The 55272-nt window shown below is 64.1% G+C and carries 54 protein-coding genes (2 of these 54 only partly in view); 18 read left to right on the plus strand and 36 right to left on the minus strand.

Annotated elements, in window-relative coordinates; genetic code table 11:
• Positions 1–453: the 5' portion of an ABC transporter substrate-binding protein gene (locus CYJ07_RS08925; protein ID WP_231489579.1), read on the minus strand. It extends 447 nt beyond the left edge of the window; only the first 453 of its 900 coding nucleotides appear in the window; the start codon lies at positions 451–453; its stop codon lies off the left edge, out of view.
• Between the two features lie 235 nt (positions 454–688).
• On the opposite strand from CYJ07_RS08925, the gene CYJ07_RS08930 reads away from it, so the two are divergent.
• A complete protein-coding gene (locus tag CYJ07_RS08930) occupies positions 689–1645 on the plus strand; it encodes a LysR family transcriptional regulator (RefSeq protein WP_104203343.1) in 957 nt (318 codons plus the stop codon).
• A 189-nt stretch (positions 1646–1834) separates the two neighbouring features.
• The gene (locus CYJ07_RS08935; protein ID WP_104203420.1) at positions 1835–2026 is read left to right on the plus strand and encodes a DUF2061 domain-containing protein; all 192 of its coding nucleotides are present in this window, start codon (positions 1835–1837) and stop codon (positions 2024–2026) included.
• 11 nt (positions 2027–2037) lie between these two features.
• Here the strand turns inward: CYJ07_RS08935 and CYJ07_RS08940 are convergent, their stop codons facing one another.
• From CYJ07_RS08940 to CYJ07_RS08970, 7 genes are all read right to left on the minus strand, one after another.
• Positions 2038–2463, minus strand: coding sequence for a hypothetical protein (locus CYJ07_RS08940; protein ID WP_104203344.1), 426 nt, complete (start codon positions 2461–2463; stop codon positions 2038–2040).
• Positions 2464–2579: 116 nt separating this feature from the next.
• Positions 2580–3335 (minus strand): sulfite exporter TauE/SafE family protein, encoded by a 756-nt coding sequence (locus CYJ07_RS08945; protein ID WP_104203345.1) that lies wholly within the window; start codon positions 3333–3335, stop codon positions 2580–2582.
• 13 nt (positions 3336–3348) lie between these two features.
• Positions 3349–4404: an ABC transporter ATP-binding protein gene (locus CYJ07_RS08950; protein WP_104203346.1), complete on the minus strand. Its 1056-nt coding sequence runs from the start codon at positions 4402–4404 to the stop codon at positions 3349–3351.
• Positions 4394–5497 (minus strand): ABC transporter ATP-binding protein, encoded by a 1104-nt coding sequence (locus CYJ07_RS08955; RefSeq protein WP_231489580.1) that lies wholly within the window; start codon positions 5495–5497, stop codon positions 4394–4396. The genes CYJ07_RS08950 and CYJ07_RS08955 overlap by 11 nt, the downstream gene beginning before the upstream one ends.
• Positions 5472–6440 (minus strand): ABC transporter permease, encoded by a 969-nt coding sequence (locus tag CYJ07_RS08960; protein ID WP_104203347.1) that lies wholly within the window; start codon positions 6438–6440, stop codon positions 5472–5474. The genes CYJ07_RS08955 and CYJ07_RS08960 overlap by 26 nt, the downstream gene beginning before the upstream one ends.
• Complete coding sequence (locus tag CYJ07_RS08965) at positions 6437–7414, minus strand: ABC transporter permease (protein ID WP_104203348.1); 978 nt, start codon at positions 7412–7414, stop codon at positions 6437–6439. Before CYJ07_RS08965 ends, CYJ07_RS08960 begins: the two co-directional genes overlap by 4 nt.
• Positions 7415–7480: 66 nt before the next feature.
• Positions 7481–9064 carry an ABC transporter substrate-binding protein gene (locus CYJ07_RS08970; RefSeq protein ID WP_104203349.1) on the minus strand — a complete coding sequence of 528 codons (1584 nt, stop codon included), beginning with the start codon at positions 9062–9064 and terminating at the stop codon, positions 7481–7483.
• Between the two features lie 221 nt (positions 9065–9285).
• On the opposite strand from CYJ07_RS08970, the gene CYJ07_RS08975 reads away from it, so the two are divergent.
• The gene (locus CYJ07_RS08975; protein ID WP_104203350.1) at positions 9286–9750 is read left to right on the plus strand and encodes a thioesterase family protein; all 465 of its coding nucleotides are present in this window, start codon (positions 9286–9288) and stop codon (positions 9748–9750) included.
• Here the strand turns inward: CYJ07_RS08975 and CYJ07_RS08980 are convergent.
• Complete coding sequence (locus CYJ07_RS08980; protein ID WP_104203351.1) at positions 9742–10536, minus strand: pyrroline-5-carboxylate reductase family protein; 795 nt, start codon at positions 10534–10536, stop codon at positions 9742–9744. The two genes, CYJ07_RS08975 and CYJ07_RS08980, sit on opposite strands and share 9 nt — an antisense overlap.
• A 174-nt stretch (positions 10537–10710) precedes the next feature.
• On the opposite strand from CYJ07_RS08980, the gene CYJ07_RS08985 reads away from it, so the two are divergent.
• On the plus strand, positions 10711–12762 hold the full coding sequence (locus CYJ07_RS08985) for an NADH:flavin oxidoreductase (protein WP_104203352.1): 2052 nt from the start codon (positions 10711–10713) through the stop codon (positions 12760–12762).
• A gap of 138 nt (positions 12763–12900) precedes the next feature.
• On the opposite strand, the gene CYJ07_RS08990 is transcribed toward CYJ07_RS08985, so the two are convergent.
• From CYJ07_RS08990 to CYJ07_RS09020, 7 genes are all read right to left on the minus strand, one after another.
• Positions 12901–13827, minus strand: a complete 927-nt coding sequence (locus CYJ07_RS08990) for an ornithine cyclodeaminase family protein (protein WP_104203353.1) — start codon at positions 13825–13827, stop codon at positions 12901–12903.
• A gap of 79 nt (positions 13828–13906) precedes the next feature.
• Positions 13907–15205, minus strand: a complete 1299-nt coding sequence (locus CYJ07_RS08995) for a TRAP transporter large permease (RefSeq protein ID WP_104203354.1) — start codon at positions 15203–15205, stop codon at positions 13907–13909.
• A gap of 66 nt (positions 15206–15271) precedes the next feature.
• Positions 15272–15781 (minus strand): TRAP transporter small permease, encoded by a 510-nt coding sequence (locus CYJ07_RS09000; RefSeq protein WP_104203355.1) that lies wholly within the window; start codon positions 15779–15781, stop codon positions 15272–15274.
• A gap of 80 nt (positions 15782–15861) precedes the next feature.
• Positions 15862–16896 (minus strand): TRAP transporter substrate-binding protein DctP, encoded by a 1035-nt coding sequence (dctP, locus tag CYJ07_RS09005; RefSeq protein ID WP_231489581.1) that lies wholly within the window; start codon positions 16894–16896, stop codon positions 15862–15864.
• A gap of 271 nt (positions 16897–17167) precedes the next feature.
• The gene (locus CYJ07_RS09010; protein WP_104203357.1) at positions 17168–18673 is read right to left on the minus strand and encodes an aldehyde dehydrogenase; all 1506 of its coding nucleotides are present in this window, start codon (positions 18671–18673) and stop codon (positions 17168–17170) included.
• Between the two features lie 25 nt (positions 18674–18698).
• A complete protein-coding gene (locus CYJ07_RS09015) occupies positions 18699–20027 on the minus strand; it encodes an NAD(P)/FAD-dependent oxidoreductase (RefSeq protein WP_104203358.1) in 1329 nt (442 codons plus the stop codon).
• A gap of 23 nt (positions 20028–20050) precedes the next feature.
• The gene (locus tag CYJ07_RS09020) at positions 20051–20941 is read right to left on the minus strand and encodes a dihydrodipicolinate synthase family protein (protein ID WP_104203359.1); all 891 of its coding nucleotides are present in this window, start codon (positions 20939–20941) and stop codon (positions 20051–20053) included.
• A 168-nt stretch (positions 20942–21109) separates the two neighbouring features.
• Between CYJ07_RS09020 and CYJ07_RS09025 the strand changes: the two genes are divergently transcribed.
• Together CYJ07_RS09025 and CYJ07_RS09030 are read left to right on the plus strand one after the other, a co-directional pair.
• Positions 21110–22108 carry a LysR substrate-binding domain-containing protein gene (locus CYJ07_RS09025; protein WP_104203360.1) on the plus strand — a complete coding sequence of 333 codons (999 nt, stop codon included), beginning with the start codon at positions 21110–21112 and terminating at the stop codon, positions 22106–22108.
• A 177-nt stretch (positions 22109–22285) separates the two neighbouring features.
• Positions 22286–22945: a TetR/AcrR family transcriptional regulator gene (locus tag CYJ07_RS09030; RefSeq protein WP_104203361.1), complete on the plus strand. Its 660-nt coding sequence runs from the start codon at positions 22286–22288 to the stop codon at positions 22943–22945.
• Positions 22946–22948: 3 nt separating this feature from the next.
• Here CYJ07_RS09030 and CYJ07_RS09035 read toward each other — a convergent pair whose 3' ends face one another.
• The 3 genes from CYJ07_RS09035 to CYJ07_RS09045 all read right to left on the minus strand — a co-directional run bounded on the left by CYJ07_RS09035 (position 22949) and on the right by CYJ07_RS09045 (position 26102).
• On the minus strand, positions 22949–25006 hold the full coding sequence (locus tag CYJ07_RS09035; RefSeq protein WP_104203362.1) for a prolyl oligopeptidase family serine peptidase: 2058 nt from the start codon (positions 25004–25006) through the stop codon (positions 22949–22951).
• 310 nt (positions 25007–25316) lie between these two features.
• Positions 25317–25634 (minus strand): carboxymuconolactone decarboxylase family protein, encoded by a 318-nt coding sequence (locus tag CYJ07_RS09040; protein ID WP_104203363.1) that lies wholly within the window; start codon positions 25632–25634, stop codon positions 25317–25319.
• A gap of 72 nt (positions 25635–25706) precedes the next feature.
• Complete coding sequence (locus tag CYJ07_RS09045; RefSeq protein ID WP_197038301.1) at positions 25707–26102, minus strand: SirB2 family protein; 396 nt, start codon at positions 26100–26102, stop codon at positions 25707–25709.
• A 576-nt stretch (positions 26103–26678) separates the two neighbouring features.
• Between CYJ07_RS09045 and CYJ07_RS09050 the strand changes: the two genes are divergently transcribed.
• Positions 26679–27155: a hypothetical protein gene (locus CYJ07_RS09050; RefSeq protein ID WP_104203364.1), complete on the plus strand. Its 477-nt coding sequence runs from the start codon at positions 26679–26681 to the stop codon at positions 27153–27155.
• Positions 27156–27182: 27 nt separating this feature from the next.
• Positions 27183–27332, plus strand: a complete 150-nt coding sequence (locus tag CYJ07_RS20280; RefSeq protein WP_156085483.1) for a hypothetical protein — start codon at positions 27183–27185, stop codon at positions 27330–27332.
• Here CYJ07_RS20280 and CYJ07_RS09055 read toward each other — a convergent pair.
• From CYJ07_RS09055 to CYJ07_RS09065, 3 genes are read right to left on the minus strand one after another with little or no spacing between them, the layout of a single operon-like run.
• Positions 27289–30420: an efflux RND transporter permease subunit gene (locus CYJ07_RS09055; RefSeq protein WP_104203365.1), complete on the minus strand. Its 3132-nt coding sequence runs from the start codon at positions 30418–30420 to the stop codon at positions 27289–27291. The genes CYJ07_RS20280 and CYJ07_RS09055 overlap by 44 nt on opposite strands.
• Positions 30417–31781, minus strand: coding sequence for an efflux RND transporter periplasmic adaptor subunit (locus CYJ07_RS09060; protein ID WP_104203366.1), 1365 nt, complete (start codon positions 31779–31781; stop codon positions 30417–30419). Before CYJ07_RS09060 ends, CYJ07_RS09055 begins: the two co-directional genes overlap by 4 nt.
• Positions 31778–32407 carry a TetR/AcrR family transcriptional regulator gene (locus CYJ07_RS09065; protein WP_104203423.1) on the minus strand — a complete coding sequence of 210 codons (630 nt, stop codon included), beginning with the start codon at positions 32405–32407 and terminating at the stop codon, positions 31778–31780. Before CYJ07_RS09065 ends, CYJ07_RS09060 begins: the two co-directional genes overlap by 4 nt.
• Positions 32408–32561: 154 nt before the next feature.
• On the opposite strand from CYJ07_RS09065, the gene ubiU reads away from it, so the two are divergent.
• Genes ubiU through CYJ07_RS09080 form a run of 3 tightly spaced genes read left to right on the plus strand, consistent with a single transcriptional unit; the run spans position 32562 to position 35262 of the window.
• A complete protein-coding gene (gene ubiU / locus CYJ07_RS09070) occupies positions 32562–33557 on the plus strand; it encodes a ubiquinone anaerobic biosynthesis protein UbiU (RefSeq protein WP_104203367.1) in 996 nt (331 codons plus the stop codon).
• 8 nt (positions 33558–33565) lie between these two features.
• Complete coding sequence (locus CYJ07_RS09075) at positions 33566–34480, plus strand: U32 family peptidase (RefSeq protein ID WP_104203368.1); 915 nt, start codon at positions 33566–33568, stop codon at positions 34478–34480.
• Positions 34481–34509: 29 nt separating this feature from the next.
• Positions 34510–35262 carry an anaerobic ribonucleoside-triphosphate reductase activating protein gene (locus CYJ07_RS09080; RefSeq protein ID WP_231489582.1) on the plus strand — a complete coding sequence of 251 codons (753 nt, stop codon included), beginning with the start codon at positions 34510–34512 and terminating at the stop codon, positions 35260–35262.
• Between the two features lies 1 nt (position 35263).
• On the opposite strand, the gene cdd is transcribed toward CYJ07_RS09080, so the two are convergent.
• The 7 genes from cdd to CYJ07_RS09115 all read right to left on the minus strand — a co-directional run bounded on the left by cdd (position 35264) and on the right by CYJ07_RS09115 (position 42244).
• Positions 35264–35671 carry a cytidine deaminase gene (gene cdd, locus CYJ07_RS09085; protein WP_104203369.1) on the minus strand — a complete coding sequence of 136 codons (408 nt, stop codon included), beginning with the start codon at positions 35669–35671 and terminating at the stop codon, positions 35264–35266.
• Positions 35668–36396 (minus strand): purine-nucleoside phosphorylase, encoded by a 729-nt coding sequence (deoD, locus tag CYJ07_RS09090; protein WP_104203370.1) that lies wholly within the window; start codon positions 36394–36396, stop codon positions 35668–35670. The genes cdd and deoD overlap by 4 nt, the downstream gene beginning before the upstream one ends.
• A gap of 10 nt (positions 36397–36406) precedes the next feature.
• A complete protein-coding gene (locus tag CYJ07_RS09095) occupies positions 36407–37657 on the minus strand; it encodes a phosphopentomutase (RefSeq protein WP_104203371.1) in 1251 nt (416 codons plus the stop codon).
• Entirely contained in the window at positions 37654–39015 is a 1362-nt protein-coding gene (gene deoA, locus CYJ07_RS09100) for a thymidine phosphorylase (RefSeq protein ID WP_104203372.1), read from the minus strand. Before deoA ends, CYJ07_RS09095 begins: the two co-directional genes overlap by 4 nt.
• A complete protein-coding gene (deoC, locus tag CYJ07_RS09105; RefSeq protein ID WP_104203373.1) occupies positions 39015–39788 on the minus strand; it encodes a deoxyribose-phosphate aldolase in 774 nt (257 codons plus the stop codon). Before deoC ends, deoA begins: the two co-directional genes overlap by 1 nt.
• Positions 39789–39827: 39 nt before the next feature.
• On the minus strand, positions 39828–41099 hold the full coding sequence (locus CYJ07_RS09110) for a NupC/NupG family nucleoside CNT transporter (RefSeq protein WP_104203374.1): 1272 nt from the start codon (positions 41097–41099) through the stop codon (positions 39828–39830).
• A 236-nt stretch (positions 41100–41335) separates the two neighbouring features.
• Positions 41336–42244: a glycosyltransferase family 2 protein gene (locus CYJ07_RS09115; RefSeq protein ID WP_104203375.1), complete on the minus strand. Its 909-nt coding sequence runs from the start codon at positions 42242–42244 to the stop codon at positions 41336–41338.
• A gap of 331 nt (positions 42245–42575) precedes the next feature.
• Between CYJ07_RS09115 and CYJ07_RS09120 the strand changes: the two genes are divergently transcribed.
• Positions 42576–43331 (plus strand): DeoR/GlpR family DNA-binding transcription regulator, encoded by a 756-nt coding sequence (locus tag CYJ07_RS09120; protein WP_104203376.1) that lies wholly within the window; start codon positions 42576–42578, stop codon positions 43329–43331.
• A gap of 73 nt (positions 43332–43404) precedes the next feature.
• Here the strand turns inward: CYJ07_RS09120 and CYJ07_RS09125 are convergent, their stop codons facing one another.
• The 7 genes from CYJ07_RS09125 to hemN all read right to left on the minus strand — a co-directional run bounded on the left by CYJ07_RS09125 (position 43405) and on the right by hemN (position 51605).
• Positions 43405–44163: a ribonucleoside-diphosphate reductase gene (locus CYJ07_RS09125; RefSeq protein WP_104203377.1), complete on the minus strand. Its 759-nt coding sequence runs from the start codon at positions 44161–44163 to the stop codon at positions 43405–43407.
• 174 nt (positions 44164–44337) lie between these two features.
• The gene (locus CYJ07_RS09130) at positions 44338–46449 is read right to left on the minus strand and encodes an adenosylcobalamin-dependent ribonucleoside-diphosphate reductase (protein ID WP_104203378.1); all 2112 of its coding nucleotides are present in this window, start codon (positions 46447–46449) and stop codon (positions 44338–44340) included.
• 37 nt (positions 46450–46486) lie between these two features.
• Positions 46487–46969, minus strand: coding sequence for a ubiquinone anaerobic biosynthesis accessory factor UbiT (gene ubiT / locus CYJ07_RS09135; RefSeq protein WP_104203379.1), 483 nt, complete (start codon positions 46967–46969; stop codon positions 46487–46489).
• A gap of 422 nt (positions 46970–47391) precedes the next feature.
• The gene (locus CYJ07_RS09140; RefSeq protein ID WP_104203380.1) at positions 47392–48159 is read right to left on the minus strand and encodes an ABC transporter permease; all 768 of its coding nucleotides are present in this window, start codon (positions 48157–48159) and stop codon (positions 47392–47394) included.
• 2 nt (positions 48160–48161) lie between these two features.
• The gene (locus tag CYJ07_RS09145) at positions 48162–49145 is read right to left on the minus strand and encodes an ABC transporter substrate-binding protein (RefSeq protein ID WP_104203381.1); all 984 of its coding nucleotides are present in this window, start codon (positions 49143–49145) and stop codon (positions 48162–48164) included.
• Positions 49142–49918: an ABC transporter ATP-binding protein gene (locus CYJ07_RS09150; protein ID WP_104203382.1), complete on the minus strand. Its 777-nt coding sequence runs from the start codon at positions 49916–49918 to the stop codon at positions 49142–49144. The genes CYJ07_RS09145 and CYJ07_RS09150 overlap by 4 nt, the downstream gene beginning before the upstream one ends.
• Positions 49919–50219: 301 nt before the next feature.
• Positions 50220–51605 (minus strand): oxygen-independent coproporphyrinogen III oxidase, encoded by a 1386-nt coding sequence (gene hemN, locus CYJ07_RS09160; protein ID WP_104203384.1) that lies wholly within the window; start codon positions 51603–51605, stop codon positions 50220–50222.
• A gap of 472 nt (positions 51606–52077) precedes the next feature.
• Between hemN and CYJ07_RS09165 the strand changes: the two genes are divergently transcribed.
• The 6 genes from CYJ07_RS09165 to CYJ07_RS09190 all read left to right on the plus strand — a co-directional run.
• Complete coding sequence (locus CYJ07_RS09165; protein WP_104203385.1) at positions 52078–52500, plus strand: YbaN family protein; 423 nt, start codon at positions 52078–52080, stop codon at positions 52498–52500.
• Positions 52501–52542: 42 nt separating this feature from the next.
• On the plus strand, positions 52543–52989 hold the full coding sequence (locus tag CYJ07_RS09170; protein WP_104203386.1) for an Rrf2 family transcriptional regulator: 447 nt from the start codon (positions 52543–52545) through the stop codon (positions 52987–52989).
• Between the two features lie 163 nt (positions 52990–53152).
• The gene (locus CYJ07_RS09175; RefSeq protein WP_231489583.1) at positions 53153–53464 is read left to right on the plus strand and encodes a c-type cytochrome; all 312 of its coding nucleotides are present in this window, start codon (positions 53153–53155) and stop codon (positions 53462–53464) included.
• Between the two features lie 310 nt (positions 53465–53774).
• Positions 53775–54317, plus strand: a complete 543-nt coding sequence (locus CYJ07_RS09180) for a hypothetical protein (RefSeq protein ID WP_104203388.1) — start codon at positions 53775–53777, stop codon at positions 54315–54317.
• Positions 54317–54697: a DUF6164 family protein gene (locus CYJ07_RS09185; RefSeq protein WP_104203389.1), complete on the plus strand. Its 381-nt coding sequence runs from the start codon at positions 54317–54319 to the stop codon at positions 54695–54697. The genes CYJ07_RS09180 and CYJ07_RS09185 overlap by 1 nt, the downstream gene beginning before the upstream one ends.
• Positions 54698–54884: 187 nt before the next feature.
• Positions 54885–55272, plus strand: the 5' portion of a protein-coding gene (locus CYJ07_RS09190) for a peptidylprolyl isomerase (protein ID WP_269320540.1). It continues 131 nt past the right edge of the window; 388 of the gene's 519 nt are visible here — the first part of the coding sequence; it begins with the start codon at positions 54885–54887; its stop codon lies beyond the right edge, outside the window.

Consider the following 55272-nt stretch of genomic DNA (forward strand, 5'->3'; position numbering starts at 1 on the left):
CGCCTCGGCTTCACGATTCAGGGCACGGCCGAAGAGCAGCGCCTCGTCGCGCCAGGCGTCGGGATCGAACCCTTGGGTCAGCGGCACGACCGTGGGAGCCATGCGCGACAGCAGGCGGTACTGAGCTTCGGGCAACCGCGGAGGCGCCAGGATAAGGTCCGGCTCGAGCGCCAGCACGGCCTCGAGGTTGATCTCGCGCACCACCCCGACGATAGCGATGTCGTCGAAGCGGGGCGTCAGGTAGTCCGCCACGCCATCGCCGCCGCGGGTCGTGACGGCGCCCAGGGGGGCCATGTCCACGGCCAGCGCCGTGTCCAGTGCCCCTTCGTACAGCGTTACCACCCGCGTCGGCGAATCCGGCACTGCAACCTCGCCGAAAGCCGTCTCCAGGGTCCGTTCGGCCCAGGCCGTCATTGGGAGCATGATGCCTAGCAGTACGCCTGCCAGCTTCATACGCCCTGTGGCCCTGCCCCGATAATGCGCGCTGCCCATATCGCTCTGCTCCGTCAGCTTGCTATGAATGCGAATTATTATCACATGAAGCAAGCTATCGTCTCTATGCAACGAGACGTTCCCGTGAGCGCAACGTCAATATCAACTCGAACAACAAGAATCATTTACATCTACCATCGCCACTAGGTAGACTTCGCTTTCCTTCTCTCCGTATCGCCCGGCGCCTCTATTGCCCATGTACGATCTCGACGAGTTGCTTGCCTTCGATCACGTCATGCGCTCCGGCAGCCTGACTCGCAGCGCGCATGCCCTGGGCCTGGCCAAGTCGACGCTGAGCCGGCGAATCTCCCAACTCGAGCGGCAGCTGGGCCAACCCCTTCTGCGCCGTCAATCCAACCGGCTCCTGCCCACCGAGGCCGGCCAGCTCTTCCTCACCTATTGTCAGCAGATCCTCACGCTCGCCGAGCAGGGCCGACAGGCGCTGGACGAGCTGAGCGAGGAGGTCTGCGGCGAGCTGTTCGTGGCTACCCACAACGCACTGGCACGCAGCTGGTTAGCCGCGCGGCTGGCCGCGTTCATGGAGATGCACCCCGGCATTCGTTTGACGCTACAGACCCCCAGCGCTCCTCCCATGGCCGCCGACAGCCAGGCTGTGACCGTCTGGCTGGGCGAGGTGCACGGCAGCGAGCTGCACCAGGAGACTCTGGGCTGGCTCAGCCGCGGCCTCTATGCCCACCCCGACTACCTGAACCGGCACGGTCGTCCGGACCATCCGCGCGAGCTGGGGCGGCACACCTGGATCGACTTGCTGGGCGAAACCGATCAGGGGCTGACGCTGAACCATCCACAGCTGGGCGAATACTGCTTCCAGCCACCCGACACCCGCTTCCGGGTCGATCAGCAGACGCTGCATGGCGATGCCATCGCCCGCGGGCATGGCCTGGGCATCATGCCCGACTGGCTGGCCGCCGCGCGCGAACGCGCTCACCCCGGTTCGCTGGTACGCTGCCTCCCGGAATGGGCCGCCCCAGCGCTGCCCGTCACGCTGCTCTACGCCTACGGCCCCCAGCCCCGGCGTGTCAGCGCACTGCTCGGCTTTCTGCGCCAGACCTCACCCGCCGAGTGGATACGAGAGATCCCGGCCCGGGAGAAGCCAAGCAAGAGCGCTCAAGCGTACACGGCATCGGCGTGACGCGACGCGCGCCGCTCGCTTCATCGGGCCCGACAGTCACCCGGCAAAGAATTCAGCCGCAGGGGTTCGAGGGTGTCATTGGGGGCACCGATTGTTTCGCTCTATCGATCCCATCTGTAAATTCCGCTTATGCTATCAAGGCGAAACGCTTAACCTGCGAGCATGATGATCATGCCCGGAGCCAACGCCATGAAGAAGACCGCCACCTTTGCCGTCGTGCACTTCTGTGTGGCCTTCGGCGTCACCTATCTGCTGACCGGAAGCTGGGTACTCGGCGGCATGATCGCGCTGATCGAGCCCAGCGTGAACACGGTCGCCTACTTCCTGCACGAGAAAGTTTGGGGCTACGTCGACCGACGCCATGCCTCCCTGCCGAGCTGATTTCCTCGTCGTCAGTTCTCGTCGACTAGCGTCATTAACACCACGTATTGGTAGTCGCGACCTATCACTCCATAGGATGAGGGTCCGGCATGAGGGGTCGTGACCCGCAGGTACCAGGTACCCGCCTCCAGGTCACGCTCGATCCGAAAATTGCTGTCTTCGCCACTGGTCCAGTCGCGCGCCACGATTTGCCCGTCGGCGTCGAGCAGTTGCCCCGCGGGTGACACCACGCCCGCATCTCCGGGAAAGGTCTGGCTCTCCAGCACCACGTGTGCGGGCGCCTCCAAGGTGAAGGAGAAATAACGCTGACCTGCCGTGAGTACCTGATAGGGTCGACCGGGCTCCAATACGTACGCGCCATCGCGCAGATCGCCCCCGGTGGCACAGCCGGTCAACAGCAGGAGAATGACCCATAGCGAGAACACGAAGCGGCTCATGGCAAGACTCCCTTTCGGAATGTTGATACCCAGAGTCTAACGCGCCGCCGAAAAATCGTAGCGAATCCCGGCCCTCTACCATATCGAACGCCTGCCGAATGGCTCCCGCCCGGGCGTCAGCCCGCCAGCCGCTGCACGCCCAGCCAGATCAGGCGCAACGCCAGCAGGGTCAACACCCACTTGAAGAGAAAGTCGAAGCGATGATCGGTCACGCGGTGGAGTAGCCGCAGCCCGAGCCAGGTGCCCAGAAACCCCGCCACCACCATGGCCAGGATCAGTCCCAGCCAGTCGCGAAACACGAACCCGGCGAAGCCGAAGATGAACGCCTTGGTGAGGTGCTGCAGAGTCATGCAGGTGGCGAAGGTGGCCACCCTCGGCAGCCGCTCGCTCATGCCCAGCTTGATGAACGAGGCCACCATCGGGCCGCTGGCCCCCACCAGGCTGGAGAGCAGCGTGGTCACGGCGCCCGCGATCACGGTGCCGGTGCGTCCCACCGCCCGTTGCGGCAGGCCCGGCCCCCAGCTGGAATAGAGCACGAAGGCGGCGATGCACAGTTCCAGCACTCCCGGCGGTAGGCGCACCAGCAGCCAGGCCGCGGCCAGCGCACCGACCACTACCCCGGGCAGGAATGCCGCGACGATGTCCCGGCGCACGTGGCGCCAGGTCATTACCGCGCGCCCCCCGTTGGAGCCCAGCTGGACCATGCCGTGCACCGGGATCAGCGCCATGGCCGGCATCACCTGGGCCAGCACGATGATCAGCAGGGTGCCCCCACCAATGCCCGCCGCCGCGGAGAGCGCCGAGGTCAATGCCGAAAGCGCCACCAGGCCCAGGTTGAGCCCTCCGGACAGCGGCGAGAGCAGCTCCAGCATCAGCGAGGATGCCTCACGGCAACCTACCCTCCTCCACGCCATGACAGGCGACTTCGCTGCCGTCGCTGCGCGTGATCAGCCGCGGTACTTCGGCCTTGCAGCGCGCGTTGGCGTGGGGGCAACGGGGATGGAAGGCGCAGCCCGATGGCGGATGCACCGGATTGGGCACCTCGCCCTGGATCGTGGTGCGCTCCTTGCCCGCCCCTTCCAGCGACGGCACCGCCTCGAGCAGCATCTTCGAATAGGGGTGATGGGCATTGGCAAAGAGCTGCTCCGCCGGGGCGATCTCGGCAATGCGCCCCAAGTACATCACCGCGATGCGGTCCGACATGTGCTTGACCACCGCCATGTCGTGGCTGATGAAGAGGTAAGTGAGCCCGTACTCGTCCTGCAGGTCGCGCATCAGGTTGAGGATCTGCGCCTGCACCGAGACGTCCAGTGCCGAAGTCGGCTCGTCGCAGATCATGAACTCCGGTTCGTTGGCCAGCGCACGGGCGATCGAGATGCGCTGGCGCTGGCCGCCGGAGAATTCGTGCGGATAGCGGTTGGCGTCGGGCGCCGACATGCCCACCTGTTCGAGCAGCTCACCGACCCGGCGGTGGCGGTCGGCCGCGCTCATCTCGGGGCGAAAGAAGCGCAGCGGCTCGCCGATGATGGTGCCCACCCGCCACAGCGGATTGAGGCTGGCGTAGGGATCCTGGAAGATCATCTGGAAGCGCTTGCGCACGCTGGCGGTCTGCCGCCCGGTGCGGCTCGCCAGGTCGCTGATGTCTTCGCCGTCGAATACCAGCCGGCCTCGAGTGAGCCCGTAGAGCCCCACCACCAGGCGCGCCACCGTTGACTTGCCGCAGCCGGACTCGCCCACCAGCGACAGCGTCTCGCCGCGGCGGATGGAGAAGCCGACCCCATCCACCGCCTTCAGGGTCAGCCGTTCGCTGCGCTCGATCACCCGGTTGAGCCATGGCTTGGAAACATCGAAGTAGCGCGCCAGGTCGTGCGCTTCCAGCAGGATATCCGCCTGTCCCGCCGTGGCCGGGGGCGTCTGTTGCATTGCGGTATCAGCGCACATGAGCCATCTCCTCTCCTGCCTCGCCCCGTCGCGGCGGCAGCGGGTCGACCGGGTCGTGCAGCCAGCACGCCGCCAGGCTGCCTTCCGCCGGCATCAGGTCCGGGCGCTGGACGCGGCAGCGCTCCTGGGCGTGGGGGCAACGCGGGTTGAAGGCGCAGCCCGCCGGTATTGCCGCCAGCCGCGGCATGGAACCCTCGATCTGGTAGAGCCGCTCGAGGCGCTTCTCGATACCCGGAATCGAAGCCATCAACCCCTTGGTGTAGGGGTGCTGCGGGTTGCGCACCACCTCGTCGACCGGGCCGATCTCGATCAGTCTCCCCGCATACATGACCGCCACGCGGTCGGCGGTCTCGGCAATCACGCCCATGTCGTGGGTGACCAGCATCACCGCGGTGCCGTGGTCGGCGCACAGCCGCTTGAGCAGGGCAAGAATCTGCGCCTGCACCGAGACGTCGAGTGCCGTAGTGGGTTCGTCGGCAATGATGAACTCGGGCCGCGCCGCCAGCGCCAGGGCGATCACCACGCGCTGGCGCATGCCGCCGGAGAACTGGTGCGGGTAGCTGTCGAGACGGTTCTCGGGGGCGGGTATGCCCACCTCTCGCAGCAGCTTGAGCGCTTCCTCGCGGGCTTCGCGCTCGTTCATCGGCAGGTGGGTACGGATCGTTTCGATCAGCTGGTCGCCCACCGAGAACAACGGGTTGAGGCTGGTCAGCGGATCCTGGAAGATCATGCCGATGTGACGACCGCGCAGTGGCACGAACCGCTCTTCCGGCAGATCATCGATGCGCCGGCCCGAGAGGTGAACCTCGCCCTCGGCGATACGACCGGGCGGCTCGAGCAGGCGAATCACGGCATTGCCGGTCATCGACTTGCCGGCACCCGATTCGCCCACCACGCCCAGCACCTCGCCAGGAGCGATGTCGAAGGAGACGTCGTCCAGCGCCACCAGGGTGCCGTGGCGCGTGGGGAACTCCACCCGCAGGTGGCGCACGGAGAGCACCGGTTCCTGCCCCGCGGCGCCAGGCTCGTGGCCGGTTACCGCGATGGCGTTCTGCTCACCTGAGTTTTCAACGGAGCTTGGGGTTGAGGACATCACGCAACCAGTCTCCCAGCAGGTTGACGGAGAGCGCCAATATCAGCAGCGCCACCCCGGGGAAGAGCAGGATCCACCACTCTCCCGAGAACATGTAATCCTGGCCCACCCGGATCAGGGTGCCCAGGCTCGGTTGGGTGGCCGGCATGCCGACCCCCAGGAACGACAGCGTGGCCTCGGCGATGATCGCCAGCGCCAGTCCTATGGTGCCGATCACCAGCACCGGGCGCAGCACATTGGGCAGGATGTGCAGGAACAGGATCTTGCGCGCCGGCAAGCCGATCACCCTGGCCGCCTGCACGTACTCCTTGCTCTTCTCCACCATGGTGGCGCCGCGCACGGCGCGGGCGTACTGCACCCAGTCGGAGAGGCCGATGGCGATGATCAGCACGATGATCGCCACCTCGGCGTGCATCGAGCGCGGCAGGAACCCGCGGATCACGCCGAAGATCAGCAGCGCCATCAGGATCGAGGGAAAGGTGAGCTGCACGTCGGCGATGCGCATGATCAGCGCGTCGCGCCAGCCGCCGCGGAAGCCCGCCAGCAGGCCCAGGGCGGTCCCCATCACCAAGGCGAAGATCACCGCGGCGAAGCCCACCAGCAGCGAGATGCGCGAGCCGTAGAGAATCGCCGAGAAGACGTCGCGGCCTTGGCTGTCGCTGCCCAGCAGATAGAAGTTGCCGGTGAATTCCGAGGTGGTCATGGGCGGCGTGAACGCATCGATCAGATCGAGCTGGCCCGGATCGAACGGGTTCTGCGGTGCGATCCATGGCGCGAACAGGGCCGCGGCGAACATGACCAGCGTCACCAGAGTAGCGAGTATCACCACCGGCTGGCGCTTCCACGAATAGACGATATCGCTCTCGAGGAAGGTGCGCAGCCGGCCGGGGCGGGTCGGCGCAATGTTCGCGACACTGTTCCGCTTATCGACTTCCTGGCTCATTTGCCACCTCCCTGCGCACGCAGCCGCGGATCGACGGCGTAGTAGAGCAGATCCACCACTAGATTGATGACCACGAACACCAGCGCGATCATCATCAGGTAGGCGGCCATCACCGGCACGTCGACGAAACGCACCGCGGTGATGAACAGCGCCCCTACGCCAGGCCACTGGAACACCGTCTCGGTGATGATGGCGAAGGCGATGATGGTACCGAGCTGCAGCCCGATGATGGTGATGACCGGAATCATGGTGTTCTTCAGCGCGTGGCGCAGGTTCACCACGCGCTTCGACAGCCCGCGGGCACGAGCGAACTTGATGTAGTCGGTGCTCAGCACCTCGAGCATCTCGGCGCGCACCAGGCGCATGATCAGGGTGAGCTGGAACAGCCCCAAGGTGATCGCCGGCAATATCAGCGAACGCAGGCCGCTGGTCGTCAGCAGGCCGGTATCCCACCAGCCCAGGTCCACCGTTTCCCCTCGACCGAAGGCCGGCAGCACGCCCAGCTCCACGGCGAAGACATAGATCAGCAGCACGCCGATGAGGAAGGTAGGCAGCGACACGCCGATCAGCGAGGCGGTCATAATGAAATGAGCCAGCCAGCTGCGGCGGCGCAGTGCGGTGTAGATGCCCAGCAGGATCCCCATGACCACGGCGAAGATCGCCGAGATGGTCGCCAGCTCCAAGGTGGCCGGCAGCCGCTCGAGGATCAGGTCGGTCACCGGACGGGCCGAACGGTAGGAAATGCCGAACTCGAACTGGGCGGCATTGACGACGAAATTCCAGAACTGCACCACCACCGGCTGGTCCAGGCCCAACTGAGCCCGCAGCGCAGCACGATCGGCCTCGGTGGCCTCCTGCCCCAGCATGTTGAGCACCGGGTCGCCGACGTAGTGGAACAGCGAAAACGAGATGAGCGCGACCACGAACATCACGAAGATGGCCTGCAGCACGCGCTGGATCAGAAACGCTAGCATGGGATCACCAAATCACGACGATACCCCCGGCCGCTTGTGGCAGCCGGGGGTCGTGTCCAGTAAGACTTACTGATTGAATTGTAGGTACTTGAAGTGCGGCGTATTTTCGCTTTGCACCTGGAAATCGATATCGTCGCGCATCGACCAGGTCAGCATCTGGTGATGGATCGGGATGTAGAGGATCTCGTCGTGGACGATGTCCCACGCCTCCGCGATCATCTCGTTACGCGTATCTTCGTCGATCTCCTGCCCCATCGCCACGGTCAGCTCGTCGACCCGCTCGTCGGAGTAGCCGGTGAAGTTCCACGAGCCTCGGTCGCCTTCCTTGGTGTGGTAGAGGTAGTTGAAGATGTACTCGGAATCCATGGTGGGCACGCCCCAGCCCAGCAGGTAGAAGTCATACTCTTCGCGCGCCAGCTCGGCGAAGTGCACCGAGCGGGTCTGAGCCACCAGATCCACGGTGATGCCGATGCGCGCCAGCATGCTGACCACCGCCTGGCAGATCTGCTCGTCGTTGACGTAGCGATCGTTGGGGCAGTTCAGGGTGACGCGGAAGCCATCGCCGTAGCCGGCCTCTTCCATCAGCTGCTTGGCACGGTCGGCATCCGCCTCGAGGACTTCATCCATCTCCTCGCTGTAGCCATTGACGAAGGGCGGCGCGATCATGCCGGCCGGCTGGGAGTTGCCGCGCATCACCGCTCGCTGGATGGTGTTGGCGTCCACGGCCAGATTGATGGCCTCGCGCACGCGGCGATCGGCGAAGGGATTGTCGTCAGTGTCGGCGGTACGCAGCTCGGCCGAGCCCATGTCCATGCCGAGGAAGATGGTGCGGTTCTCGGCGCCCTGTTCGTTCTTGATCCCTTCGGCGTTGGCCAAGCGCTCGATGTCCTGCACCGGGGTTTCCTGCAGGAAGTCGACCTCGCCGGAGAGCAACGCCGCCACGCGGGTGGAGGCCGACTCGATCGGCGTGAACACCAGGCGGGTAATCTCCATGGGGTAATGGTCGATACCCCAGTAGTCGTCGTTGCGCACGAATACGGTACGTACGTCGGGCTCGCGACTTTCCACGCGGAACGGGCCGGTGCCGTTGGCGTTGCGCACGGCATAGGTCTCTTCGCCGGCGGCGTAGTTCTGCGGCTCCTCGACCCCGTGCTCCTCGGCCCACTCGCGGCTCATGATGAACAGGTTGGTGAAATTGTTCGGCAGCAGCGGGTTGGGCTCGCTGGTCTCGATCTCGACGGTATAGTCGTCGACTGCGCGCACTTCGGAAATCGAGGTGAGCAGGCCGCGCATGTCGGAATGCTCATGACGCGCCCGGTTGATCGAGAACACCACGTCCTCGGCGGTCAGCGACTGGCCTTCATGGAAAGTCACACCCTCGCGGATCTTGAAGACCCAGACGGTGGGCTCGTCCTCCTTCACGTGCCACTCGGTGGCCAGGCCCGGCTGGTACTCCACGTCCATGTCCTGGTAGATCAGGGTGTCGAAGATCTGATGGTTGACCGAATGGGTCGGCCCCTCGTTCTGCGAGTGGGGGTCCATGGTCAGGCTGTCCGCGGAGCGGGTCCAGCGCAGGGTTTCGGCATTCGCGGCGGTGGCCAGCATGGCGCCGAGCACGGCGGTGGCCAGAAGAGTCTTGTTAGGCAGCATCTTGTTATGTCCTCAATCAAGCGTTTGATGGGCTATCGCCCTGGAGAGGTTTCTCCCATACCTTAGCCAAGAAAGCCAGGTTTACCTCAGGAAAGCTTTTCAGCGCTATTTCGACTCTTGGTAGTTGCATTTGCGGTATTGAGACCGATTCTTGGGGAAACCACTCGGTTGGCTCCGCCTCGCCGACTAAAGATGAATACTGAATCAAGGGGAAACCAGCGATGACATTATTGGCGATCCGGGTCGCGTTGGAGTGGGTCGACTACAACGGTCACATGAACGATGCCGAATACGCGAGGGTCTTTTCGTTGGCGGTGGACACGCTGATGGAGCGGATCGGCCTCGATAGTGAAGGGCGCGAGCGCCTGGGCCATACGCTCTTCACGCTGGAGACCCATCTCTGCTACCGGCGCGAGGCCCACCAGGGGCAGGCACTGGCCGTCGAGGTTCTGCTGCTCGACCGTGACGCCAAGCGGTTGCACCTGTTTTTCACCATGCACGACGACAACGGCGAGTTGCTTGCGACCAGCGAGCAGATGCTGATGGGCATCGATATGCGAAGCCACCGACCGGCCCCCTTCCCGCCGGCCGTGGTCGAAGCCATCGATACCCTGCCGCATGCCGACGCCAACGCCTGGCCAGAGGCCGCCGGGCGACGTATCGGCATCCCGCGGTCCCTACTGTGAGCCGCCTGCTGCCCGATGCGCCGCATCGAGCCCGCGATGAATCGCCCGGACGAGGCCCTCCTCCTTCATCGTTTTCAACCCTTTTGCCGTGGTGCCGTCATAGGCGATTAGCCGCTCTACCATGTCGCCGGGCTCGGTACCCAGCTTTTCCAGCAGCAGGCTGCCGCCCACCAGGGTCTGCATGACGGCCTCGCGGGCAATCTCGTCGGGGAGCCCCATCCCCCTGGCGTGCTCCAGCATCGATTGGGCCAACAGGGCAGGATAGGCCGGCCCGGCACCGCTCAGGGCCGTCAGGTAGTCGAGATCGCTCTCAGTGGGGAGTTCTCGCGGCGTGCCGCAGCTCGCCAGCAGCACCTGGACGAGCCGCTTGTCGGCATCGTTGACCTGCGGCGAGGCAAACCACGGAAAGTAGGCCCGGCGGATCTCCGCCGCCGCGTTGGGCATGGCACGTACTACCCTGCGACTGCCTACGCGGCTGGTTACCTCCTCCAAGGAAGCCATCGCCAGCAGGGAGACGACCAGCTTGTCGTCCGCCTTTATGTCGAGGCCGGCGAGATCTTCCGGGCGCACGGAGAGCACGATGACGTCCACCAGGGCAACCAGCTCACAGTTGTCCTCGACGCAACGCACGTCGGCCCAGTCGCGGTAGGCCTCGCCACGGCCGGAACGCGAGGAAATCACTAGCCGCTCGGGAGACACGAGGTTCTGCTCCAGCAGAGCCATACCGAGCGCACGCCCCATCCACCCCTGCCCGCCGATGATGCCGATCACAGCATCTTGCGACATGTTTCCACCTCCTCTTGTCAGGACCGGCGCCTCGCCGTCGACGGATCATGCTGTCTCATGACCAATCTCGCATCGGAAACTTTCCAATCTATGTACACTTTTGTACATTGGGATGACTATCATGTACAGACATGACTGACTTTGGCAAACATATAACAAGAGCGAGACCCGACCATGGCCAACGACCCGCTGCTGCAGCCTTTTCAGCTCAAGCATCTGACCCTGAAGAACCGGCTGATGATGACATCCCACGAGCCCGCCTACCCCGAGGACGGGATGCCCAAGGCGCTCTACCGCGCCTACCATGTCGAGCGGGCCAAGGCTGGCCTCGGCCTGACGATGACAGCCGGGTCCGCAGCGGTGGCCAAGGACAGCCCGCCAGTGTTCAACAACATCCTGGCCTACAGAGACGAGGTGGTTCCGTGGATGAAGGAGCTCACCGACGCCTGCCACGAGCACGGCACCGCGGTGATGATTCAATTGACTCACCTAGGCCGGCGTACCCGCTGGGACAAGGGCGACTGGCTGCCGGCGGTGTCGCCCTCGCACCGTCGCGAAGCGTCCCATCGTGCCTTTCCCAAGCAGGTCGAGGATTGGGACATCGAGCGTTTGATCCGCGATTACGCCGATGCTGCCGAGCGCATGCACGCGGCCGGCCTCGATGGGATCGAGCTGATGGCATATGGCCACTTGATGGATCAATTCTGGTCACCGCTGACCAACACCCTCGAGGCCCCTTACGGGGGCGATCTCGACAACCGGCTGCGTTTCACCTTCGATGTGCTGCGCGCCATTCGCCAGCGGGTCGGAGAGGAGTTCATCGTCGGCGTGCGCTACACCGGCGACGAGATGCTGCCGGGCGGGCTGACAGCCAGCGACGGGATGCAGATATCGCGGCGTTTGAAGGAGAGCGGCCTGGTCGATTTCCTCAACGTGGTCCGCGGCCATATCGACACCGACCCGGGCCTCACCGACGTGATCCCCATCCAGGGCATGCCCAGCGCCCCACACCTCGACTTTGCCGGTGAGATCCGCCGCGAGGTGGACTTCCCCACCTTCCATGGGGCCAAGATCCAGGATGTCGCCACCGCCCGCCATGCCATCGCCTCGGGCAAGGTCGACATGATCGGCATGACCCGTGCCCACATGGCCGACCCGCACATCGTGCGCAAGATCGTCGAGGGCCGCGAGGAAGAGATCCGTCCCTGCGTCGGCGCCAACTACTGTCTCGACCGCATCTACCAGGGCGGGGCCGCCTACTGTATCCACAACGCCGCCACCGGGCGGGAAACCACCATGCCCCACGCCATCCCCCAGGCAGCGCGGCAGCGTCGGGTGGTGATCGTCGGCGCCGGACCCGCGGGGCTGGAAGCCGCCCGCGTTGCCGGCGAGCGAGGCCATGAGGTAGTGGTGCTTGAAGCCGCCAGCGATGCCGGCGGACAGGTGCGCCTCACGGCGCAGAGCGAGCGTCGCCGCGAGATGATGGGCATCATCGACTGGCGCCTGGAGCGCTGCGAGGCACTCGGCGTCGAGATCCGCTATAACGTCTGGGCCGAGGTCGAGGACGTGCTCGCAGAGAAGCCGGATGTGGTGATCGTGGCCACCGGCGGCTACCCCATGGAAGACCAGCCCGAGGTCGGGAACGAACTCGTGGTCAATACCTGGGACATACTGTCCGGGCACATGCCGCCAGGTAAAAAGGTATTGCTGTTCGACGATGCCGGCGACCATGCCGCCATGCAGGCCGCGGAGATCATTGCCGCCACGGGGGCCGAGCTGGAGATCATGACCCCCGACCGCACCTTCTCGGCGGAGATCATGGCCATGAACCTGGTGCCGTACATGCGATCCCTGCAGCGGCCCAACGTCACCTTTACGCCCACTTATCGGTTGAGGTCCGTCCAGCGCGACGGCAGCGAGCTGCTCGCCAAGATCACCAGCGATTATGTAACTCAAGGTCAACTGGACCTGGATCTCGAGCGGCGCATCGACCAGGTGGTGGTCAATTACGGCATCACGCCGATGGCCGACATCTATTTCGAGCTCAAGCCGCACTCGAGCAACGGCGGCGAGGTGAACTACGACGACCTGATCGTCGGTCGGCCCCAGGCCGTCGTTCGCAATGCCGGCGATGGTTTCCAGCTGTTCCGGATCGGCGATGCCGTCGAGTCGCGCAATACCCATGCGGCGATCTACGATGCCCTGCGGCTAGTAAAGGACCTTTGATTCAAGGGGGCTGCCGAGCGTAAACGGTTTCAGCTGACTGACTTGTTTACGTTCACCTCAAAATGGAGGCGATATGAATGATAACTTTCAGGCTCTCATATACTTCACTCGAATGGCAGGATAGCGGAATCTGCGAAGTTATTTTAGTCTGCTTAGGACATACTGGCTTACGATTAGATCAAAATGAGCGCCACCTGCATTTTTATAAACTGTTATATCCTCCTGGCTTCGAACGAAGCTGGAGTCTTGGCAAAGGTCATACAAGTCGCCTTCAATCTGATCTTGACTGATTACTCCTGCTAGGAGCGGTATTTGGATGTCTCCTGAAACCATTGCGGTTGATCGATCATCGACAAATATCCGGGCATTCGCCAGAGCACTCGAATCGGCCTCCTGCATATCTGGGCGATACCCACCCAAAAGATCAATATGCGTTCCAGGCTTGACGAACTCACCGAAAATCAACGGAGTAGCAGAGCTTGTGGCTGATGCGATAATATCAGCGCAACTCACTGCGGAATTAAGATCCTGAACGATCTTCGCGCTGATGCCTCTGGATGCCAAGTGAGCATGAGTTTCCTTAAGCTTTTCTGGCGTCCGATTCCATAGCAAAACTTCGCGTATACCGGGTCGGATGTGCAGGTAAACTTCCAACACTGATTTTGCGATGGGGCCAGCTCCTAATACCAGCAGTACGGAGCTATCTTCACGGCTGAGCCGTCGGCCGGCAAGCGCGGAGTCGGCGGGCGTCTTCCAGCGGCTTATCTCGGGGCCGTCGAGTATCGCGCTGATCGATTTGTGCTTCTCATCAATGACGACGTAAGCTGCATCTTCCACCGGGCATGGAGGAGTCGCAAGGCCATTTGCGGGGCACATAGAAGCGACCTTCACTCCGGCGCCGAAGCCTGGAAGAATAACGCCGCGACCAAGAAGACCAAACTCCGAATCGCCAAGAAAGAAGCTATCGCCCACTGGCCGTGGACCGAGATGAGCGGTATGCAGGGCATCCAATACCCCATCCCAATCCAGCAGCGAACTGATACACTGAGCTGAAATTAAGCGCATTACGAAACCTTATGTAGTCAGCCGCGCCTCTCCTTATTGCTTTGAGAGGCATCGACGCATTCGATCCAACAAGATGCGTTCAGTTCACGTAGCCGAGCAGCCTGGGCAAGAACAACGACAGTGCCGGCCAGTAGGTCGTGATCAGCATCACCGGCAGCGCAGCCAGCAGCATGAAGCTGAAAGCGGGCCGGATGACCTGTGACATCCCGACCTGGCCGATCCGGCAGCTCATGAACAGGATGGGCGCCATGGGCGGGCTGTTGCACCCGATGACGACGCTGGTGCCCACGATGGCGGCAAAATGCACCGGATGAATACCAATACTCTCCATGACCGGCAGCAGCAGAGGGCTGAGGATGGCCACGACACTGACGTCATCCATGATCATTCCCATCAGGATCAAGAAGATATTGACCATGAGAAGGATCAGCAACTTGTTCTTGAAGAGCTCGAGCAGCAGCTCGGTCAGCTGCTGTGGCACTCGCTCGAAAGTGAAGATACGACTGGCCACGAAGGAGAAGAGCAGAATGATCATGATGACGCCCGTGGTCGTGGCGGCCTGGATGAAACACCGCGCCAGGGCTTTCAGGTCAAGATCGCGATAGACGAACAGGCCGACAGGAATGGCATAGACCACGGCGATGGCGGCGGCCTCGGTGGGAGTAAAGATGCCACCGTAGATGCCGCCCAGGATAATGACCGGGAGCATCAGGGCGGGAATGGCCTTCCAGCCGGTACTGCCAATATGGCGAAAGCGGTCGCTCAAGGCGAGCGTTTGAGGGCTGTAGGCGGGATTATTCCGCATCTTGATAGCGTTGATGATACACAGGAACAGGATCAGCAAGATGCCTGGACCGATGGTCGCCAGGAACACGGCCGCAACGGATTGCCGGGTGACCACGGCGTACAGAATCATGGTGATACTCGGCGGAATCAGCAAGCCGAGCAGCGAAGAGATTCCCACCAGAGCGGTGGAATAGGGGCGGCTGTAACCATGCTTTTCCATCGGACCGATCATGATGGTGCCTATAGACGCCACTGCGGCCGAGGCAGTACCCGAAATGGCACCGAATATCCCGCAGGCCATTACCATGGAAGTTCCCATTCCACTGCGGGACGAACCGACGATAGCCTCGACAAAACGCAACAGCCTGGCCGCAATCCCTCCTGACTGCATCAAGTAGCCTGTCATGATGAACAGCGGAAGGGCCAGCAAGATAATAGAGTTGATGGACCAGAATCCCGTCGTCATTAGAGATGTGACATCGACATCATAGGCAAATGAAAGCACGAGCGTCATGGCAGCGAACGAGAATACGACCGGCACGCCTATGATCATTAATATTACAACTGCACCTATCGCTAGCAGGGCACCCATGTGTTACTCCCATTATTGTCAGGTTGTCTCTTGGAGAGGACGTCTTGGTTGTCCTTGGCGTTTGACTCAGCCATTACGTTTGAAAAAATTACCTATGTCATTAACCATGTCTCGAACCGCGTAAAGCAGTAGCAAGACACTCGCAACCAAAAGACTTCCCTGGGAGATATATTGCGGAATGCTGAATACCGGAGTCACTTGGCCTCTCTCGAAACCCCATGAAAATAGGCTGTAGCTCCAGGCTACGAAAAAGATTGCCATAACGATTGACAGTAAGGTCGCGATCAGCCTCATGACGTCATGCAGGGTTTGGTTGGTGGAGAAGGCCTGAATGAAGTCGGCACTGAGATGAGACCTCTCCCTCGAGGCAAGGGCAGCCCCGAGCATGTACAGCCACATGGCGGCCATCAGCACCAGTTCCTCTAGACCGAATACCGGCACATTAAACAGCGCCCTTGAAGCAATGCCGATCACCATGGCGAAAGAGACGAAAATGCCCAGCGCCGTAACGATAATCTTCATCAGCATCGTGACCGCATTATCGAAGACGGCAAAATAATACTTAATTCCCTTCATATCATTGCCCTAGTAGGTATTGCATGGAGTCGCCCTAACGCAGGGTGGCAGGGCGACACTCCATGTCACCCAAAATGCCGTTACTGAGGTTCAGAAGCATGTTCGCGAACCGCGTTCATGACATCCTCACCCAAGGGCTCCTCCGCCTCGACCCACACGCTCTCGCGGACCCGCTCGACCCAGGCAGCCATCTCTTCGTCGGAAGGCACGATATATTCCATGCCATCTTCCTGAGCCTTCTGAATCCACTTTTCGTCTTCGGCCCTGGCATTCTCGAACTGCTCATTGACCACAACTTCCACGGCATCCGCGATGATACCCTGGTCTTCTTCGTCGAGTTCGTTCCAGGCATCTTGATTCATCAGGAAAGTGTAAAATGAAAAGTTGTGCTTGGAGTGGACGAAGTAATCGAGAAGATCGTTGAAGTAGGTGTAATCCCAGTAGATCACATTACTGGAATCACCATCGACGACACCTGTCTGAATGGAGGTGTAGACCTCCGACCAATCGATCGGCACGGCCTGGAAGCCCATCGCTTGAACCGTCTGGGGCAGCGGGAAGATCGGCTGGGAGCGAACCTTGATTCCCTTCTCCTGCGCCTCCTCGTAGCTGGTGGCGTATGTGTCCTTGGTGGCAATTCCGCCGAAGCCCTCCGGGAATGGCCCTAGATACTGCAGGCCAATATCGGAGAAAATAGGCTCGACGATCTCTAAAAGCCAGCCATCCTTGCCATAGGTGTCCAAGGCCTCATCCCAACCAAGGCTCAAGTAGGGAAGGTGCAAAATCCCAAGCCGCTCGTCGTAGGATGTATGGGGCCAGGTCAGCATCAGGTCGATGTTTCCCCTGACCAATTGATCGAAGAGCTCCTGAGGACCGCCGATCTCATCCTGATAGAAGACATTAATGGTGATTCTTCCATCGGACTCTTCTTCGATGAGCTCGGAGATTCGCTTGATGGCCTGTCCTTGGACCGAGTCACGGTCTCCAGACTCTGTGGCCATCGTAAATCTCATGTCCTCTTCGCTTGCCCATGCGGAAGCCGAGAAACCAAGTGCACCAATAATCGATGCTGCCGCTATATTCGAGCTAAGAATCATTGAGTTTTTTGAAAACATAACACCTTCTCCAGGCGACTATTATAGTTGGGCTTCATTGTTGCCTGACCATGGCCACGCATCCACGCATCTCTTAACGCTATAACTGTGGCGACGGTAACGGAAACGACTTTTCCTCTGTACAAAACAGTACCTGAGGTTATCGTTGCCACGATCGAGGGGGAGGTCTACCCTCCCCATGCCAATGCTCACCGTCAGCGAGCAAACCGCCTCTCGCGTGAAGGCGAACGAAGGCGGCTGAATATTATGATGCTGCTTGCTTGACGCTGGATCAGGACAGCTGGATCCAGGTGGTCTTGAGTTCACAGTACTGATCGTGGGCGTAGACCGACTTGTCTCGCCCGCCGAAGCCGGACTGCTTATACCCGCCGAATGGCGTGGTGATGTCTCCCTCGGAGAAGCAGTTGACGGAGACGGTGCCCGCCCGTATGGCACCGGCCATGCGATGTACGGTGCTAAGGTCATCGCTCCACAGCGAAGCGGCCAAGCCATAGCAGGTGTTGTTGGCGATTGTGATGGCCTCTTCCTCGGTGTCGAACGGAATCACCGCCAGCACCGGCCCGAAGATCTCCTCCCGTGCTACTGCGGCATCCTTGGGTACCTCGTCGAAGATCGTCGGGGCGATGAAATAGCCACCGCTCTCCTCCCGCATGCGCATCCCGCCGGTTACCAGAGACAGCCCATCGGCCCTGGCCCGCTCGATATGGCCCAGCACCTTGTCCATGTGATCCTTCTCGATGAGGGCACCGAGCTGAACGTTGGGGTCCAGAGGATCACCTGTACGCCACTCCTCCTCGAGTTGACGCTGCATCTCGTCGACTAGGGCATCCTTCACCGACCGATGCACGATCAGCCGCGAGCCTGCCGAGCAGTTCTCGCCCATGTTCCAGAAGGCCGCAGCCAGGACGTTGCTCGCCACGGTCTTGAGGTCGCTCACGTCGGGCATGACCACCTGCGGATTCTTGCCACCGCACTCCAGCACGATTCGCTTGAGATTGCTGGCCGCCGAGTATTCGAGGAAACGACGCCCTATCTCGGTGGAGCCGGTAAAGGCGACAAGGTCGATATCCGGGTGCAGACCGATGGCCTTGCCGGCGGTATGGCCCAGGCCCGGCACTACGTTCAGCACACCGGCCGGTATTCCGGCTTCATATGCCAGTTCGGCAAGCCGTAGGGTGCTGAGCGAGGTCAGCTCGGCGGGCTTGAGTACCACGCTGTTACCCGTGACAAGGGCCGGCCCGAGTTTCCAGCCTGCCATCATGGCGGGAAAGTTCCACGGTAGCACCGCGCCCACCACCCCGATCGGCTCGCGGGTCACCGTGGCAATCACCCCTTTCTCGGTGGGGGCCACGGCATCGTAGAGCTTGTCGGCAGCTTCGGCATGCCAACGAATGGTGTTGGCGGTATCGGGAATATCGACGTTGTAGCACTCGCCGATCGGCTTGCCCGCTTCCAGGGATTCCAGGACAGCCAGTTCCAGGCAGTGCGCTTCGATCAGGTCGGCGAAGCGCTGCATGATGGCCTTGCGCTCGGCCGGGGCAAGCTCCGCCCAGACGCCTGCCTCGAAAGCGCGGCGGGCGGCCTGTACCGCGAGATCCACATCGACGGCATCACAGGCGGCAACTCGCGTCAGGCACTCGCCGGTAGCCGGGTTCAGGGTCTCGAACGTCTCACCCGAGCAGGCGGGAACGAAGCGACCGTCGATGAAGGCCAGATTGCGGTATTCGAGCTGCTCTATCTGACGCGCAATAGCGTCAGGAGTTAGGTTCTCGGACATTGTTGTTCTCCTCGTATCAGGTAAGTCAAAGCTCCTTGCCGGCGTGCCACTCCTTCCAAGCAAGTGTCGAGCGCACGCCCAGGCCAAGAAACGGTTCTGGTGGATTGGCGGCAGGTTTGGGTTGTTCCAACATGATGTCGAGCAGTTCGCTCTCGATGCCCAGCGCATACTCGGCGATCAACTTTCCGGCGATGGTGCCTCGCGTCAGGCCCAACCCGTTCTGGCACACGGCACTGAAGACACCCGGGGCGATCTCGCCAAACGGGACGCCGCCATTGCGGGTCAGGCACAGTGCGCCGCCCCAGGTGTATTCCATTTCAACGTTCGGCAGCATGGGAAAGCGCCGCTTGAACGAGCGCTGATGGACGGAGCGCACACGTGCCAGCCGACTCTTACTGGTGCTGACACACGGGTTGTAGGTGAACACATTACGGATACAGATACGCCCGTCTCGCATACGCCGCACGGTCGTACCCATCGGATCGGCCGGAATCAGCCCCCAACTCTCCTCACCGCCCAGATCCGCCTGTTCCTGCGCGCTGAGGGGCCGGGTCAAACTGCCGTAGGTATACATGGGCAGAAGTCGACCCGAGAATCCGAGTTGGCTGAACTGGCCAGCATAGGCGTTATTGGCGAGAACCAGCCGGGGCGACGTGAGTTGGCCCTTGTTGGTCACCAGCGTATGAGGCTTGCCGACATCGATCTTGTGGACGGGGCTTTCCTCGTAGAGACGAACGTTCGCCGGCAGGGTGGCCCCGAGCCCACGAACCAGCGCAGCCGGCTGCACCGTCACCGCACCCGGCGCATGCATTCCGGCCCGATAGAAATCGGTACCGGTTATTGCCTGCATGTCGCGGGCACTGAGCTCCCGGTAGGGTTCGCCTAGAACCGAAAGCCCCTTGGCGAACGTTTCCAGGGCCTTCAACCCGCGAGCCTCCACTGCCCCGTGCAGCTTGCCTCGCTCGCGCCAGTCGCATTCGATGGCATGCCGCTGCACGATCTCGCGCATATAGGCGATCGCGCCCCGATTGAGCCGGATGAGCTTACGATCGGCGGACTGATCCCCGGTGTAGTTGTGCGAGTTCAGATCATGCGGCAGATCCACCATGAAGCCGGAGTTCCGACCGGCTGCACCGAAGCCGACACGCTTGGCATCCACGATGGCGATGGCAGCGTTCGGCTGCAGCTCGGCCAGCCGGCGTGCCGCAGCCAGGCCGGCCAAGCCGGCTCCCAGCACCACCCAGTCGGCCTTGACCTCGCCCCTGAGCGGTGTCGATACAGGCGGCGGCGGCAGTATCTCGTACCAGCCACAGCGGCCGTCGTTCTGGGGCAGAAAACGACATTTCAGCTGCATGAATGGATCTCCGGCGCCGGGTCTCAGCCGCGGTGTTGCACCAGGGCGTCATAGGTGCGCTGGAAACTGCCCTTCTCGGCCTCGCTCAACGGCATGAGTGGAGCCCGTGCCGGCCCTACCGGCAGACCTGCCAGTTCACAGCCATACTTGATGTACTGGCAGAATTTCCCGCCCTGCTCGAGCAGGTTCAGCATCGGCAGCAGGCGAGCGGCGAGTTTGCGTCCGGCGACGAAGTCCTGGTCGATGACGCAGGCTTGGTACAGGGCCACATGTTCCGGGGCCAGAAAGTTGGAGGCACCTCCGACCCAGCTGCGCGCGCCCCAGACGAAGAATTCAAGTACCTGATCGTCCATCCCGCAGCTCAGCTGGAGCTGGTCGGTGAACTCGTTCGCAAGTGCATGCATGCGCTCGATCGAACCGGTACTCTCCTTGATCGCCTGAAAATTCGGACGGTCGCGCAGAGCCTCGATGAACTCGAGGCTCATGGGGGTGCCGGTGCGGTCAGGAAAGTTATAAAGCATGGCAGGCATGTCGAGAGCGTCATCGATACGCTGTACATGCGTGAGCAGTTCCTCTTGGGTCGGCTGGCAATAATAGGGAGCCGCCACGAGAATGGCATCGAATCGGGCAGCCTTGGCATGTCGCCCAAGCTCCAGGCTCTCTTCGGTGGTCGTCGCATTGATGCCCGCCATGATCGGGATTCGCCCTTTGGCATGCCCTGAGACGAAGTCGAGGACTCGCTTGCGCTCATCCTTGCCGAGAGCGTAATACTCGCCGGTCGTACCGCCGATAATCAGTCCATGCACACCCTGGTCGAGCAGGGTATCGATCACCTTACCCAGCGTGTCGAGCTGGATGGCACCGTCTTGGGCGAAAGGCGTGACGACAGGAGTCCAGATACCATCGAAGTTCATAAAAACTACCTTTGTGATTGTTTATGAATGGAATAGCCGATAGACCGATGGTACGAGGGCAACTCTGCCCCGAAAAAGCAACATTTAATCCTGGCAAAGCATGACCGGATGTTATGATTATCTCTTCGTGGCGAAACGGCATCCGGTGCCGACAGGTCGAGTTGGAATATGACGACACACACCGATCCCGATCAGAAGCTGCTCAAGATGCCATCGCTGCGAGCGGTGAGGTCATTCGTGGCTGCGGCGAAGTATCAGAACTTCACCCGAGCTGCCGAGGCACTATGTGTCACGCAGGCGGCTATCAGTCGGCAGATTCGCGAGCTCGAAAGCCACCTCGGTACGCCCCTGTTCAAGCGAGCCGGCCGTTCGGTTGAATTGACTAAAGCCGGTTCAATTTTCTTCGATGCCGCGCAATTATCCTTTATCAATATTGCTCAGGCCGCAGAACGTATTCAAAAGGACCACGGCAGCAATGCCAGGCGCACCCTCACGCTTTGCTGTTCCCCAGCTTTCTCGGCGCTATGGATGTCCCACCGGTTGCCCAGCTTTTTCAGTGACAATCCGGACATAGATCTCAACTTGGTCACGACCCAGAACTTCCTGACCATGGAGCCGGGAGTCAATCCAGACATCTTCATCACCAAGATGTCTCGAGTACGCGATGGCTATGTCAGTACTCCACTGTTTCATGACCGGATCTATCCAGTGTGTACGCCGAGCTATCTAGCGGACCACCCTGAACTCCGCACTCTCGAGGGGCTGCGAGATGGCGTGCTGCTCAACCTGAGCCCCTACGGGCGCTCCCAGGTGGCCGAACATGTGGACTGGGGGGTATGGCTGGCCATCCACCACCTGGACATCGAAGACCGCCTGCCCCAGGGCCCTCACTACTTCAATGCCAATGATTACAACCTGCTGATCCAGATGGTGCTCAATGATCAGGGCGTCGCCTTGGGCTGGCACCATCTCGTCAGTCCGCTAGTCGACAAAGGGCAGTTGGCAAAGCCTGTCGAGCAAGAGGTCATCCTGGAGGAAACACGCCATTACATGGCGTACCGAGAGGACAAGGGAGATGAAGAGGCCATGATTCGCTTCCGGGAATGGTTTTTGCAGCAGAGCGATATGACACAGGAGCCCGGCTTATCAGCGGGACAGACCCGCTAAACCTCTCGCACCCGCGGTAACTCGAGGGTTGAGCCTAGCTTCAACCAACCTGTTGACGTGGCGAGCCGGACGGTCAGCAACAGCATGCTTTTGTACATAAACCCGACACCAGTGTACACTTCCCGCTTTTGCTGGCGCCTCCTCGTGGCACCGCGTCCAGGATAGGAAGACATCTCGATGCCAACCGGCAGTGACAGCAACACCAAATGGAAAGGATCCCGCGAGGCCTGGCTCGACGCCGCCTTCGAGTTGCTGCTCGATTCCGGCGTCGATAGCGTGCGGATCCTGCCGCTGGCCAAGCGGCTCGACGTCTCGCGAACCAGCTTTTACTGGTTTTTCAAGGATCGCGAGGCGCTGCTGGAGGCTCTGATCGAGCGCTGGCGGGAGAAGAACACCCAGGGCCTGGTGCGGCAGACCGAGGCCTATGCCGAGAGTATTGTCGAGGCGATCCTGAATGTCTTCGACTGCTGGCTGAACCCCGAACTCTTCGACTCCCAGTTGGAGTTCGCCATGCGCAGCTGGGCACTGCAGTCGGAAGAGGTGGCCAAGGAGATCGATATCGCGGACGAGACGCGCATCGAGGCACTGACTCGCATGTTCGAGCGTTACGGCTTTGAGCCGCTGGCGGCCAACGTGCGTGGCCGCACCATCTACCTCACCCAGATCGGCTATATCTCGATGAAGACCCAGGAAGCGCTCGAGGTTCGCATGCGGCGCATCCCCGCCTATGTCGAGATCTTCACCGGGCAGACGCCACAGGCCCGGGAGCTGCAGCGCTTCCAGGCCCGGCATGGTTACGCTGCCGAAAGTCTCTCTCCCATTGCGAATGACGTTTGAGCATCACTCCACCTCGCCCATCAATTGCTGTACAAGGAAGGTGAACGCCAGTGCCTGCATATGGGCGCGCTGTCGGTTGTCGGCCGCGCCACCGTGACCGCCCTCAATGTTCTCGTAGTAGAGCGCCTCATGCCCCTGCTCGCGCATGCGCGCCATCATCTTGCGCGCATGGCCCGGGTGGACGCGGTCGTCGCGGGTGCTGGTCATCAACAGCAGCGGCGGGTAGTCGGCGCCGGGGTCGAGGTTGTGGTAGGGGGAAACGTCGCGCAGGAATGACCAGTCGTCGCCCTCGGGGTCGCCGTACTCGGCCATCCATGAGGCGCCCGCCAGCAGCTTGTGGTAGCGGCGCATGTCGAGCAGCGGCACCTGGCACACCACGGCGCCGAGCAACTGCGGATAGCGGGTGAGCATGTTGCCCACCAGCAGGCCGCCGTTGGAGCCCCCCTGGATGCCCAGCCGGCGCGGCGAGGTGACGCCGCGCTCGATCAAATTTCCTGCCACCGCGGCAAAGTCCTCGAACGCCTTATGGCGCTTTTCGCGCAGCGCCGCCTGGTGCCAGCGCGGGCCGTATTCGCCGCCGCCGCGAATGTTGGCCACCACGTAGACACCGCCCTGGCTGAGCCAGGCGCGCCCCACGCCGGGGCTGTAGCCGGGCAGCAGCGGCACTTCGAAGCCGCCGTAACCGTAGAGCAGCGTCGGATGATCGCCGTTTGGCTCAAGGTCGCGCCGCGCCACCTGGAAGTAGGGGATCGGCGTGCCGTCCCGGCTGGTGGCGAAGTGTTGTGTGACCTCGAGACCTTCGGCGTCGAATAGCGCCGGGGCCTGTTTGAGGGTCTCGAGTGTTTCACCTACCTGGCCATGCAGCAGCGTGGTCGGCGTCAGGTAGTCGCTGACGATGACGAAAATCTCGTCGCTCTCCTCGTCATCCACCGCAGTCACGCTGACGCTGCCGAGGGTCGGCACGCCGGGAAGCGGCTCGGGCTGCCACTGCCCCGCTTCGGGGGTCAGTACATAGAGCCGATGCTTAACGTCGTCGAGCACGTTGAGAATCAGATGATGGCGGGTCCAGGTGACGTCCGAGAGCGAGGTGCGCTCGGTGGGCGTGAACAGCACGCGAAAGTCGTGGCTGCCGGCCATAAAGCCGTCGAAGTCGGCGATCAGCAGCGCGCCGGCGGGGTGCGTGGTGCTATCGAACTCCCAAGGTTCGCGCAACTCGACCAATAACCACTCGCGGTGTACCTGCTTGTGGGCCGAGTTGGGCACCTCGATGCGGCGCAGGGTACCGTCGGCCTCGCGCAGGTAGAGCTCGTTGTCGTAGAAGGCGCGGGCGCGGCTGACGAAGTCGCGCTCGAAGCCGCGAGTGGGATCATGCGCGGCGCCAACGGCCATGTCATCAGGCTCGCCTTCGAACACCGTCTCGGCTTGCGCCAGCGGCGTGCCGCGCCGCCACTGCTTGACGATGCGCGGGTAGCCGGAGCTCGTCATCGAGCCTTCGCCGAAGTCGGTCTGGACGTAGACGGTATCGCGATCGATCCAGCCCAGTCCCCCCTTGGCCTCGGGGCGCTGGAAACCCTCCTCAACCCAGCACTTCTCGACCAGATCGAACTCGCGGGTGACGTCGGCGTCGGCGCCGCCGCGGGAGAGCGACACCAGACAGTGGCGCCAGGGCTCGTCGGGCGAGGTCGGGCGCAGGCAGTGGGCGCCGTGCCACACCCAGTTCTCGCCCTCCTCGGCATTGAGCGCGTCGAGGTCGATCAGGACCTCCCATTCGGGCCGCGCCTGGCGATATTCCGCAAGCGTGGTGCGCCGCCACAGCCCACGTGGATGGTCGCGGTCCTGCCAGAAGTTGTAGAAGTGCTCGCCGCGCTTGACCACAAAGGGGATGCGGTCGTCGGCCTCGAGGATCGCCTGCAAATCGTCGCGCAGCTCGTTGAAGCCCGGCGCATCGGCCAGCCGCGCCTGGCTCTCCGCGTTACGTTCTTCCACCCAGGCCAGGGCGCGCTCACTCTCGACCTCTTCCAGCCAGAGATAGGGATCGTGCTCGTCGTGTGGGGCCGCCATGCGGGTCTCCTGGTAGGCCTTGGTTGCCCACCAAGCTAGCCTGCCCCGGCCGCGGGCTCAATGCCGATCAATATTTGCGCCGAAGCGCGGAAAGCATCTGCATGGCCAGGGCTAGGCCCGTTCCGTACGGGCCCACTTCTCATACCCATGCGGATCGCAAGGCAAATAGAGTTAGGTGAAACTTTTCCACCTCGAAGATGCGAGACAGGTCCGCCATCTTCTCCAGATGACGTCCCCAGTTCGGCGAGCAGGACCGACTCAAGCGCGGCCTCCATGAGCGGCAGGCGACACAGGACAGTACGCGAGGGAGTTAGGATTCGGTGATGTCCTCGATCCAGGTCAAAGCCGCCACCCCGGCCGGCAGCCCCAGAGTGGGAATCGCCAGCATGGCCACCTGCTTGAGCGCCTCGGGCTCGATCCCCTCGTCGAGCGCTCGGCGCATATGAGAGTGCACGGCCCCCTCGGAGCCGCCACCCACAGCCAGCGCCAGCTTGACCAGGCGCCGCGTGCGATCGTCCAGCGGGCCCGCTTCGGCGCACGCCTTGCCCAGCGCGGCATAGGCGCGCCACACCTCGGGATAGTCGTCGGCCACCTTGCCGGCGCCGGAGGGAAGGTCTTGATTGGCCATGCGAGACTCCTCGTTCCTGGTTCGATACGTTGCGGCTATCCAGTATAGAGCGGCACCCCGTGGCAGCCAGCGTCACTGCCAGGCGGCGAACCACAGCGGATCCTTGCTCAGAGCCGTGCCGAACATGTATGCGAAGGTGAGTATCGCCGCGACCGCGGCGACGCCGCGGGCCTTGATGCTGCGCCCATGCTTGATCGCCAGGGTCCCCAGCAGGATGTAGCCCAGCAGCGCCAGCAGCTTGGCGGCGAGCCACGGGTGCTGGTGCGGCCACATCGAGAGCGTGACCATCAGCGTGACGCCCAGCAGCAGCAGCAGGGTATCGTTAACGTGGGGCACGATCCTCACCCACCGCCGCTGCAGGATCGGCGCCTCGCGCACCGACCACCAGGCGCGCACGACGAAGAGGGTCAGGCTCAGCACCGCCGTGGTCATGTGCAGATGCTTGATCAGCATGTAGTGTTCGATCATCCGATGCTCCGGTTCCATGGCACCGGCCCGCCTCCTTACCCGTTGGGTGAAGAGAGCGGGCGCAGCCGGTCTTCGTGCGGGCTCTAGCCGTCCTGTCCGTCGACGCGGGCACTCAACAGCGGCTGTGTATAGTGGAACAGGAAGATCAGGTAAGCGCCACACCAGAACAGGATGCTCAGGTTATATGTCCACTACACCCCCATGGCCAGTACGCTGAACAGCGATGCGAGAAGGAGAAGGGGCGAAAGGCCAGGCGCGCCACGGGGAGGCGGTTCAGGCTTGCAACGAAGAGCGGAGGTTTCATGGCGATATCCGACTTGAACGCTAGGACAAGCTCATTGTGCAACCCATGGCACGCAAGAGTCATGACAAGCATCAAGAAGCTGCAACACGAGCGACGCGTGGCTGCAACCTGAGACCTTCAGCATAAAGCACGATCGCACACCGGACCCTTGGCACGACAACGGGCCGGGGCGAAAGAAACCGCTTGGCAGCCAGCAACGACAACACGCCAGGCCACGACTCAACGCACTCGCCGGTGCCGCTGCGCGGCACCGATCCGCCAGGGAGGCTCCCATGTCCGCTTTTTCGCTTGCGCTGACCACGCACGATCCGCTGCCGCAAGGGCAGCTCGTGCAGGTCTGCCACCATGAGTATCGCGAACTTCGTCGCCACCGCAGCCTGGCGCTGAGCTTCCTGCCGAGCCGGCTGGATATCAGCCTGATCATGGCGCTGTTCGGCATCGAGTGCGAGCAGCGTCTGCTCGACCTCCATCGCCTGGCCGAGCGCATGCAGGTCTTCGCCGGTGCCTGGGAACGCGAGCCACAGCGTGCGGTCGCTTCCCACGACACCTTCCGCGACCAGGTCTTCGTCAACGACGACGCGGCCGTCCGCGTCCTGCTGGCCCGGGCCCAGGCCGACACCCGGCTGTCACTGCACTTCTACGAGAGCCAGCTGGCGGTGTGCTGCACCTTGGAGATGCGCACCCTGCTCGAGCGCTTCCTCAAGCAGTACCGGGCGGCCCAGCGCATCATTGAGGAGCTGGCGGCCTGAGCATCGGCCCATGAGTTGCTGGCGCTAATGCTGTCGTGCGGGCTGGTCTACCACGGCCTTCAGGCGCTCGCCGAGCGCGAGGAGGACGACGTCATGGTAATGTCGGCCACCTACACGATCATCGCCTTCGGCCTCATGGCCTGGGGGGTTCTGCTGGCGTTGGTGTGGGCGCTTTAGGCCGCTTCCCGCGCAACCATCCCCAGTCGTCGAACAGCACGTAGAGTGCCGGAATCACCACCAGTACCAGCACGGTGGCGCTGAGCAGGCCGAACACCACCGAGATCACCAGCGGCTTGATGGTGGCCGCCTGGGTGCTGGTTTCCGCCAACAGCGGCAGCAGCCCCGCAATCGTCGTCGTCGAGGAGATGAGGATGGCGCGCAGCCGGTCGCGACTGGCCTGCCCCGCCGCCGCCGCGGCATCCAGACCGCGCTCGCGATGCGTCTTGATGAACTGGATCAGCAGGATGGCGTTGTTCACCACGATGCCGGCCAGCGACGCCGCCCCGATCAGCGAGGGCATGGAGAGGTAGTAGCCCATCAGCACGTGCCCCCAGATCGCGCCGATGAACGCCAGCGGTATCGTCAGCAAGACGATCAGTGGCTCCACGTAGCTGCGGAACTGAAACGACAGGATCAAGAAGATGCCCAGCAGGCCGATGAGCAACGCCCGGCCGATGGAGGCACCGGTTTCCGCGGAGCTGGCCACCTGTCCCTCGAACGCGACCGTCACCCCGGGATAGTGCGCCTCGAAGTCTTCCAGCCAGCCGCCGCGCAGGTCGTCGACGATGGCCTGGGCGCTGGTGCGGCGCGCGTCGACGTTGGCCTCCACGCTCACCGTGCGGCGCCCGTCGATACGCGTGATGCGCGCCCAGTCACGCCGCTCGTGCATGTTCGCCACCACTTCCAGCGGCACCCGTCTGCCGTCGGGCAGTGTGATCGTCAGATCGGCCAGGTCATTCAGGTCGTCGCGGTCGGCTTGCGCCTGGCGCACCAGGATTTCTACTTCCAGCTCACCTATGCGCTGGGTATCGGCCACCTCGCCGAGCAGGGCGGCGCGCAGTTGGACGGCCACCTCTTCGGCGCTCAGGCCGAGGCCGTGGGCGCCCTCGGCCAGGGTGTAGGCGCGCTGCGGCTTGCCCAGTCGCAGGTCGTCGATGACGTTATAGACGGCATCGTAACTCTCCAATCGGGTGGCCAGCTCCATGGCGGCAGCCTTCAGCGCATCCAGCTCCTCGCCGACGAGACGCACCTCGATCGGCACGCCGGCGGGGCCGAGCCCCGGCTCCTGGATGATCAACCGTTCGATGCCTTCGACCCGGCCGATCGCCTCACGCCACGCCTCGGTCAACGTATCGAGCGTGACGCGGCGCCGCTCGGCGGTGAGCAGATCGACCATCACCGTGGCCACGTGCGAGCCGGGCTCCCGGACGCTGGCATTGTGGTTGAAGCGTACCTGGATCGCTTCCACCAGGGAGGCGCCGTCCGGCTGCTCGGGTGAATACCGGGCGTCCAGCTCGCGCATGGCCGCCTCGACCCGCTCGGCCACGGTCTCGGTGCGGGCCAGCGGCGTGCCCTGGGGCATGAGGATGCGCGCCTCCAGCACGTCGCCGTCGATGTCGGGCATCGCCTCGCTGCCGATATGGCCGCCGGCCATGAAGCCGCCCGAGCCCAGCAGCACGGCCAGCATCACTCCCAGTACCGCGTGGCGCCGACGGATCGCCCCGTCGGCAAGCCTCCCGACCCGCTCGCGCAAGGTATCGAAGCCGCGCTCGAAGGCTGCACGGAAACGGGAGTCACTCTGCTCGCCCAGCCGCGACACGCCGCCTTTTAGATGATGCGGCAGGATCCAGAACGCTTCGACCAGGCTGGCCGTCAAGGCCGCGATCAGCACTACCGGCAGGACTTCCAGCACCGCCCCCAGTTCACCGGCCAGGAACGACAGGGGTGCGAATACCGCCACCGTGGTGAGAAAGGAGGAAAACACCCCCGGCAGCACCTGCCGCGTGCCGGCCACCACCGCCTCCAGTGGCGTGGCTTCCTGCATGGCATGGGCGGCGACGTTGTCGGTGATGACGATGGCGTCGTCCATTACGATGCCGATGGCCATCAGCAACGCCACCAGGGTAATCATGTTGAGCGACAGCCCGGTGAGCGCCATCACCGCGAAAGCGCCCATGAAGGCCACCGGCAGCCCCAGCACCGCCCACAGCGCCAGCCGGGGTCGGAAGAACAGGCTCATCGTCAGCACTACCAGTGCCAGGCCCATGATGCCGTTGACGACCAGCATCCGCAGGCGATCGCTCACGATGCCGGTCATGTCCTGGGTCAGGGTGAGGTCGAGCCGACCGTTGAAGCGCTGACGCTCCGCTTGCAGCAGTCGCTCCATGGCGCTTTTCACCGTCAGCGCATCGGCACGCAGCGACTTGCTCACCTCCAATACCAGCGCCGGCTCGCCTTCGAAGCGGATCTTCTCCTCGGGGCGCTCGCCCACTTCGCGCAGGGAGGCGATCTCACCCAGGGTCAGCTCGCCGCCCTTGGGGTCGGAAAGCACCACCAGCGAGGCGAGTTCCTCCAGCGAGCGGCGCTGATCGCTGAAGCGCAGCAGTATCTCGCGCTCGCCGGTCTCCAGGGTGCCGAGCGGCAGATCGAGGTTCTGGCTGGCGATACGGGCGGCAAGCTGGCGCGCCGAGAGGCCGTGCTGCCCCAGCACCTCGCGCGACACCTCCACCTGCCATTGGCGCTGGGACATGCCGTGAATCGCCACGTCCGCCACGCCCGGCAAGCCCATCAGGCGCTCTTCCAGGCGCAGGGCATAATCCTCGAGCTGACGCTCCGGCATGTCGGCGGAGACCGCCACCGCGGCCACCAGATCGCTGCGATGCCGTTCACGCACTACCGGGCGCTCGGCGCGCGGCGGCAGGTCGGTAATCGCGTCCACCTCGGTTTCGAGCTCGTTGAGAAAGCGGATGGCGTCGCCGCCCCGCGTCATGCTCGCTGTGGCGCTGGCCAGGTTGTCCTGGGCGGCGCAGACGAACTCGTCGAGGAACTCGACGCCCTTGACCGCGTCGTGCAAGCGACGGCAGACGGCGTCCTCGACGTCGGTGGCGCTGGCACCGCGATACGTCACCTCGATACTCGCCTCGACCGCGCGATAGTCGGGGAGCGTCTCGCGCTTGAGCTGGGGCAACGCGAACAGGCCGGCGGCGATCAGCAACACCAGCAGCAAGTTGGCCGCCGTGGGGTGGCCGGCGAACCAGCGGATCATGGCCGCTCTCCCGCTGCCTGCTCGGCGAGCCAACGCTCGAGCGATTCGTCACGTTGGGGGGCCAGCGCCATGCCCTGTATCGCGCTGGCGAGGTCGGTCACCAGCACCCGCTCGCCCGACGCGAGGCCCGCGGCGATCACCGCCAGGTCGTCCTGCTCGAAGCTCACCTGAACGTCGCGTCGCACCAGACGGTCCTCGTCATCCACCAGGTACAGCTCCCCCTGGTGCACCGCGCTTGCCGGTACCGCCAGCAAGGGCTCGCGGCTCGGCGTGGAGAGGCGTACCCGGGTGTACATGTCGCGCTGCAGCGGCGGTCGGTCGGGCGGCAGAACATCTTGATAGGGATCCGCGACGCGGACCACCGCACGCACGGAGCGCGTGGCCGGGTCCAGGCCACTGGCGACCCGTACCAGCCGTCCCGTCCAGCCCACGCCCTCGGCGCCGACCAGCGCGACTTCGGCCTCTATGTCCGCCAGTTCCAGGCGCTCGCTCAGTTCCAGCGCACTTCGGGGCGGCTCGTCGGGCACCACGCCAGCCAGCAGGCGACGCATCATGGCGAGAGGAATATGCGCCTCCACTTCGGCCGCCGCCAGGCTGTCGGCCTCGAAGAGCCGTTGTCCCGTCGTCACGAATTGATGCCGCTCCACGGCTACCTCGCCAAGGCGCAGGTCGTAGGGCGCCACGAAGCGGGTGTCCTCAAGATCGCGCCGGGCCTGGGCCAGACGCGCAGCGGCCCGCTCGCGCTGGGCAGCGAGAACGTCGCGGCGCGAGGGCAGCAAGGCCAGGGTATTTTCCAGCGTCGTCGCCGACTGACGCTGGGCCAGCGTGCTGCGACGCTGCTCGTCGCGCTGCGAGGTGGAGACCGATCCGCTCTCGGCCAGCCGCTCGATGCGTGCCAGTTCGCGCTCGGCGAGGCTCAATCGCTCGCGCTCCAGCGCCAGCAGGCGGCGGGCGTTATCCGCTTCGGTCTCCAGTTGCCCGAGCTCGGCCGTCAGGCTGGCCAGTTCCGCTTCGACCTCGGCGATGGCCAGCTCGTAGCGACTCGGGTCGAGTGCCAGCAGCAGGGTGCCTTCGGCCAGCAGGGTACCGCTCTCCAGATCGGGATGGCGCTCCACGACCCGTCCGCTCACATTGGCCACCGCCTGCCAGGTCTCGGCCGGGCGCGCCACGCCGTGGCCGCGCGCTTCGAGGCGGAACGCCAGCGGGCGCGCTTCGATGAACGTCACGCGCGTTGGCGTGACCGACGCTTCGCTGCGCTCGGGCGACTGGCGGTAGATGACCAGCAGCGCGAGCAGGACAGCCCCCGCCAGCAGCCCGCCGACTACCACCAGCACGGGGCGCAGTCGGCTGGCGGTGCTCATGTTTCCGCCTTGCCGCGAGCGGCGTCCGGGGGGCGAATGCCATGGCAGAATATCTCGAAGGCGCCGGGGGCCTGACGCGCGACGCGCTGAAGATCGTTCACCATCAGCGCCTGGATGGCCAGCCCCTGGAGGATGCCGATGAACTGAACGGCCGCCGAGGCAATATCCAGTCCCTCGCGCAATTCGCCCGCCTCGCGCGCCTGGATCAGCAGCCGCTCGATGCGCTGTTGATAGGTGCCGAGCAGCGCGTGTACGCGGCGCCGGGCCGGCGTCGGTCGGGAATGCTGCAACTGCCCCACCAGCAGTCGCGGCACCCCGGGGTGCACGACGATGAAGTCGGCATGGGCAAGAAACATGGCGCGCAGGGCCGCGAGCGGACCGTCGGCCTGTGCCGCCGCGGTTTCGAGACGCTGCATGACACGGGTCTCGATCCAGTCGATCACCGCCTCCCAGATGGCGTCCTTGCTGGCGAAGTGCCGGAACAGCGCACCCTGCGTCACCTGCATGTGCTTAGCGATGTCGGTGGTGGTGATCGTCGCCGGATCGTCGCCCGCGCTCAGCTCGATGACCGCCTGCACGGTGAGTTCGCGCCGCGCTTCGGCGGTGAGGTTGCGTTTGGTCGGCATGGGCGACCTCATAAGATAGTAATCGATTACTATCTTATGCCGTGATGCCTCGTCGCGCCAGCAGGTATCCCGCTTCACCATGACCCTCATCAAAAGACGTCTCTCCTTCGTCGACTAGCATGGTCGGGTTTATCCAGACTGCGAGGAGAGCGACATGGAGCTCGTCTGCCCGGCCGGCAACCTGCCGGCCCTGAAGCGGGCGGTGGATGAAGGCGCCGATGCCGTCTACTTCGGCTTTCAGAACGCCACCAACGCCCGGCAGTTCGCCGGCCTCAACTTCACCGACAAACGCGCCCGCGAAGGCATCGACTACGCCCATGCCCGCGGCAAGCGGGTGTTCTGTGCCATCAACACCTATCCGCAGCCCGACGGCTGGGCCCAGTGGACCCGCGCCGTGGACCAGGCCGCCGAGCTCGGCGTCGACGCCCTAATCATGGCCGACATGGGCCTGCTCGATTATGCCGCCCGGCGCCATCCCGACCTCGCCCGTCACCTCTCGGTGCAGGGCTCGGCCACCAGCCATGAGGCGCTGCGCTTCTATCACGACCAGTTCGGTATCAAGCGCGCCGTGCTGCCGCGCGTGCTCTCCATCACCCAGGTGCGCGACCTGGCCAAGCAGAGCCCGGTGGAGCTCGAGGTATTCGCCTTCGGCAGCCTGTGCATCATGGCCGAGGGGCGCTGCTATCTCTCCTCCTACCTCACCGGCGAATCGCCCAATACCCGCGGCGTCTGCTCGCCGGCGGCTCACGTGCGCTGGGAGGAAACGCCCCAGGGCCTGGAGTCGCGCTTGAATGGCGTGCTGATCGATCGCTATGGCGAAGGCGAGCGCGCCGGCTACCCCACCCTGTGCAAGGGACGTTTCGAAGTCGGCGGCGAGACCTACCACGCCATCGAGGAGCCCACCAGCCTCAATACCCTAGAGCTGTTGCCCGAGCTTCGCGAGCTGGGTATCAGCGCGGTGAAGATCGAGGGGCGCCAGCGCAGCCCCGCCTACGTGTCGAAGGTGGCCGGGATCTGGCGCCAGGCGCTGGATCGCCTCGTAAAGACACCCGAGCGCTTCCACCCCGACCCCGCCTGGATGGCCGGCCTCGGTGAGGTCTCAGAGGGCGCCACTACAACACTGGGCGCCTACGAGCGCCGCTGGAAATAGGAGTCCGCATGTCTTCCGATTCCCTGCAGCTCGCCCTGGGCCCGGTGCTGTTCTACTGGACCCGCGAGCGCTACGCCGACTTCTACCGCAAGGCCGCCGACTGGCCGGTGGAGATCGTCTATCTGGGAGAGTCCGTATGCTCGCGGCGGCGCGACATGAAGCTCGACGACTGGCTCGGCATCGGCCGCGAGCTGACCCAGAGCGGCAAGCAGGTGGTGCTGGCGAGCCAGACCCTGATCGAGTCCGAGGCCGACCTGCGCGACCTGCGCAAGCTGTGCGACAACGGTGAGTTCATGGTCGAGGCCAACGATCAGAGCGCCCTGCAGCGCCTGGCCGCCGCCGGCCTGCCCTTCGTCGCCGGTGCCGCACTGAACCTCTACAACCCGGCTTCCATCGGCGTGATAGCCCGCGCCGGCATGTGCCGCTGGCAGGCGCCGGTAGAGATGTCGCGCGACGATCTCGCCCGGCTGCTCGCCGACTGCGAGGCCGAGGGCCTCGATCAGCCCTGCGAGGTATTCGCCTACGGCCACCTGCCACTGGCCTGGTCGTCGCGCTGCTTCACCGCGCGGCGCCACCAGAAGCCCAAGGACCGCTGCCAGTTCGTCTGCCAGAAGTACCCCGAGGGCCTGGCGCTGCGCTCGCAGGAGTCGAAGGAGGTGTTCACTCTCAATGGCATCCAGACCCTCTCCGGCGCCTGCCAGGACTTACGCCATGAAGTGAGCGACATGGCCGCTATGGGCGTGGCGGTGGCACGCCTGAGCCCCCGCGCCGAGAGCATGGCCGAAGTGGTGGCCGCCTTCGACGCCGCGCGCCGCGGCGAGCTGCCGGCCGCCGATCCGCTGGCACTGGTCGAGGTCGAGGTCTGTGATGGTTACTGGCACGGCCGGCCGGGCATGGACAACACGCGCCTGCCCGTTCCCTGAACGCTTCCCAGCCACCTTCGGAGGTCGCCATGAACCTGATCGACACGGACGAAATCCCGATGTCCAGACCGTTGGACGGCATTCGCCTGCCGGTGGCGGGCATGACCCAGCTGACCACGCTGGACTGCCCGGATCATCTGGCCTGTGTGGTGTTCCTGCAGGGCTGTCCGCTGCGCTGCGGCTATTGCGACAACAGCCAGCGGATGCCGCCACGACGTGGCGACGAGCGGGAGTGGCAGGCGGTACGGGAGTTTCTCGAGGAGCGCCGGGGGGTGCTTGAGGCGGTGGTCTTCAGCGGGGGCGAACCGACGCTGCACAACGCTCTGCCGGCCGCCGTCAGCGAGGTAAAGGCGATGGGCTTCAAGGTGGGACTGCACACTGCCGGGCCCTACCCGGCGCGACTCTCACGCCTGCTGCCGAATCTCGACTGGGTGGGGCTCGACGTGAAGGGGCGCGGGCGTGACTTCGACCGCATCTGCGGGCGCCCAGGCATCTGGCAGCGCAACAGCCAGAGCCTGACGACGCTGCTCGACAGCGGTGTGAATTTCGAATGTCGTACCACCGTGCACTGGCGCGACTTCGAGCTGGCCGACGTGGAGCGTCTGGCGCTGACCCTGGCCGACTGCGGCGTGCGCCGCTACGCCATCCAGGTGGCCCGCACCCGCCAGTGCCTCGACCCGGCCTACTGCCAGCCGGCGGAGAACGCCCCGCCGCGGGCCATGCTCGCCGGGTTGGTCAAGCGCCTGAGTCCGCACTTTGAGCGTATCGAGCTGCGGGAGTGAGTTAGTGGCTGAGATTCTCCGGCCCAAAGGCATCGGGCAGCAGTTCTTCGATGCTGTAGCGCCTGAGCAGCACACCTTGAGCGTTGAGCACGTGAATGCGGGTCTCGGCGTCGGCGAACTCGCGGATACGCTGGCGGCAGTCGCCGCAGGGCGAGCAGAGGTGCTCGCCGGGGCCGATGACGTAGACGTTGCGAAGGTGACGCTCGCCGGCGCTAACCATGGCGGCGATGGCCGAGGCTTCGGCACACAGCCCCTTGTAGTGGGCCACCTCGACGTTGGCGCCGGCGAAGCGCGCCCCGCTCTCGCTCTCCACCAGCGCGCCCACCGGATGCTGCGAGTAGGGCGCATAGGCGCACCCGCGCACCGCGATCAGCGCCTCGACGATGGCCGGCTCGATGGCGTCGCTCATGCCACGCTCCCTTCGTCATCGCGCAGCACCGCCTCCAGCGCCACCTCGACCATCTCGTTGAAGCTGCGCTCGCGGGCTTCGCTGGGCAGCGATTCACCCTTGAGAATATGGTCCGACACGGTGCAGATGGTCATTGCCCGACCGCCGAACTCCGCCGCCACGCCGTAGAGCCCTGCCGCTTCCATTTCCACACCGACGATGCCGTAGCGCTTCATCAGGGTGAACAGCTCGGCCTGGGGGTTGTAGAACAGATCCGCCGAGAACAGGTTACCCACTTTGACCGCCACGCCCTGGGCCGCGGCGGCGTCCACCGCATGGCGGGTCAGCTCGAAGTCGGCAATGGCAGCGAGGTCGTGGCCCATGAAGCGAGTGCGATTGACCGCCGAGTCGGTGCTCGCGCCCAGGCCGATCACTACGTCGCGCACCGCCACGTCATCGCGCACCGCGCCGCAGGAGCCGACCCGGATCAGGCGCTTCACGCCATAGTCGGTGATCAGTTCCTTGGCGTAGATGGAGACCGAGGGAATGCCCATGCCATGACCCATCACTGAGATCTCGCGGCCGCGGTAGCGGCCGGTGAAGCCGAGCATGTTGCGCACGTTGTTCACCTCGCGCGCCTCGTCGAGGAAGGTCTCGGCGATGTACTTGGCACGCAGCGGGTCGCCGGGCATCAGCACGGTGTCGGCGAAGATGCCGCGTTCGCCCTGGATATGGGGAGTCGCCATCGTAGGTCTCCTAGGCAGCGAGAGGGTCGGGGGGGAGAGGATCGCGAAGAAAACTCTTGCCGTCGTCCATGGGCGAAAGGCTCAGGTACGCCGCCAGGCTCTGGCCGATATCGGCGAAGGTGTCGCGAGCGCCGAGCGAGCCGGGTTCGAGCCCCGCGCCCAGCGCCAGGACCGGCACCCGCTCACGGGTGTGGTCGCTGCCGTGCCAGGTGGGATCGCAGCCGTGGTCGGCGGTGATCACCAGCAAGTCGTCGTCACGCAGTCTGGCCAGCAGCTCGGGTACACGCGCGTCGAAGGCCTCCAGCGCGGCGGCATAACCGGCCACGTCGCGGCGGTGGCCGTAGAGAGTGTCGAAGTCGACGAAGTTGGTCATCACCAGCGAGCGCTCGTCGGCCTCGTCCAGCGCGGCCAGGGTGGCATCCATCAGCGCTTCGTGGCCGCTGGCCTTGACCGTGCGCGTCACGCCGCAGTGGGCGTAGATGTCGGCGATCTTGCCGATGGCGATCACCTCGCCGCCGTCACCCTCGAGCTTCTGCAGCACCGTGGGCGCGGGCGGCTCGACGCTGTAGTCACGCCGATTGGCGGTACGGGCGAAGTCATCGGTGCTACGGCCGATGAAGGGCCGTGCGATCACCCGGCCGATGTTGTAGGGCTCGAGCAGCCGACGCGCGGTCTCGCACAGGGCGTAGAGCCGCTCCAGGCCGAAGACCTCTTCGTGGGCGGCGATCTGGAACACCGAATCGCCTGAGGTGTAGACGATGGGCTTGCCGCTCGCCACGTGCTCCTCGCCGAGCCGGGCGATGATCTCGGTGCCCGAGGCGTGGCAGTTGCCCAGCACGCCGGGCAGCCCGGCCTCGCGCTCGAGCGCCTGGAGCAGCTCCGGCGGGAAGCTGTCCTCGAGGTCGAAGAAGTAGCCCCAGTCGAAGCGCACCGGCACGCCGGCAATCTCCCAATGACCGGAGGGGGTGTCCTTGCCCGAGGAGATCTCCCGGGCATGGCCGTAGGCGCCGATCACCTCGCTGGGCGGCGTGATTCCCTCGGCCCAGGCACCGCTGCTCTCGCGATGGGCGTGGAACAGCCCCAGCCGGGCCAAATTGGGCAGCACGAGCGGGCCCTGGCGTTCAGCTCCGTCGCACTGCCCGCGGGCGCAGGCGGCGGCGATATGGCCCAAGGTGTCGGCTCCGGCGTCGCCGAAGTCCACCGCATCCGGCGCGCCACCGATGCCGAAGGAGTCGAGTACCAGCACGATTGCACGGGTCATGGCGCCTCCCGACGAATCACGTCCTGAATGAGTGTAGGCAGTGTGACGTCGCCAGCGGCGACGTCGTTCACTTCGATGGCCGCCCGCAGCTGGCTGGCGGCACGCTCGGCATCGTCCTCGCTTGCCGCATACACCCAGGCCAGCGGGCGCTCGCCGCCCACCGCCTCGCCGAGGGCGGCGATGCCGGTCAGACCGACGGCGGGATCGATGGCATCGTGCGGCGCCCGGCGCCCGCCGCCCAGCTCCACCACGGCCAGGCCCAGCGCACGCGTGTGCATGCGTGTGACGCGGCCTGCCCGCGCGGCATACACGGGACGAACGACGGGTGCCTGGGGCAGATAATGATCGTAGCGCTCGAGCAGGTCGGCCGGGCCACCCAGGCCCGCCACCATGCGCGCGAAGCGCTCGGCGGCGGCGCCCGAGGCGAGCCGCTCATCGAGCAGGGACAGGGCTGCATCGCGCCTGTCTGCCAGCTTGCCGGCCAGCAGCAGCTCGGCGGCTAGTTCGCGGGTCACTTCGAGCAGGCGGCCCCCCCGCTTCTCACCGGTCAGCAGGGCAATCGCCTCGCGCACCTCGACGGCATTGCCGGCGCAGGGCGCCAGTGGCTGGCTCATGTCGGTGAGCAGTGCAGTAGTCGGCGTACCGGCCCGGCTCGCCACGTCGGCAATGGTAGTGGCCAGCTCGAATGACGCCTCATGGGTGGGCATGAAGGCGCCGCTGCCGGTCTTGACGTCCATCACCAGGGCGTCGAGGCCACAGGCGAGCTTCTTGCCCAGTATCGAGCTGACGATCAGCGGCAGCGACTCCACCGTGGCGGTGACGTCGCGGATGGCGTAGAGCCGCCGGTCGGCCGGCGCCAGCTCGGCAGTCTGGCCGACGATAGCTACGCCCGACTCACGCACCAAGGTGCGAAAGCGCTCCCGCGAGGGCGCAATGTCATAGCCGGGAATCGCTTCGAGCTTGTCCAGAGTGCCGCCGGTGTGGCCCAGGCCGCGACCGGAGACCATCGGCACAAAACCGCCGCAGGCGGCGATCCACGGCCCCAGCACCAGCGAAACGAGATCGCCGACGCCGCCGGTGGAGTGCTTGTCGAGTACCGGCCCCGGCAGGCCCGGATCCAGGCCAGAGCCATGCCACGCCAGTACCTCGCCGGAGTCGCGCACGGCCTCGGTCAATGCCACCGTTTCGGCGGCATCCATGCCATTGAGATACACCGCCATGGCCAGCGCCCCGACCTGAGCGTCGGAGAGGCTGCCATCGGCGATGCCGGCCACCAGTTCGCGGATCGCCTCGGGCGAGAGCGCCTCGCCGTCGCGCTTGGCGCGGATCCGCTCCTGGGGCAGTGTCTGCGAGCGCATCAATAGCCCCCCGCTGGACCTTTATTTTCCTCGACGCCGAGGATCTCGAGCAGGCTACCGAGCAGCCCCGAGGCGCCGAAGCGAAAGTGCCGTGGAGTCACCCACTCGGGCCCCATCACCTGCTCGGCGAGCTGCAGGTAGGCGGCAGCGTCCTCGGTGGTGCGCACGCCGCCGGCGGCCTTGAAGCCCACGTCGCGACCGCTCGCCTTGATCTCGGTGAGCAGGATCTTGGCGGCCTCCAGCGTGGCGTTGACCTTCACCTTGCCGGTGGAGGTCTTGAGGAAATCGGCGCCGCCATCGATGGCAAGCATGCCGGCACGAGCGATCAGTCCCGCCTGCTTGAGCTCGCCGGTTTCCAGAATGACTTTGAGCACGGCGTCGCCGCACTCGCGCTTGCAGGCGGCGACCAGCTCACGGCCGACCTCGGCATCGCCCGCCATCAGCGCACGGTAGGGGAAGACCACGTCGACTTCGTCGGCCCCCGCGGCGACGGCCGCGCGGGTCTCGGCCGCGGCGCGTTCGATAGTGGCTTCGCCATGGGGAAAGTTGGTCACCGTGGCCACTTTCACCTGGCCGGACAGGCCCTGCTCGGTCAGCGCCTGGCGGGCGGTTTCGATGAAGGCCGGGTAGATGCACACCGCCGCCGGATGACCCGCAGACGTATTGGCACGGGCACACAGTTCACGAATGACGGCGTCGCTGTCGTCGTCGTTGAGGCTGGTGAGGTCCATCAGCGCCAGGGCCTGGCGCGCGGCCTGTTGCAGTTCGGTCATGACGTTACCTGTCGAAGCAAGAGCGTGTCGCGGCGGTCATCAGATCACCCCGCCCAGGGCGAGGAAGAAACCGGCAATGGCCGCCGACATCAGGTTGGAGAGGGTACCTGCCAGCACCGCCTTGACGCCGAAGCGGGCGATGTCGTGACGCCGGCTCGGGGCGATGCTGCCCAGGCCGCCGAGCAGGATGGCGATCGACGAGAGATTGGCGAAACCGCACAGGGCGAAGGAGAGGATCGCCACGGTGTGGCCGCTCATGGCCTGGCCGGTATTGACCACCATCGACGTGCCTTCGATGTAGGGCGACAGGTTGATGAAGGCAACGAACTCGTTGACCACCAGCTTCTGGCCGATGAAGGAGCCGGCCAGCGTCGCCTCCTCCCAGGGCACGCCGAGGACGAAGGCGAGCGGCGCGAACAGCCAGCCCAGTATCAGCTCCAGGCTCAGTTCCTCGACGCCGATCCAGCCGCCCACGCCGCCGAGCATGCCGTTGATCAGGGCGATCAGGCCGATGAAGGCGAGCAGCATGGCGCCGACGTTGGCCGCCAGGCGCAGCCCCGAAGTGGCGCCGGTCGCCGCCGCATCGAGGATATTGACCGGTTTGTCCTCCTCCTCGATGACTTGGTTGGCCTCCTCGGTATCGTCCACCGGCTCCTGCGTCTCCGGCATGATCAGCTTGGCGAACAGCAGCCCGCCGGGGGCGGCCATGAACGAGGCCGCCACCAGATACTCCATGGGGATGCCCAGCGCCGCGTAGCCGGCCAGCACCGAGCCGGCCACCGAGGCCAGCCCGCCGCACATCACCGCAAACAGCTGCGAGGGGGTCATGCGGGCAATGAAGGGGCGCACCACCAGCGGTGCTTCGGTCTGGCCGACGAAGATGTTGGCGGTGGCCGAGAGCGACTCGGTGCGCGAGGTGCCCAGCGCCTTCTGCAGCGCCCCGCCAAGGATGCGGATCACCCACTGCATGATGCCGATGTAGTAGAGCACGGCGATCAGCGAGGAAAAGAAGATGATCACCGGCAATACCTTGATGGCGAAGACGAAGCCGATGTTCTCGACGTCGGCCAGGCCACCGAAGAGAAAGTCGATGCCGTCGTTGGCATAGAGCACCACCTGGCTGACCCCGGCGGAGATGGTCTGCAGCACCGCCTGTCCGAAAGGCACGTAGAGCACGAAGGCGCCGATGCCGGCCTGGATGGCGAAGGCGCCGCCCACGGTTCGCAAGCGGATATCGCGCCGGTTGGAGGAAAAGACGAGGGCGATGGCGATCAGCGTCGTCATGCCGACCAGGCTCATGATGGCGGTCATGGGAAGGTCCTTCCATTCGTGCTGGTTGACCCGCCGCACGGGCCGCACCTGGTTATAGTAGGAAGCGCACGGAGGTCGCGCGAAATGTTAAATCTATAACATCAGATGTGATAACTCCAACACGAATCTCCCAACTTCCAACGCTGCGAAGCCGCCATACGGTGCATGACGGCTTCGTCGGTGCGCTCATGGAGAAGGCGTGCCGACAGGCAACTGCACCACTCCAGGCGGAGATCTTACTTCGAACGGCCCAGCAAACGCCGGGACCAGGCTTGCGGCAAAGCCAGGCGCAACAGCGGCGGCCACAGCTCCGACGTCATGCCCGATAGCCGCAGCGCCGCGAGAGTGGGACGCACGGAGTGCCCTCGCCGCTTGTTCTCCATGCCCCAGTCGAGCAGCTTGCGATTCACGGCCGCGAGAAGCTGACGCCTCTCGCGACGGGAAAGTCGCTGTCGATACGGGTCGAGAAGATCCTGGGCCGGGTGAGGTGGCAGGACGTCACCGTTGCCCGGGCCACCCTCGGCTTCCTGCCACAGGCTGGTCACGGTATCGTCGTAGTGGATCGCTTCGAGTTCGCAGAGCGCCTTGAGCCAGAAATAGTCTTCACCCCCGTACGGATAGCGCTCGGGAAAGCCCTCCAGATCCAGGAAGCGCCGGCGACGCAGGCACGCGGCATGGGGGTGGATGAAGTCTGCATGAGCATAGGCCGTCAGCGCGCTCAGTCGGCTCAGGACGCCTTGCGGAAGCGGTGCCACCTTGACCAGCCCTCGCTGACCGCTTATGCACTGATAGGCGTTGATGAACAGCTCGATGTCGGGATGCCGGGCTATGGCCTCGGCCATGCGTGAAAGGTGGTCGAAGAGCAGCAGATCCCGAGCGTTGAAGAACATCAGCCACTCCCCCGCGGCACGCTGCGCCCCGCCATTGCATGCCGCAAGAGCGCCCTCGCCGTGCCTGGCTTGCAACAGTTGCAGCCGCCCCGCGCGCTCATGATGGTGAAGGAGTTCCAGGGAGCCATCCGTTGACCCCTCGTCGACCGCGATCACCTCATACCCCTTGAACACTTGGCGGAACAGGGACGGGAGTGACGTTTTCAGGTTTTGCGCTTCGTTATAGACGGGTATCACTACCGATATCAAAGGCATACCAAATCATTCCCTGCTCCAGCAGACGTCAATTCGGCAAAGGACGTTCAGGGTACATTGGGTGGGTTGACGTGCTGGCTGATTTTGCCGTCAGCGCCGTGCTGAAAATCGACTAGCAAGAAGCGCTGAAGAAAAAAGCCGACTCGGCCTCCGGCGAGAATGAGCGTTCTCAGTCGAGGACCGGCTCGAGGCCGCCCGATCCGCTGCAGGTCGCACGGCGCTACGCCCGGGCGACGAATCGCCTTTCGGTCGGAGTGGAAAAACGGCGTCGGCTGGCTCAGCATAGGGCAGCCAAAGCGACCTTCGAGGACGATACCTTGGGAAACCGGACATGAGGAGCCGCAGCGCCCTGCGCCTGGCCCGGCTGCAGCATGCACTGGCCGGAGGCGGCACCTTGCACCTCAGCGAGGCGGCACGCCTCTGCGGCGTTTCGGAGATGACGATTCGCCGCGACGTGGCCGCCAGCGACGGCGCGCTGATCTTCCTCGGCGGACGGCTGGTAATGGCCGACAACCCGCATTACGCCCCGGTCTATGACGTCGACGAGCAGCAGGCCAGCCACTTCTCGGCCAAGCGTCGCCTGTGCGAGCGCGCCGCCGGCTTCATCGAGGATGGCGACACTCTGTTCATCGACTGCGGCACTACCCTGCTGCCCCTGGTCGGCCTGCTCGCGGAGTACCGCGAGCTCACCGTGGCGACCTATGCCCTCAACGTGGCCAACGCCGTAAGCCGGTTGCCTGACGTGCGCCTGGTACTTCTCGGTGGGCTCTATTACCCCGCCTCGCAGTCCTTCGGCAGCGACGACATGGCCAGCTCAATCCGCCGCCTGGGCATCAACCGCGCCTTCCTCTCCGCCGCCGGCGTGCATGCCGAGCGCGGCGTAAGCTGTTTCCATTTCCACGAGGTGGCACCCAAGCAGGCCGCCATCGCCTGCGCCGCGCAGCGCCTGCTGGTGATCGACGAGAGCAAGATCGGACAGATCCGGCCCGCCTACTTCGCCCGGCTGGACGACTTCGACGTGGTGATCACCGACGGCGACAAGGGGCTGTCGACAGAGAGCGGCGGACCCAAGATCGTCGCCGCTTGACCGCCACCCAGACGCACCGAAGCCGGGCAATGCCCGGCTTCGTGGGGTAGAGTCTGGCCGAGCGCAGCCAATTTTAGCCGCACTTGGACCAACCGCATCCTGCGTAACAGGTCGGACACCCGTCCATCATGATCAGCTCGCCGCGACACTCGGGGCAGTGACCCACCACCGTGGGGCCATCGCCCTTGTCCGTCTCTGACGCTTGGACTTGGGCCTGCTGCTCGGCCTGGGCCTCCTCCTCGAGGGTGGGTGGCTGCCAGGGATGGCCATGCGCTAGGCGATGGGCGTAGCGGCTGACCAGGTCCTCCACCGGCACCTGGTTCCCGTCCTGGTCGAGGAAGCCGCGGCGATAGAGGATCTGCTGGATCGACCAGGCGATGGCGGCAACCTCGGAGTCGTGGAACATCGGCTTGCCCCAGCGGTTCATGCCGCAGCGCACCAGGCCCTTGTCCCAGGCCACCTTGCGCAGGTCGGCCACCGCCTGGGTGACGTAGCCGCCGCGAGCGGCCAGCGACAGGCTGCGCATGGTGGCGGTGATCCACTGGTGCTCGCTGGAGAGCTGGCCGGAGGGGAAGAAGAACTCCACCGGACGCTCGATCACCACGCGCTTGCCGTCGAGTACGCCCTCCACCGGCATGAACGAGACCAGCAGGTAGACCTTCTTGCGGCCCTCGGCGCCGACGTAGGAGATCTTCTCGGACACGGCCTCGAGGGTACCCTCGGGGCGCGAGGGAATGCGCACCGTGAGCGGGTTTTCGTCGGCCAGCGGCGGCGCTTCCACCGCCTTCTTGACGCTGTAGGAAACGATCTTGGACTTGATTTCGACGGCCATCAGCAGGCTCCTTGGAACTGTTGTGCGGCGCAGCTCAAGCGACGGTGACGTACGACCGTCACGAGCGAAGGCGAGGCAAGGCGCCGGCTTTTGAGGAAGCGGAGTTTACGAGCCGTAAATGAGCATTCCGCAAAAGCCGGCAACACCGCCTCGTCGAGCGCAGTAGGTCGTGGCTTACCATTTGCCATAGGTGCCTTCCTTCAATGCGTCATAGAGATTGGCCGCGTTGTGCTCCTCGCCGTCGTAGACCACCTTCTCGTCGCCGGAAAGTTCAAGCGTCTCGCCGTTCTCGAGTTCGAACACATAGGTGGTGTTCTTGAGATCGTCCTCACGCACCAGCACGCCCTGGAAGGCTTCCGGGTTGAAGCGGAAGGTGGTGCAGCCCTTGAGCTTGCTCGCGTAGGCGTCCAGGTAGAGGTCCTTGAACTGCTCGAACGGGAACTCGGTGGGCACGTTGACCGTCTTGGAGATCGCCGAGTCGACCCAGGCCTGGGCCGCCGCCTGCACCGCCACGTGCTGAGTCGGGGTCACCGCATCGGCGGTGATGAAGTAGTCGGGCAGGTCGCTCTCCACCGCGTCGCTGGCGATGAAGTGGCGGTAGGCGGCGAGCTCGAACGAGACCACTTCCACCTGCTCCTTGGTCTTCTTGCCTGACTGGATCACGTTGCGGAAGTAGCGGTGCGAGAACGACGGCTCGATACCGTTGGATGCGTTGTTGCCCAGCGACAGCGAGATGGTGCCGGTCGGTGCGATGGAGCTGTGGTGGGTGAAACGCGCACCGTGCTCGGACAGCGCCGCGACCAGCTCCGGCTCCACTTCGGCGACCTTCTGCATGTAGCGGCTGTAGCGCGCGTGCAAGATGCGCCCCGGCACCTTGTCGCCGATCTCGTAGCCGTCCTTCGCCAGCTCGGGACGCTCGCGCATCATCTTCGGCGTGATCTCGAAGTCCTCGGCCAGTATCGGCGCCATGCCCTTCTCGCGGGAGAGTTCCAGCGCCTGCTTCCAGCCCTCGATGGCCAGGTTGCGGCTCACTTCCTCGGTGAAGGCGAGCGACTCGGGCGAGCCGTAGGGAATCTTGAGCATGGTCAGGGTCGAACCGAGGCCGAGGAAGCCCATGCCGTGACGACGCTTGGCCTCGATCTCGCGACGCTGGCCCTCCAGCGGCAGGCCGCTGATCTCGACCACGTTGTCGAGCATGCGGGTGAAGATCGCCACCACCTGGCGGTAGCGCTCCCAATCGAAACGCGGCTTCTTGCCGAACGGATCAATGACGAAGCGGGTCAGGTTAACCGAGCCGAGCAGGCAGGCGCCTTCCGGCGGCAGGGGCTGCTCGCCGCAGGGGTTGGTGGCGCGAATCTCCTCGCAGAACCAGTTGTTGTTCATGCGATTGACCTGGTCGATCAGGATGAAGCCCGGCTCGGCGAAGTCGTAGGTGGAACGCATGATGGTGTCCCACAGCTCGCGCGCCTTGATCACCTCGACGATGCGACAGGCCACGCGCCCCTCGGCGTCGACGCTGTAGCCCTCCTCGATTACCGGCCAGTCGCGGTAGATCAGGTCCTCGGGCTTGACGTCATCTTTCTCGCCGGCGTGCAGCGGGAAAGCCAACGGCCAGTCGGCGTCGTTCTTCACCGCTTCCATGAACTCGTCGGTGATCAGCAGCGATAGATTGAACTGGCGCAGCCGGCCGGCTTCGCGCTTGGCCTCGATGAAGCTGCGCACGTCGGGGTGGCCGACGTCGAAAGTGCCCATCTGTGCGCCGCGGCGACCGCCCGCCGAGGCCACCGTGAAGCACATCTTGTCGTAGATATCCATGAACGCCAGCGGGCCGTTGGTGCCGGCACCGGCGCCGAACACGAAGGCGCCCTTGTGGCGCAGGGTTGAGAACTCGTAGCCGATGCCGCAGCCCGCCTTGAGCGTCATGCCGGCATCCACCACGCTGTCGAGGATGTCGTGCATGGAATCGCGGATGGTGCGCGACACGGTGCAGTTGATCAGGCTGACCGCCGGCTTGTAGTCCTCGGCGCCGGCGTTGGACATGATGCGCCCGGCGGGAATGGCACCGTTCTCCAGCGCCCAGCGAAACTTGGGCAGCCACTCCTCGGCGCGCTCGCCCTCCACCGCGGCCAGGGCACGCGCGACGCGGTCCCAGGTTGCTGCCACGTCCTTGTCGACGGGACGTCCATGACGATCCTTGAGGCGATACTTGGAGTCCCAGATATCGCGTGAGGGCACTTGCATAGGCACCTCGTTGGATGTCTTGACGGCCTTGGTGGAAGTACTCATGCAGGGATCTCCAGTAAGGGTCAAAAGTTCAAATCGTTCAACGTTCCTGGCGTGCCAGGCGCTCGAAGCGCACCAGCCATTCGCCCAGCCGCCCTTGGGCCAGGCCCTCTTCGCAGCTGTCCAGCAGATTCTTGACTGTCAGGCCGAGCTCGGTGTCGCCCTCGATCACCAGCCGACGCTGGAAGAACAGGGCGTCGGGATCCTCGCGCCGGGTCGCCAGGCACAGAAATTCGCGCCAGCCACCGCGGATGGTCGCCTCGCCCGTCTCGCGCGTGAGCCTGAACCGCCCCCCTTCGAGGGTCAGGGTCAACGTCGCGCCCAGGTCCTCGACGTGCAGCGAGATGCGACGACCCTCCAGGGCATCGAACTCGCCCTCGGCCAGCGGTCCGGCAAAGGTGCGGTTGAGCAGCGGCTCGATCAGTCGACGCTTCACCGTGAGCGGCATACGAGGATCGATGGCGCGAATCAAACGGGTCGGCGCGGGCGGGCGCGGCAAGCGCGACAGGGATTGCAGGAACATCGGCGACTCTCCGTGGGACGAAACGGGATTGGTAAACCGCCCATCCTAAGCTCGACGCCGTCTGTCTGCACTGATATGCGTCAAGCCCGTACCAGCGCCCCAACCGGGGCCTTGGCTACCATATATAGACCGGCATGGTTGATCAAGCACCACATGTAGCCTTTATTTTTAACGGTAGCCCTTGAATTTCGGTAACTGCCTGATCCCCAAGCGGCTGCACCGAAAGCTGGCACGATGACAGGGGAGGATGGCTGCACAACGTGGACAACAGCGACCGAACGACAGGCCATCGAGAGGTGCCGAAACGTTGACGAGAGGTAATCAAGAAGGGGCCGGTAACTGTCGACGAGACCAAAAAGACGACGGCCGGCGCGCCGCGATGCGGCGCGCCGGCACGTAGGCCTGCCCGTCTCAGTTAGCCGTCAGAGATACTGGTAGCGCAGCAGTCGATACTTGATGCGTTCGAGGATCACCTGGTCGATCACGGCCGCGAGCACGGCAATGACCAGGATGTTGGTCATCACGCCGGTCATGTCGGCGATCTCGCCCGAATAGGCCAGCGATTTGCCGAGCCCCGCGCTGAAGCCGACGATCATCTCGGCCGAGATCAGTGCGCGCCAAGCGTTGCCGAAGGCGAGCTGGGCGCCGGTGATCAGCTCCGGGGTGACCGCCGGGAAGTAGACGCGCTTGAGCATCTGCATGCGCGAAGCACCCATTACCCGCGCGGCGTCGATATGCACCCGCTCGACGCTCTCGGTGGCGTTCATCACGCTAAGGGCGGTGGGGAAAAAGGCGCCCACGGCCACCACCACGATGATCGGCATGTTGCCGAAGCCCATCAGGATCAGGAAAAGCGGCACCCAGGCGATCGAAGGGATCGACTGCAGAATGATGATCGCGGCCTTCAGCGTGCTGCGTACCGAATTCAACGTACCGCCGACCAGCCCCAGCACGATGCCTGCCAGCAGGGCCGCGCCGTAGCCCGCGCCCAGTCGTCCCATGCTGTTGCCGAGCCCACGATAGAACTCGGCGCTGCCCAGCTCGCGCCACAGGCGTATCAGCGCCACGTGGACGTCTGGCATCAGGAAGCTCGGCAGAAACCAGGCGGCCACCTGCCAGAAGAACAGGATCAGGACGATGGCCAGCACGTAGGCTCGCTTGCTGGCCACGCCGGTTACGGTATTGCTCATGCTCAAAGTTCGCGCTCTTCCTGCCAGGTGAGATCCAGCAGCGCATCCACGTCGAACGCCGCCTCACCCTCAAGAATGCCTTGGGTTTGCATGATCTCGGCCAGCTCCTTCATGCGCGCGATGTCGTCCTCGGTGAGCTCTGCGCTGAAGTCGTTGGTGGCGATGGCCTGCGCGATCACCTCTTCGCTGGGGACGGTGCTGCCGTCACGAGTCTCGATCACCTCGTCGTTGACGAAGTAGTGGGTGATGTAGGGAGCGGCTTCTTCGGGCGAATTCTCGAGCATGTCGATCGCCTCGCGCTGGGCATCCAGCGCTGCCCACAGCACCTCGCGACGGTTCTCCAGCGTCTCGGCGGAGGTAATCACCACCATGCACGGGAACGGCCACACTTCGCCGATCTCGTAGATCTCCTTGACCGGCGCCTGCAGCTGGGCAAGGCGCGCATAGGGCTCGAACAGGAAGGCAGCATCCACGCGACCGCCGGCCAGCGACTGAACCGCCACCGAGGGCGCGACCCCCATGATGTTGAGGTCGTCGGGCGACAGCCCGGCATCGGCCAGGGTCACGCCCTTGAGCACGATATCGGCGGTGCTGCCCTGCTTCTGCGACGCCAGGTTCTTGCCGGCAAGGTCGGCTACCTCGTCGATGCCGGCGTCTTCTCGGGCCAGCAGCGCATGATAGCCACGCTGGGCGCCGCCGACGATGCGCAGATCGGCACCGCGTCCGGCCCAGGTAAAGGCATTGGAGAAGCCAAGCACGCCGATGTCGAGCTGGCCGCCGACGATGCCCTTGATCAGATCGGTGCCCGAGCTGAACTCGATCAGCTCGGCGTCGAGGCCGTACTTCTCATAAAGCCCGGCCTCCTGGGCGAGCATCACCTGAGCGTCGTCCATCACGCGCACATAGCCAACCCGGAGCGGTTCGTTGGCGAACAGCGGGGTGACCAGCAGCAGAGACAGCAGGGGAGCGATGAGCCAACGTGTCATTGCACGTCTCCTTTCTCGGTTTGACGTTCGGTTTCCTGGGCCTGCGTATCGATGCCGAGCAGGGAGAGAACCTCCCGGCGAATCCCGGCGAAGGCCGACAGGTCATGGGTCTTGGGAATGTGACCGAGCGTGATTTCCTTGAGCACTCGTGCCGGGCGGTGGCTGAATACCAGCACGCGGTCGGCGAGATAGAGCGCCTCGTCCACGTCGTGGGTGACCAATACCACGGTGGGCCGTTCTTCCTCGATCAGATCCTTGAGCACGCTCTGCAGCGTCAGGCGGGTCAGCGCATCGAGGGCGCCGAAGGGCTCGTCGAGCAGCAGCACCTTGGGCCGGGCGATGAAGGCCCTGGCCAGGGCGCAGCGTTGACGCATGCCGCCGGAGACCTGATGCGGATGATAGTCCTCGAAGCCGTCGAGCTTGACCCGCGCCAGCCACTGGCAGGCCTCCTTGCGCGCCTCGGTCGCTGGTCGCCCCTGGAATTCCAGCGCCAGGGCGACATTCTCCCGGAGCGTCATCCATGGGTAGAGCGCGTGTTCCTGGAAGACCAGGGTTCGCTCGGGCGCCGGACGCTCGACCGGTCGACCTTCGGCCTTCACCTGGCCATCGGTGGCGTGCTGCAGGCCCGCGACCATGTGCAACAGGGTCGACTTGCCGCAGCCGGACGGACCGACCAGGGCAACGATTTCGCCGTCGCGAATGGTGGTATCGAAGGTGTCGATCACCTTCAAGTCGCCGAAGGACTTGGTGACCCGTTCGAACTGAAGCTGCATATGAGCGTCCGGAACAACTATATATTCAAAAATGGAATACTAGACTGTCCAGTATATAACCAACTTGACGGCTTTGGAAGCCGAAGGCTGATTACCACTGATGACATCATCTCGCCCAAGGGGCGCCTCCCCCACTTGACGCACCCTGTGCCAGCCTGCAAGTTCCGCGAGGATCTGATAGAGCACATCCATCTGGAGAAATAGCCTGCTCTCGAGCGGACCGTCTAAGTCACGGCCCGCCCATAAAAACGGCGCCCCTCGGGCGCCGTTTCATGTGGTATTCGTGGCTCGGGCAAGCGAATCAGACAGTTCGCGAGAAGCGCCCTTCGTTCGGCTTGAGGTAGGCATCGAAGGCCATGGCCATGTTGCGCATCATCAGGCGTCCGGCCGGGAGCACCTCGATGGCGTCGTCGCGGATCGCCAGCAGGCCGTCCTCCTGCATCTCGCCAAGCTGGTCGAGAGCATCGGCGAAGTAGTCGCGAAAGACGATGTCGTGGCGCGCCTCGACGTTGGCGAAGTCGATCCGACCGTGGCACATCAGGGCATTGATCACGTCGCGGCGCAGGCGATCGTCGTCGTTGAGGCGATAGCCGCGCATCACCGGCAGGCGCCCGCCTTCCAGGCGCGCCTGGTACTGGGCGGTCTCCTTGACGTTCTGGCTGTAGCTGTCGCCGACCTTGCCGATGGAAGTGATGCCCAGGCCGATCATGTCGCAGTCGGCGTGGGTCGAGTAACCCTGAAAGTTGCGCTGCAGGGTACCGTTCTCCTTGGCCAGGGCGAGCTCGTCCTCGGGCAGGGCGAAGTGATCCATGCCGATATAGACGTAGCCGGCCGCGGTCAGCCGGCGAATGGTCAGTTCGAGCAGCTCCAACTTGCGCTCCGGGGGCGGCATGTCCTCGGGGCGAATCAGCCGCTGGGCCTTGAACAGTTCGGGCAGGTGCGCGTAGCTGTAGGTGGCGATGCGGTCGGGATGCAGGGCGATGATCTTTCCGAGCGTGGTATCGAAGCTTGCCACCGTCTGCAGCGGCAGGCCGTAGATCAGGTCGACGCTCACTGACTGAAAGCCGGCCTCGCGCGCCGCCTTGACCAGCTCCACCACCTGCTCCTCGCTCTGCACGCGGTTGACCGCCTTCTGCACGTCGGCGTCGAAATCCTGCACGCCGAAGCTCAGGCGGTTGAAGCCCAGATCGTGAAGCTCATGAATCTGCTCGGGCGTGACCGTGCGCGGGTCGACCTCCAGCGAGAACTCGCGCTCCTGTGCAGGAGCGAAGTGGAAGGCTTTATCGAGAGAGGCCATCAATTCGCCGAGCTGGGCATTGCTCAGGTAGGTGGGCGTACCGCCTCCCAGGTGCAGCTGCGTCATGCGTCGGGTGTCGTCGAACAGTGCGGCCTGTACGCGGATCTCCTGCTTGAGCCACTCGAGATACTCCGCCGCCCGCCCGGTATTGTGGGTGATGATCTTGTTGCAAGCGCAGTAGTAGCACAGGCTCTTGCAGAACGGGATGTGCATATAGACCGACAGCGGCTTGGGCGCGGCGACGCGGTTACTGCGCTCGGCGGCGGCACGGTAGTCGTCCTCGGCGAAGGCCGCGTGGAACTGGGGCGCCGTCGGGTAGGACGTATAGCGGGGGCCCGGTCGGTCGTACTTTTCCACCAGCGGGCGATTGAACAGCAGGTCGTCTTGCATGATCGGAACAGCCTCTTGAACGTTGGCGTGGCAAGCCATGCCTCTTGCCCGACAGTATGCATCCGGCTACATGCAGCGTCTCGACAGCACGCCTCTATGTTGTCCCAGATCAAGTTTGACGATATCCGCTCGGGTCGTCGGCCCAGTCAGGCCCCAGGCCACCTGCTCCCCTCCCAGACCCCAGGCCGCCACCGAGCCCCACAGCAGTGCCAACCAGGCAGTAGCCGAACAGCATTTCGCGCATGGGCCAAAGAGAACCCCAGCAACAACCACTCCCAGCCGTGAAAGATTGCGACAGTGGGGGCATCAGCACGGCATGCAGCGCCGCCAGCGGAAACAGCCAGCGCCAAGCGGGAAGCCGGTGAGAGGCGAAGCCGTCATCGGCATCAACGCCGAGCTTGGCAAGGAGTTTAAACATGTATATAAAATACTACTTAGCGCAGCCGCTGGAAACCGTCGCGAGGTAGCAGCGATGAAACATCACCCTTCACGCCTGGCCTGGCTCACTCTGGCCTACGGCTGTATCGGCCTGGGTGCCGTCGGGGCCTTACTGCCGCTGCTTCCGACCACACCTTTTCTGCTGCTCGCCGCCTGGGCGGCGCCCAAGGGCTCTCCGCGACTGGCGCGCTGGCTCGAGCAGCATCCGCGGTTGGGGCCGGTGCTCATGGCCTGGCAGCAGCAGCGCGCCATTCCACGGCACGCCAAGCGTCTCGCCGTGACCCTGCTGGCGCTGAGCTGGCTGGTGCTTTGGCTGGGAGGTATCGATCCAGTGGTACTGGCGGTGACGGCAGTACTCTTTGGCAGCGTCGGTGCGTTCGTTGCGACGCGACCCGATGCCGCACGTCCGGCCAGGGAAGCAGCTCGCTTGACCAGTGCTAGCATGGAGCGACGTTAAAGCGATGATCTTGACCTTCATCAAGCGACAGGCGGATTCGCCATGCACCTGACACGCTATACCGACTATGCGCTTCGCGTCCTGATCTATCTCGCCGTCAAAGGCGAGGAGCGCTCCACGATCCACGAGATCGCCGAGAGCTTTGGCGTGTCTCGCAACCATTTGATGAAGGTGGTGCAGGATCTCAGCCGCCGCGGTTACATCACCACCATTCGCGGCAAGCACGGCGGCCTATTGCTCAATCGTGCGCCGGAGGAGATCACCCTCGGTGGGCTGGTGCGCGATACCGAGCATGAGCTCAGCCTGGTGGAGTGCTTCCGCGATCACAACGAATGCATCATCACTCCCGCCTGTCGGCTCAAGCCGATCTTCAACGAGGCGATGGAAGCCTTCATGGCGGTACTCGATCGTTACACCTTGGCCGACATGCTCGGTGTCAGGCAACAACAGCTCGCCCGCCTCTTATTGATCCCGGCGGAGGAAACCTAGCCTAGATCAATTCGACCGGATTCGTTTTGGCTTACTATCGAAGCCAGTGCGCTGGGGTCGCTTCCGCTACGCTCGTGTTGGCTCCCCAGGCCGCCTGCCTTCACCGTGAATGGCATCTATGCAAACAACACGTTTCGTGAATAGCACTATCTGGGAGAACACCATGAAAACCTTTACCGCTGCCCTGTTCGCCGGTGCCGCAACCCTTGCATTCGCCGCCTCCGCCCAGGCGCAAGCCGACGGCGAAGCCATCTACAACCAGGCTTGCATGGCCTGCCACATGACCGGCGCCGCCGGCGCTCCGATCCGTGGCGACGCGGATGCCTGGGCACCGCGCATGGAAAAGGGCATCGACACGCTGTACACCCATGCCATCGAGGGCTTCAATGCCATGCCGCCCAAGGGCGGACACATGGGCCTGAGCGATGAAGAAGTGCAGGCCGCGGTCGACTTCATGGTTGAACCGGTGCTGTAACTCCAGTCCCCACTCAGGCTCGGCGACTTCGTTCGTCATATACGGGTCGCCATGTCACGTTCCCGGCATGGTATTTTTCCTGTCCTGCCCTGTTATCGGGCCTGGAGATCGCATTGACCTGAATCAACCTCCTCGACATCGACTTGCTAGCCCGCCTGAGCCGCGGCGAACTAGGCGGCGACCTCGAACCGATGGCCGAAATGGGCGGCCACGGTCATGGCCAGGGAAGCGGCGGTGGGCTCTGAGCCCAGCGGGACAGCCGCTGTGCGGCATGCTAGGCTCGGGCGCAATTCCTTCAAGAGACCCCCGCATGCGCTTGATCGTCCCGCTCGCCCCCGCTTTGGTCGGCCTGGCCCTGGCCGGGCCGGCCGTGGCCATCAACTACAATGTCGACGACATTGAGCGTCATGACGATTGGCATTCGGTGACGCTCACCCTGGGCGAGGAGCGCCATTTCCGCGCCCTTGAACAGACCAGCTACAGCGACTCCATTCTCAGCGTGAACTTCACTCCCGGCGTGTGCGATCTGCCGTGGCTCGAGGTGCGCGTCGAGCTCGAGGAGCACCAGCCCGAAAGCCGCGTGGCCAACCTGGTGCCCGGCGACTTGCGGGTGGATCACGAGACCATCCACAGCGGCATGGCGGAATTCATCACCCAGCGCGGCGACCGCGGTTTCTACGTCAATTTCTACCTCGACACCCAGGTACAGCTGATCGACGAGATGCGCAGCGGCCAAACGCTGCGGATGCGCTTCGATCGTGGCGATGAGGACTACTGGTTCATGAGCTTCGCGCTGGCGGGGGCCGACGCGGCCATCGCCCGTGCCGAGCAGCAGTGCGAGGCTGCAGACTGATGGCCGCGCTGCTGTTTCGGTTGACCCACGTTACCGACGAGGAGGCGTGGGAAGTACGCCGCCTGCTCGACGAGCACGGCTTCGACACTTACGAGACCCAGGCCGGTTTCTGGCGCCTGGGCGTCGATGCCATCTGGCTGCGTGACCCCGCGCAGCTGGAGGCGGCGCGGCAGGTACTCGAGCGCTACCAGGCCGAGCGGCAAGCACGTGTACAGCGGGAGCATGCCGAGCGGGTCGCGCAGGGAGACGCGCCGACACTGTGGCGGCGCCTATGGCAGCACCCCGTGCAGATGCTGCTGGTGGCGCTGGCGGTACTGGCCATTCTCGCCCTCACATTGGCGCCCTTCCTCGGACTGATCGAGCGCCTGGGTCAAAGCTGATCGCACCGTATACGGCCTGGCCCACATCCGTCCCTCACACGCTCTGCCAAGAGGAAAGCCTGACAGCCGGGGGCTCAGGCCGTAAGCTAGACACATACGCTTACAACGCCAATCCACCACGCCCAACAGGAGCTCCCCCGTGCTGAAGCGAACCCTGCTGACCCTGCTTGCCGCCGCCAGCCTGCCGCTGGCCGCCAGTGCCCACGCCACCGATGTGGTGCTTCACACCAACCATGGCCCCATCGGCATCGAGCTGTTCCAGGAGCAGGCTCCCGAGAGCGTCAGCAATTTCCTCACCTACGTGCAGGAAGGCCATTACGACGGCACTCTGTTCCACCGGGTGATCGACGGTTTCATGATCCAGGGCGGCGGCTTCGACGAGGATTTCCGCCAGCAGCCCACCCGCGCGCCGATCACCAACGAGGCCGACAATGGCCTGCGCAACGAGCGAGGCACCCTGGCCATGGCACGCACCGGCGACCCGCATTCGGCCACCTCGCAGTTTTTCATCAACGTCAACGACAACCGCTTCCTCGACCATCAGGGCACCCACTCCGGTCAGGCCTGGGGCTACG

The organism is Billgrantia saliphila, from assembly GCF_002930105.1.
Classification (GTDB): domain Bacteria; phylum Pseudomonadota; class Gammaproteobacteria; order Pseudomonadales; family Halomonadaceae; genus Halomonas; species Halomonas saliphila.

Excerpts from the sequence above, each read along its gene's own strand:
- CYJ07_RS09165 (WP_104203385.1), top strand. The coding sequence starts at position 52,078 with ATGAAACATCACCCTTCACGCCTGGCCTGGCTCACTCTGGCCTACGGC.
- cdd (WP_104203369.1), bottom strand. The coding sequence starts at position 35,671 with ATGAGCGACGCCATCGAGCCGGCCATCGTCGAGGCGCTGATCGCGGTG.
- CYJ07_RS09120 (WP_104203376.1), top strand. The coding sequence starts at position 42,576 with ATGAGGAGCCGCAGCGCCCTGCGCCTGGCCCGGCTGCAGCATGCACTG.
- CYJ07_RS09075 (WP_104203368.1), top strand. The coding sequence starts at position 33,566 with ATGTCTTCCGATTCCCTGCAGCTCGCCCTGGGCCCGGTGCTGTTCTAC.
- CYJ07_RS09050 (WP_104203364.1), top strand. The coding sequence starts at position 26,679 with ATGTCCGCTTTTTCGCTTGCGCTGACCACGCACGATCCGCTGCCGCAA.
- hemN (WP_104203384.1), bottom strand. The coding sequence starts at position 51,605 with ATGCAAGACGACCTGCTGTTCAATCGCCCGCTGGTGGAAAAGTACGAC.
- CYJ07_RS09065 (WP_104203423.1), bottom strand. The coding sequence starts at position 32,407 with ATGCCGACCAAACGCAACCTCACCGCCGAAGCGCGGCGCGAACTCACC.
- CYJ07_RS09110 (WP_104203374.1), bottom strand. The coding sequence starts at position 41,099 with ATGACCGCCATCATGAGCCTGGTCGGCATGACGACGCTGATCGCCATC.
- CYJ07_RS09060 (WP_104203366.1), bottom strand. The coding sequence starts at position 31,781 with ATGAGCACCGCCAGCCGACTGCGCCCCGTGCTGGTGGTAGTCGGCGGG.
- CYJ07_RS09030 (WP_104203361.1), top strand. The coding sequence starts at position 22,286 with ATGCCAACCGGCAGTGACAGCAACACCAAATGGAAAGGATCCCGCGAG.
- deoD (WP_104203370.1), bottom strand. The coding sequence starts at position 36,396 with ATGGCGACTCCCCATATCCAGGGCGAACGCGGCATCTTCGCCGACACC.
- CYJ07_RS08940 (WP_104203344.1), bottom strand. The coding sequence starts at position 2,463 with ATGAGCCGCTTCGTGTTCTCGCTATGGGTCATTCTCCTGCTGTTGACC.
- CYJ07_RS20280 (WP_156085483.1), top strand. The coding sequence starts at position 27,183 with ATGCTGTCGTGCGGGCTGGTCTACCACGGCCTTCAGGCGCTCGCCGAG.
- CYJ07_RS09015 (WP_104203358.1), bottom strand. The coding sequence starts at position 20,027 with ATGCAGCTGAAATGTCGTTTTCTGCCCCAGAACGACGGCCGCTGTGGC.
- CYJ07_RS08995 (WP_104203354.1), bottom strand. The coding sequence starts at position 15,205 with ATGGGTGCCCTGCTAGCGATAGGTGCAGTTGTAATATTAATGATCATA.
- CYJ07_RS09055 (WP_104203365.1), bottom strand. The coding sequence starts at position 30,420 with ATGATCCGCTGGTTCGCCGGCCACCCCACGGCGGCCAACTTGCTGCTG.
- CYJ07_RS09115 (WP_104203375.1), bottom strand. The coding sequence starts at position 42,244 with ATGCCTTTGATATCGGTAGTGATACCCGTCTATAACGAAGCGCAAAAC.
- CYJ07_RS08990 (WP_104203353.1), bottom strand. The coding sequence starts at position 13,827 with ATGCGCTTAATTTCAGCTCAGTGTATCAGTTCGCTGCTGGATTGGGAT.
- CYJ07_RS09125 (WP_104203377.1), bottom strand. The coding sequence starts at position 44,163 with ATGGCCGTCGAAATCAAGTCCAAGATCGTTTCCTACAGCGTCAAGAAG.
- CYJ07_RS09025 (WP_104203360.1), top strand. The coding sequence starts at position 21,110 with ATGACGACACACACCGATCCCGATCAGAAGCTGCTCAAGATGCCATCG.
- CYJ07_RS08960 (WP_104203347.1), bottom strand. The coding sequence starts at position 6,440 with ATGAGCCAGGAAGTCGATAAGCGGAACAGTGTCGCGAACATTGCGCCG.
- CYJ07_RS08985 (WP_104203352.1), top strand. The coding sequence starts at position 10,711 with ATGGCCAACGACCCGCTGCTGCAGCCTTTTCAGCTCAAGCATCTGACC.
- CYJ07_RS08975 (WP_104203350.1), top strand. The coding sequence starts at position 9,286 with ATGACATTATTGGCGATCCGGGTCGCGTTGGAGTGGGTCGACTACAAC.
- CYJ07_RS09000 (WP_104203355.1), bottom strand. The coding sequence starts at position 15,781 with ATGAAGGGAATTAAGTATTATTTTGCCGTCTTCGATAATGCGGTCACG.
- CYJ07_RS09080 (WP_231489582.1), top strand. The coding sequence starts at position 34,510 with ATGAACCTGATCGACACGGACGAAATCCCGATGTCCAGACCGTTGGAC.
- CYJ07_RS08980 (WP_104203351.1), bottom strand. The coding sequence starts at position 10,536 with ATGTCGCAAGATGCTGTGATCGGCATCATCGGCGGGCAGGGGTGGATG.
- CYJ07_RS09140 (WP_104203380.1), bottom strand. The coding sequence starts at position 48,159 with ATGAGCAATACCGTAACCGGCGTGGCCAGCAAGCGAGCCTACGTGCTG.
- CYJ07_RS09130 (WP_104203378.1), bottom strand. The coding sequence starts at position 46,449 with ATGAGTACTTCCACCAAGGCCGTCAAGACATCCAACGAGGTGCCTATG.
- CYJ07_RS09180 (WP_104203388.1), top strand. The coding sequence starts at position 53,775 with ATGCGCTTGATCGTCCCGCTCGCCCCCGCTTTGGTCGGCCTGGCCCTG.
- CYJ07_RS08935 (WP_104203420.1), top strand. The coding sequence starts at position 1,835 with ATGAAGAAGACCGCCACCTTTGCCGTCGTGCACTTCTGTGTGGCCTTC.
- CYJ07_RS08930 (WP_104203343.1), top strand. The coding sequence starts at position 689 with ATGTACGATCTCGACGAGTTGCTTGCCTTCGATCACGTCATGCGCTCC.
- deoC (WP_104203373.1), bottom strand. The coding sequence starts at position 39,788 with ATGACCGAACTGCAACAGGCCGCGCGCCAGGCCCTGGCGCTGATGGAC.
- CYJ07_RS09170 (WP_104203386.1), top strand. The coding sequence starts at position 52,543 with ATGCACCTGACACGCTATACCGACTATGCGCTTCGCGTCCTGATCTAT.
- CYJ07_RS09010 (WP_104203357.1), bottom strand. The coding sequence starts at position 18,673 with ATGTCCGAGAACCTAACTCCTGACGCTATTGCGCGTCAGATAGAGCAG.
- CYJ07_RS08950 (WP_104203346.1), bottom strand. The coding sequence starts at position 4,404 with ATGTGCGCTGATACCGCAATGCAACAGACGCCCCCGGCCACGGCGGGA.
- CYJ07_RS09175 (WP_231489583.1), top strand. The coding sequence starts at position 53,153 with ATGAAAACCTTTACCGCTGCCCTGTTCGCCGGTGCCGCAACCCTTGCA.
- CYJ07_RS09045 (WP_197038301.1), bottom strand. The coding sequence starts at position 26,102 with ATGATCGAACACTACATGCTGATCAAGCATCTGCACATGACCACGGCG.
- CYJ07_RS09145 (WP_104203381.1), bottom strand. The coding sequence starts at position 49,145 with ATGACACGTTGGCTCATCGCTCCCCTGCTGTCTCTGCTGCTGGTCACC.
- CYJ07_RS09150 (WP_104203382.1), bottom strand. The coding sequence starts at position 49,918 with ATGCAGCTTCAGTTCGAACGGGTCACCAAGTCCTTCGGCGACTTGAAG.
- CYJ07_RS08945 (WP_104203345.1), bottom strand. The coding sequence starts at position 3,335 with ATGCTGGAGCTGCTCTCGCCGCTGTCCGGAGGGCTCAACCTGGGCCTG.
- ubiU (WP_104203367.1), top strand. The coding sequence starts at position 32,562 with ATGGAGCTCGTCTGCCCGGCCGGCAACCTGCCGGCCCTGAAGCGGGCG.
- deoA (WP_104203372.1), bottom strand. The coding sequence starts at position 39,015 with ATGCGCTCGCAGACACTGCCCCAGGAGCGGATCCGCGCCAAGCGCGAC.
- CYJ07_RS08965 (WP_104203348.1), bottom strand. The coding sequence starts at position 7,414 with ATGCTAGCGTTTCTGATCCAGCGCGTGCTGCAGGCCATCTTCGTGATG.
- CYJ07_RS09185 (WP_104203389.1), top strand. The coding sequence starts at position 54,317 with ATGGCCGCGCTGCTGTTTCGGTTGACCCACGTTACCGACGAGGAGGCG.
- CYJ07_RS09020 (WP_104203359.1), bottom strand. The coding sequence starts at position 20,941 with ATGAACTTCGATGGTATCTGGACTCCTGTCGTCACGCCTTTCGCCCAA.
- CYJ07_RS09040 (WP_104203363.1), bottom strand. The coding sequence starts at position 25,634 with ATGGCCAATCAAGACCTTCCCTCCGGCGCCGGCAAGGTGGCCGACGAC.
- CYJ07_RS08955 (WP_231489580.1), bottom strand. The coding sequence starts at position 5,497 with ATGTCCTCAACCCCAAGCTCCGTTGAAAACTCAGGTGAGCAGAACGCC.
- dctP (WP_231489581.1), bottom strand. The coding sequence starts at position 16,896 with ATGTTTTCAAAAAACTCAATGATTCTTAGCTCGAATATAGCGGCAGCA.
- CYJ07_RS09035 (WP_104203362.1), bottom strand. The coding sequence starts at position 25,006 with ATGGCGGCCCCACACGACGAGCACGATCCCTATCTCTGGCTGGAAGAG.
- CYJ07_RS09095 (WP_104203371.1), bottom strand. The coding sequence starts at position 37,657 with ATGACCCGTGCAATCGTGCTGGTACTCGACTCCTTCGGCATCGGTGGC.
- ubiT (WP_104203379.1), bottom strand. The coding sequence starts at position 46,969 with ATGTTCCTGCAATCCCTGTCGCGCTTGCCGCGCCCGCCCGCGCCGACC.
- CYJ07_RS08970 (WP_104203349.1), bottom strand. The coding sequence starts at position 9,064 with ATGCTGCCTAACAAGACTCTTCTGGCCACCGCCGTGCTCGGCGCCATG.